Below are 52,635 nucleotides of genomic sequence, written 5' to 3' on the forward strand. Positions count from 1 at the left end.
CCGCGGAACGCGTCGTGGGTATCCGGGTCAGCGGAGTCGAGGCTGACCGCCACCGACCGGACGCCCGCCGCAGCAAGCCGTTTCGCTGTCTCCCCGTCAAGGAGATACCCGCTCGTGCCCATCGCCATCACGAGCCCCCGCTCTCTCCCGTAGCGGGCGATCTCAAAGATATCCTCCCGCATCAGGGGTTCCCCCCCGGAGAGGATGACGATCGGCTTTCCGGTGCTCGCGAGCTGGTCGATGACCGAGAACGCTTCGGCGGTCGAGAGGACCCCTTCCGCTTCGTCAACGCCTGCGTCCGCGTAGCAGTGGGCGCACTTCAGCGGACAGCGGAGGGTGACGTTCCAGGAGATCAGGGCCGGGCCCTTCGTGCGCTGCATTTCCCGTATCTCTGGTTGCTTTCGACATCAACCTTTGGACGACCGGGAGGCCTATCACCCCCGGGGCCCAACCCCGGACCATGGCAAGGATCCTCGCGTTCAGCGATCTCGCGTGGGGGACGAGGAAGCGGGGCACACCCGGCGGGAAGATCGACCAGAACTCGTTCTTACGCCTCGCCGATGAGACCGACCCGGCGATCGTCGTCTTCGCCGGCGACGGTACCTACGACCGGTGCTCGCGCTCAGGGCTCGACGAGACGGAACTCTTCCTCGGCCTTCTTCTGGAGATTGCAGCGGCGGGGAAGCATTGCGTCGTCGTCGAGGGGAACAACGACGACACGATGGGAACCTACGGTCGCGTCCGGGAGGCGGCGGAGGCGAGTTCCTTCCTCCACGAGATATCGGGAAAGGCGGAGACCGTCTGCGGCATCCGCTTCCTCGGCGTCCCCACCGGGAAGGAGAAGCGGATGGCCGGTTCGGCCGAAGGGCCGGTCGATATCGTGGTTGCCCACGCGCCCCTCGCGAACCGGGTCTGGCTCTTTGACATCCCGGCGGCGTGCATCATCACCGGCCACTACGGTATGCTGGCGTCCGTAGTCACCGGGAAGGCTTACGTCGCCATCGACTGCTCCCCGGCCTCGTATGCGGTGATCGACCGGGAGGAAGAGGGGTGGCGGATCGAGTATGTTGCCGGGGCGTGCCGGATCGGGCTCAGCCCGGGGGAGGGGGCTGCCGCCGATGGCTGCGACCCGGCCGTCCTCCGGGATCTGACGGAGGGGCGGGGAAAGGTCCCCTACCCCGAGGAGGTCGAGGCGTTGCGGCGGGCGAGGAGCGAGGTCGCCATCTATGGGCGTGAGGAGGTCTGCCGGCGCCTGCTCGCGATGGGAATCAAAAAGACGCACATCGAGCGGTACCTCGGCGGGCGGCGGAAGAGGGACCGCCCTCGAGGGTAACTATCGCCACGCCACTCGCACCGGGTTGCGGCGGGGGATGTTCCGGGGCACGTACTCCGGGTTGCCAAACAGCATCGCGTAGGCGAACTTCCGCCCTGCGGGGATGCCGAGCTCGTTCTGGAGCGGCTCGTACGCCGTAGCGGCCATCGAGACGAACCCGGCCCAGCAGGTGCCGATGCCGAACGCCGGGGCGGCGACATCGAAGTGCGTCATCGCGATGATCGCGTCCACGGACGCACCCGGGTTCCCCTCCGGGATATGGGCGACGAGCAGGTGCGGGGCGCCGCGGCAGATAACGTCGTTGCCCGCCTCCCAGGCACGGATGAGCCCCGGCATGTAGCCGCTCATCGGGTGGCGGCTCTCGACCAGGCCCCTCATCCACTGAACCGTCAGTTCAGCGACCTTCCGGACCTTCGACGGATCGTGGACGACAATCCACTGCACCGGCTGCCCGTTCCCTCCCGACGGCGCGTACCGGGCGACGTCGAGGACCGCGAGGATCGTCTCCCGGGAGACGGGCTCGTCTGTGTAGCGGCGCACCGAACGGCGCTTCTGGAGGTAGACGCCGAGGTCGCCGGGCAAGAGTGTGCCCGCACCGGCCGGGACGTCCGCCTTCTCCTCCGGCCTGACGTTCAGGGTGAGCGCCTGCGTCGGGCAGAAGGCCTCGCAGTGGCCGCAGGCGATACACATCCCGGCCTTCTCCTCCGGGACCCCGGGAAGAGTGTCTTCGCCTGCGGCACCGACGATTGCTGAAGGGCAGATGGCCGAGCAGGTCCCGCAGCGGGTGCAGAGGGCCTCATCGACGAGCGTGGTCTTCATTCAGGCCCCCGGCGCCTGCCGCATCAGGCTTTTCCCGGCACTCCAGGCGTCGCCGGCGTGCTCCCCGAGCCGGTGGTAGCGGTTGTCGGGCATGGTCAGGAGGAGCGGGTCGATCGCCGCGTAGTCCGGCTTTCCATCCCGGATAACTCCCTCATCCGCATACGCTCCCACGATCTCGCCGACGAAGACCGTGTGGGTCGGGAGCAGGACCGTCTCGACAAGCCGGCACTCGAGGTTGACCGGGCACTCCCGGATCATCGGTGCGGACGCAAGCGTCCCGTAGAAGACGTCAAAGACGCCCGACTTGTCGACCGACTTCCCCGATACCAGCCCACAGTAATCGGTCTTCTCCACCAGGGCCGAGGAGGGGACGTTCACCGAGAAGGTCCCTGTCCCGGCGATGCCTTTGGGCGTATGGTGGGTGTTCGCGATCCCGCAGAGGATCATCGGCGGGTTGCCGTTCGCCCGCGAGCACCAGCCCACGGCCATGAAGTTTGCCTTCCCGTTCACCTGCGTCCCGACGAGCACGACCGGCATTGGGATGAAGAAGTTCTTTCCAATCTCGTTTTTCATGGTTGTACCTCACTCCCGGCAGGATGCCGGGCGCGTCAGCAGAGATAGTCCTTTCGCCCGCGGCGTTCCGGACCACCAGGATAAAATACTCCATAAGAGGAGATATAGGGAATACAGGCATTCCGGTAACTTACTTTCATTGGTGTAACCATGTCCTACACGAAGAACGGCAGGACCTTCCACTGCCCGGTCGAAGCGGCCCTCGAGGTCATCGGCGGCAAATGGAAAGCGCTCATCCTCTGGCACCTCTGCGACGGGGTCAAACGCTTCTCCGAACTGCAGAGGGAGCTCCCCGGCATCAATGCGAAGATGCTCACCCGGCAGCTCCGGGAACTGGAGGGGGACGGGGTCGTGCAGCGGACGGTTTATCCCGAGGTGCCGCCCCGGGTGGAGTACGCCGTTACCGGGTTCGGCAGGACCCTCCTCCCGATCCTGGAGGCGCTCTGCACCTGGGGAACGCAGTATCTCGGCACCGACGAAGCGGCCGAATCAGGGTGCCCGGCGAAGGCGGGGAGAGAGGAGGCATGACCGTACCGGTGCCTCCCGTCGAGTACCGCACCACGGATATCGCCGGCATCGAGGTTATCCGCCCGCTCTGGAACCGGATCTGCGAGCACCACCGCGTCTGCGCCCGGATGTTCCGGGCTTTTTTCGAGACAACGACCTTCGACGACCGGAAGGCGCACTTTGTCCGGTGTGCGGAGGCAGGAGACCTACGGGTCGACCTGGCCTGCGATCCGGCGACGGGCCAGTGCGTCGCCTACTGTGTAACCTCGCTCTCGGCAGAGCGCACCGGGGAGCTTGAGTCTCTCTACGTCGACGAGGCCTACCGCTCGCAGGGGGTCGGCACCGCACTCGTCCGCCGGGCACTTATGTGGCTTGACGAGAACGGTTCGGTCGAGAACCGGGTCTCGGTCGCCGACGGAAATGAGGAGGCCTTCCCGTTCTACCGGAAGTTCGGGTTCTACCCCCGCCGGACGGTGCTCGAGCAGGTTCGGGAGAGTGCACCCCCCTGGCCGGCGGGAGATGCGGCGTGCAGTATACGGGAGATGTGCGCCGCCGACTGGGACGAGGTCCGCCGGATCTACCTTGAGGGTATCGCCGACGGCAACGCGACGTTCGAGGCGGAGGCGCCGTCGTGGGAGCGCTGGGACGCGGGCCACGTCCGGTCCTGCCGCCTGGTTGCGACCAATGGCCGGAAGGCACTCGGCTGGGCGGCGGCGAGCCCCGCCTCCGCCCGGCCGGCCTACGCCGGTGTCGCGGAGGTCAGCATCTACGTCGAGAGCGGCTTCCGCGGGCGGGGGGTCGGGAACGCGCTTCTCTCCGCACTCATCGCCGCATCGGAGCGGGAAGGGTTCTGGACGCTCCAGGCGGGCATATTCCCGGAGAACGAAGCGAGCCTTGCCCTCCACGCGAAGCACGGTTTCAGGGTCATCGGCCGCCGCGAACGGCCGGGCCGGACGAAGGACGGCAGGTGGCGGGACGTGCTGCTCCTTGAGCGGAGGAGCAGGAAGGCGGGCCTCTGATCCGCGCCGGGAGGCTCCCGATCCCCCCGGAGCGTTTATCCGTCGCCCCTTCGTAGATCTCCCCATGGACACGGTCGTCGAAGCGATACGGGAGGAGTTCGCGGCGCACGCGGACCCCGAGATCTGCGCAAAGAGCCAGCGGTTCTTCAAGGAGGAGGTCCGGTGCTACGGGATGAAGACGGCAACCGGAATCGCGATCGCAAAAGATTACTGGAAGGAGGTCAAATCCCGCGAGAAGCAGGAGATCTTTGCCCTCTGCGAGGAACTCTACTCGTCGGGGATGATGGAAGAGGCGTTCGTCGTCTCCGAATGGGCCCCGCGGCTCGCCGACCGCTACGAATCCGGCGACATCGCCGTCTTCCGGCACTGGATAGAGGCCTACATCACCAACTGGGCCACCTGCGACGGCCTCTGCAACCACGCCGTCGGGGATCTCGTCGTCCGGTTCCCGGAAGCGATCGATGAACTGAAGCGCTGGACGCAGTCGGAGAACCGCTGGATGCGGCGGGCGGCGGCGGTCTCGCTGGTCGTGCCGGCGAGGCGCGGGGAGTTCCTCGACGAGGCCATCGCGATAGCCGACCTCCTCCTCACCGATACGGATGACCTTGTCCGGAAAGGCTACGGGTGGCTCCTCAAGGAGGCAAGCCGGAAGCACACGGACGAGGTCTTCTCCTACGTCATGCGAAACAAGAGAGTCATGCCCCGGACGGCGCTCCGCTACGCCATCGAACTGATGCCAAAGGACCTGAAGGCCGAGGCGATGAAGAAAGATTGGTGAAGGGGGCGGGGCTCAGAACCTTACCCGCGGCGCCTCGGCCTCCCGCATGTTGTTCTCCATCGTCCAGAAGTACGCCTCGCCGTGGGCCACGCGGAAGACGGCGAGTTTCGGGTCGGCGGGCCCGGAGACGATCTGGAGGAGCCACGGGCGATCCCCGACAAGCCGCTCCTTTAAGGCCGGATCGTCGACGAACTCGACCGCGCCCGCGACCCGCATCATCCTTCCTGCATCGCCGGGCTCGTAGAAGCAGAGTTCGACCTTCGGGTTCTTCGTTAGTTGCTCCCAGACGGCCTTTGGGGTTCCGGTGTGGTAGTAGAACCCGGTCGCATCGGCAAACCACATGGCAAACGCCCGGACCCGGGGCTGGTCGCCGTCCATCGTCGCGATGTAGGTCACGGGGTTGGCGTTTGCGAATGTTACGCACTCGGAAAAGTCCATTCTTCTTCCTCGTACATCCATACGGAAGCGGAGCGGAAAAGAGTTCCGGGATTGTCCGGCAGGCCGGCATTCAAAATCCCGTTACCCCGGCAATTGTTGCGCGGCGCCGAATAAATGGCAATAGATTCGCTTCTGTAACATACGAAAAATTAGACGCCAGAATCCCAATACGAACTCCGCGAATCAATAACCGTTTAGAAACGTTTTAATGGGCACCGTACCCAGTCTGAATTGGAGTTGTGTATTTTGACGCAGCAAAACGTTCCGATCAAGTTAGTGGTCGGTATGATTGCCCTGATAATCGTTATAGCAGGGATCCTGATTGTACTCTCCCCCGGAGGGGAGAGTCCTGCCCCGGCAGAGACCACGCAGGACGAGTTGAAGGCGCTCGCGGTGGCGGCTGCGGCCCGGATCGACGGCGACACTCTCGCCGCACTCAAGCCCGGAGACGAAGCCACGCCGGAGTATACTGCCATCCACGACGAACTCAGGGCCTTCCGGGACGCAAACCCCGGGGTCCTCTACGTCTACACCATGCGCAAGGTCGGGAACGCCACCGAATACATTGTTGACGCGGATTACGGGACCGGTGACGGGGTCGAGATAGGCTACACCTACCTGCCTACGGAGTACGATGCCGCGTTCCTCGCCGGGTTCGAGGGGCCCTCGACAGAGCCCTATTACATCGATGAGTGGGGCGACGTCATCTACATGGCCACCTCCGGGTATGCTCCTATCAGGGACGCGAGCGGTGCCGTCGTCGGAATGGTGTGTGTCGACGTCGGGAGCGTGATCACCGCCGATATGCTGAAAGCCCTTGCGACGGACGCCGCGGACGAGGTCGACGGCGACGCTCTTGCGGCGCTCAAACCGGGTGACGAGACCACACCGGAGTTCACTGCCATCCGCGACCGGCTTGCGGCCTTCCGGGACGCAAACCCCGGAGTCCTCTACGTCTACACGATGCGCAACGTCAACGACACCGTCGAGTATGTCGTGGATGCGGACTACAGGCCCGGCGACACACCCGCGATAGGCAGCGTCTACCAGCCTACGGACGATGACTCCAGGCTGCTCGCCGGGTTTACCGAACCCTCCGCGGAGAGCGAACTCTCCACCGAGGAGTGGGGCAACACGACCGCCACCATCATCTCCGGGTATGCTCCCGTGAAGGATTCGACCGGCGCCATCGTCGGGCTGGTGGGCGTCGACATGGGGAGCTCGGTCACCTACTAAGCCCGGGATCCTACAGGAACAACCGTTCATGACGCCGGGAGATCCGGCGTCAAACGGTCACCAGCCATGAACCCGCAACGGGGATCACGGGGATCCCCGCCCGGGTTCCGGTGCAGCAAGAACCTCTCTCCTCTCGCGGCCGGGAACCTGCCCGGTCCCATGCATCCGTTATGCCGCTCCGGCCTGCCCGTTCGGGGAACTGCGTGTCGGGCGGGCACATGAATAGGTTTTAACATCTTTAAGGAGAATCTCGGTACGATGAAGAGCCCCTTTCACGTCATGATCATCCCCACCCTCGGTTGCCCCTCCAAATGCCACTACTGCTGGAGTTCCGACGAACGTTCTCCGCGGATGAGCATCGAGACCGTACGGGAGATAGCGGCGTGGCTCAAGGACTACCGGTCCGACCAGGTCACGATCACCTTCCATGGGGGAGAGCCGCTCCTTGCCGGAGAGGAGTTCTACCGGCAGGCCCTCCCCATCCTCTCGGAGGAACTGGCCCATCTTGCACCGACGTTTGCCCTGCAGAGCAACCTCTGGCTGCTCACCCCGGAACTGGCGAAGATCCTCGCGGAGTACCGCATCCCCATCGGCTCGAGCATCGACGGACCCGAGGAGATCACCGACGCGCAGAGGGGGATGGGCTACTTTGCAAAGACCATGCGGGGCTATGAGATTGCACGGAAAAACGGGCTTGATGTCCGGTTCATCTGCACGTTCACCTGCCGGTCGGTCGAGCACAAGGAGGAGATCGTCGATTTCTTCCTCGCGAGAGGGTTCCCGCTCAAACTCCACCCTGCACTGCCGTCGCTCAAGAGCGACGACCCGAAGGAGTGGGCGCTCGAGCCGGAGGAGTACGGGGAACTGCTGGTCTATCTCCTCGATACATACCTGGAGAACCTGGGCCGGATCGAGATCATGAACATCAACGACCTCTGCAAGTGCATCTTCACCCGGCACGGCACCGTCTGCACGTTCGTGGACTGCATGGGAACCACACTCGCCGTCGGGCCGGACGGGAGCATATACCCCTGCTACCGCTTCGTCGGGATGCCGGAGTACGTGATGGGGAACGTCCGCGACCACCCGACAGAGGAAGACCTCGCCCGGTCGGATGCCTGGAAACTCATGCACGCGTTCAAGGAGTATGTCGACCGCGAGTGCGCCGGCTGCTCTCACATCAAGTACTGCCGGGGCGGGTGCCCTTACAACGCGATAGCGCCGACAGACGGCGAGGTCCGGGGCGTCGACCCCCACTGTGTCGCGTATAAGCGGATATTCGACGAGATCACCGACCGGTTAAACGAGGAGATGTACGGCTCGGGGGATATGGAGATGGGCGGGTTCGGGTTCCCGCCCCGGAAAGGAGCTAAACCGGGGATCATGGCGATCCTCCGGACGATGGCGACGAAGTAGGTGTCGTGTTAACAGCGTTGATGTGACGGTGGCACATGCTGGAGATATGAAGGAAGAGATTCCATCTCCTCTGCATGCATGGAACAGATCCGGCAGACGGCGACCGGACGGTTGCAGGGGTGCTCCTCTTCCTGCTCCCGGTCCAGTTCATAGCCGCTCTTGTGGCCGGCGCGGCCATCGCTCCCGGCTACAGCATCAATACGAACGCGATCAGCGATCTCGGCGTGATCGGCGCGACGGCGTGGCTCTTCAACGCCTCCCTCTTCGTTGCAGGCCTCCTGAACATCGCCGGCGGCTACTTCCTCTACCGGTTCTACGGCAGGGGCTGGATACTTCCCGTCTTTCTCCTCGCGGGTATCGGGGCGATCGGCGCCGCGGTCTTCACGCTCGATATCCCCGGCATCCACGGCCTCTTTGCGCTCGCGGTCTTCGTCTTCTTCAACCTCGAGGCGATCGCCGGCTCCACTCTCGTCCGGGGGCCGCTGAAGGCGATAGCGGTCATCGCAGGCGTCTTGGGCCTCGTCTTCCTGGTGACGCATGCCGCAAGCGACTTCGGCATCATGAACCTCTACGACCCCATCGGCCATGGCGGGTCGGAGCGGATGATCGTCTATCCCGCGCTCTTCTGGCTCGCGGCGTTCGGTGGATACCTCATGGCGCCGGCTACTTCCTCCCGGTCGCCTTGAAGAAGGTGTAGCAGAAGACCCCGTCCGGCCCTGCAGTCCGGTAGAGGTCGGCTACCCCCAGTTCCCACTCCTCCCGGCTCATCATCCCCCGGCCCACCGCGTCATCGCCGACGCCCTCGACCATGGCGGTGAAGGTCAGCCGCGTGAACCCGTGGACGAGGTCCGGCCGGGAGGCGTCCGCGTAGACCATCCGTGGGGAAACGCTGACATCGCGGTAGCCGGCGCCGGTGACGAGGGGGTAAAGTTCCCGCCCGATCAGGGCGTTGCCGCCCATCTCCCGCTGGAGGTCGACCAGGCACCCGATCGCCCGGCGGGCGCAGGGGCTGTCGGGGTAAAAGTACGCCGAGCCGTGGTCCCCCTCGATCACCGTGATCGTCCCGCCTTCCCGGAGCAGGGGGCGGAGGCGTTTGAGTGCACGGCGCGGCTCCGCCAGGTGTTCGAGGACGAAACAGAGGAAGATATGGTCGAAGCTCCCCGGCTCATAGGGGAGGTCGAAGATGTTCCCGGCCTCGAACGTGACGTTCGTGAGGCCTTCGGCCAGAACGCGTTTTCTGGCTTCGACAAGTGATGCCTCGGAGATGTCGATCGACGTGATCCGCGCCTCCGGGCTGTTGCGTGCCAGGATGACCGTCTGGGCGCCGGTGCCGCACCCGGCCTCAAGCACCCTCGAGCCTGCCGGGTACCGGGTGTCGCCGTGGAGGAGCTCCGTCAGGGTCTCCGCCTGATCGCGCAACCGTTCCGCTTCCCGCTCCGTGTAGCCGTGGACGTAGTTTTTGCCGCTCATCCCGTCTCCCTGCTGGAGTTTATACCATCAGCCTGGTATTAAGTGTCCGCGATTGGCCGGAGGACGGTCTCACTCCGGATCTGGCCCATTATATCGTTTTCTCTCAAAAATACGACAATATTTGCCCTAATTTAAGGCAGCGAAGCTCTCCGGCGCGCGACAGAAAGGAAAGCGCTTTAACTGTGGACCCCTCAAATTCCTCCACTACGGACCTGCAATACGTTCTCACGATTGACCGGGGGCAGGGCGGGATGACCTGATGGAAAGGCAGACGGTGCCGGGGGTGTAGACGGCCATGCCGGATATCATCACGGTCCTCTTTCCGGTCCTGGTCGGCTTCTGCGCCGTCTCGGCGTTCATTACCTACGGCCTTGGGATCTATGTCTTTGCACAGAGCCCCTCGTCGGCCGTCAACCGCCTCTTCCTCGCATTAACGCTCACCGCAACCTACTGGGCCCTCGGCGAGTTCCTCATCTGGCAATCTGCCGACTACGGCGGTCGCCTCTTCTGGCTCAAGGCCAGCTCGTTCTGGCCCCTTGTCGCCGCGTTCACCGTCCACTTCACGCTCGCCTTCACCGACCACCCTCTCGGCCGGAAGGAGAGGCGCGACGTACTCTTCGGGGCCCTGTATCTCCCTGCCATCCTCTTTGCCCTGCTCGGCCTTTCCACCGACCTGCTCTACACGGTAGCGTTCCAGCCCGGAACCGGGTGCGTCTATTTCCCGGCACCCGGGAGCCCTGCCTCCCTGGTCCAGAGGATGTATGTCTTCCTTGCGATGGTCTGGGCGGTCTACATCGGCATCTCATCCTGGCGGAGAGCGCCTGCCGGGAGGGCCCGACGCCAGAACCGGCTTCTCAGCATCGGCATCGCGACCGTCGTCGGGTTCGGCACCCTCTCTGGAGTGGTTCTTCCCGCGTTCGGAATCCACACCGTCAACCTCGTCTTCATCGGGATCGTCGCCTTCTCCCTCCTCATCGCCTACGCCGTACACAGGCACGGTATGTTTACCCTGAGCCCCCAGACGGCGGTCCCCGATATCCTCAGGACGATGCCCGACGGCCTCATCCTTGCCGACACGGACGGCAGGATCGTCACGGCAAACGCTTCGGCCGCGGAGATCTTCGGTGTGGCTGAGGCGGATCTTCCCGGACAGCCGGTGATGAGGTTCGTCCCTGAGGCGGCGTGTTCCGCGATCCGGGCTGCTTTCCTCGACGAGGGAAGGGTATCGGACATCGAGGCAGCGCTGTCGGGCTGCAGACAGGGCAGCGTCGTCAGCATCGCCGGAACGCTCGTCAGGAACCCGGACGGGGAGCCGGCCGGTATCGTTCTGATCGTGCGAGACATCACCGGCAGGAAAGCGGCGGAGACGGCCCTCCGGACGGCCAACCAGAAGTTGTCCCTCTTATCGCAGGTGACCTGCCACGACATCGGCAACAATGTCACGGGCCTTGCCTGGTACCTGAACCTTCTCTCGGAGGACCGGACGCATCCCGACGCTGCCAGGTACCTCTCCCATTCGGTCGAGATCGTGGAGAAGATCAAGAAACACCTCGAGTTCTCCCGCGAGTACCAGATGATCGGGGCATACCAGCCGGTCTGGCAGCCGCTTGAGCCGATAATCGAAGGAGCCGTCAGCTGCATTCCCCGTTCGGGCGTTGAGGTCTCCGTGCAGGTTGCCCCGGTTGAGATCTACGCCGACCCGCTCGCGCCGAAAGTCGCGTATAACCTGCTCGAGAACGCCCTCCGGCACGGGGGAGGGGTCACCCGGATCCGTGTAACGACCGATGAGCAGGCCGATGGAACGCTCGTCGTGGCATTCGAGGATGACGGTGAGGGGATCCCGGATGACGAGAAGGAGAGGATCTTCCGCTACGGGTGTGGCAAAAACACCGGGTTCGGGCTGGCCTTCTCGCGGGACGTCCTCTCTGTCACCGATATCGGTATCCGGGAGACCGGGACGGCGGGCCGGGGAGCCCGGTTCGAGATCCAGGTCCCTGCCGGGGCCTGGAGGCCGGCCGCGGAAGACTGAATGCAGGCGGGCGTAGGAGCGTTCCGGCCCCTGTTCAACCGGTCCTCTGCCTGAATCCCGTGCATCCCGACTGAAGCGGGGGCAGAGACCGCCGGATGGTGCTGCTCCTCCTGCCTCCCCGATACACCGGGGGATCACCCTTGCTGCCGGCCGGGGCGGCGGCGCTCTCCAGGCGCAACCGCGACCACAAAGCACTTTGCATCTCGTATGCACCTCTTTTATGGAGTCCCGGTTTCCATGAGCCAATCCACCCCCCGGTGCGGAGAAGACCCGGTCTATACGCTTGAAGACCTCGGCTGGACGGAAGAGCACGAGAGCGCCTTCTCGAAGTACACCGGCCCGTATCTCGCCGGTCGCGTGGCCTGCCGGCAGAAGACCGTGTGGGACGTGCTCATCGACGGCGGGTCCGTCACGGCCGGGATCTCCGGGGCGCTCCGGAAACTCGGCTGGTTCCCCGCCGTGGGGGATTTCGTCGTCCTGCTCCACCAGCCGGAGGCCGGCACCTCGATGATCGTCGATATCCTCCCGCAGAAGACCCGCTTTGCGCGGGGAAGCTCAGGGCGCGAAGGAACCGACCAGGTCATCGCGGCGAATATCGATACGGTCTTCATCGTCACCGCCGCCGGCCGCGACCTCAACGCCCGCAGGATCGAGCGTTACCTCGCGATCGCCCACGCATCCGGCGCCCGGCCGGTCATCGTCATCAATAAGTCCGATCTCGCGGACGACCCCACATCGCTCGCCGACGAACTCGCCTCCGTCTCCCCCGGCATACCGGTCATTCCCATCAGCGCCGTGAGCGGGGAAGGCGTCGACCGGCTCGATGCCTACCTCCAGCCGCGAACGACGGTCGCCCTCATCGGCTCGTCGGGTGTCGGCAAGTCCACCCTCATCAACCGGCTCATCGGCCGTCCGGTGCAGGATACTTCGGGCACCCGGGACTACGACGAGAGAGGCCGGCACACCACGACCGTCCGGCAGCTCTTCGTCCTTCCCGGCGGTGCGCTCATGATCGACAACCCCGGCCTGCGGGAGGTCGGCATCGGCCTGGCCTCCGCCGGTATCGCCGGGACGTTCCCCGAGATCCTCGAACTCGCGGAGGGCTGCAGGTTCTCGGACTGCCGGCACGAGGAGGAGCCCGGCTGTGCGGTCCGGGCGGCCGTCGCGGCCGGAACCCTCCCGGCAGCACGGCTGGAGAGTTTCCAGAGGCTCGTGCAGGAACTCGCGTTCGAAGAGGAGAAAGCGGAGATCGGGCTGGTTAGGCTCGAGAAGAAACGCTGGAAAGCGATCGGCAAAATTCAGAGGGATATTGGGAAGACAAAGGGGAGGTGACGGCCGTCCGGGGGACCGGCCGATCACTCCTTCTTTTGCAGGATGAAGAACTCGTAGCCGTACTCGCTGCCGTGCTCCCGGTGGACGGCGATCTCCCGCTCCTCGAACGCGATGAGGGCCTCGGCTTCAGGGTTGCCGGCGACCTTCGACCGCAGGTCGGCGAGCCGCTCGATCATCGGTGTATAGTAGTCGTCCCACCACGCGGATGCGGGGAGCGGGAAGGTCGCGACGACCTCGTAGCCGGCATCTTCGATGATCGCCCGGTTCTCCGCGACCGTTTTTATCGCCGGGTAGCATTCGTTCCAGAACGCCGCCGCCTCCGGCGAGGGCTCTTCGACGAACCAGGCAGCCTCGGTGAGGCAGAGGTAGCCGCCGGGACGGAGGAGGCGCTTCCAGGCGGCGAGCCCCTCCCGGAACCCTATGATGAAGATCGAGCCCTCCGCCCAGAGGATGTTAAACGATGCGTCGGAGAACGGCAGGTCGTCCATCGAGGCGCGGACCGTGGTGATCCGGTCCCTCACCCCCGCCGATGCCGCGCTCCCGGCAAGTTGATCGAGGTAGGGCTGGTGGACGTCGGTGGCGGTTATCCGACATCCGGGGCAGGTCCGGGCCAGTTCAACCGTCTGCATCCCGGCCCCGCACCCGATATCCAGGATCTCCGGCCGGGCCGGGAGATCGGTAAGCATCGAAAAAGCCTTTCTGGTACACGCGTTGCTCCCCGGCCCCTGGCGGGGCAGGTTCTCGTGCATGGTAAAGATGAAGGGGGTTTCCATGATGGGGACACGTGCGCCGTGCGACCTCATAAACCCGCACGAAGCGACCGCCGCCGTCCATCGTAAATACCATTGCCGCCCAATCATGCGTATGGAGCAGAGAACCCCCGCTGCCGAACTCCGGGACCGCATGGAGCGCTTCAGGAGCCGGATGGACAGGGATAATCCGTCATGGGAGTTTGCCGCGATCTTCGGGAGGGCAAACCAGTTCTACTTCACCGGGACGATGCAGGACGGGGTCCTCCTCGTCCCCCGCAGTGGCGAGGCCGTGCTCTGGGTGCGCCGGAGTTGCGAGCGGGCGCTCGATGAGTCGCTCTTCCCCGACATCCGGCCGATGAAGAGTTTCCGCGATGCGGCGGCCGGTATGGGGGCGTGCCCGGAAACGGTCCACCTGGAGACGGAGGTGGTCCCCCTTGCGCTGCTCGAGCGATTCCGGAAGTACTTCCCCTTCAGGGAGACGGGATCGCTCGACGCCCCGGCAGCAGCGGTCCGGGCGAAGAAGAGCACCTACGAGCTCTCTCTCATGGAGCAGGCAGGGAAGATCCACCGGCACGTCCTCGAGGACGTCGTCCCCGCGATGCTCCGCGAGGGGATGAGCGAGGCCGAGCTCGGCGGCGAGGTCTTCGCCCGCATGGTCCGGGAAGGGCACCACGGGATCGCCCGGTTCGGGCGGTTCGGGACGGAGATGATCCTCGGGCAGCTCGGTTTCGGGGAGAACTCCCTCTACCCGACCTGTTTCGACGGTCCCGGCGGGTGCCGGGGGGCGGCCCCCGGCGCCCCGGTCCTCGGCAGCCATGACCGGCAACTCAGGACCGGAGATTTAGTCTTCGTCGACTGCGCCTGCGGGGTGCAGGGCTACCACACCGACAAGACCGTGACGTATACCTTCGGGAGACCGGTCCCCGAAGAGGCGGCGGAGGCCCATTACCGGTGCGTGGAGGTCCAGGACGAGACGGCCTCGCTGCTGCGGCCGGGGGTCATGCCCTCGGAGATCTACGAGACGATACTCGGCGGTCTGGAGCCGGCGTTCCTTGAGAACTTCATGGGCTACGGGGACCGGCGGGCGCAGTTCCTGGGCCACGGCATCGGCCTTGCCGTGGACGAGGCGCCTGCGATCGCGAGAGGGTTCGATGAGCCGCTCGAGGAGGGGATGGTCTTTGCTCTCGAACCCAAGAAGGGGGTCCGGGGCGTCGGGATGGTCGGGATCGAGAACACCTTCGTCGTCACCCGCGGCGGGGGCCGGTGCATCACCGGGAAGAACGCCGGGCTGGTCCCGGTGGGGTGAGGGGGAGGAGACCCTCCCGCCTGTTCAGGAGAGTCCGGCAACCGGTTCCATTGGCTGGGCTTTCTCCCCGATGAAGTCCAGCAATGCCCGGTTGACCCTGTCGGCATGGGTCCAGGTGATCCCGTGCGGCCCGCCCTCGATCACCACGAGACGGCTCTCGTTGACCATATCGGGGATGCGCTTCCCTGAGGCGGGGAAGGGCACGATCCGGTCGGCGTTGCCGTGGATCACCAGTACCGGCACGTCGATGCTCGCAAGGTCGCCCCGGAAGTCGGTCAGCCACGCCGGGACGCAGTCGAGCGTGCCCCGCGGGGAGGCGGCGGCCGCGATGTTCCAGCTGAGGCGGAGGACCTCGTCACTGACCCGGTCGCCGCCGAAGATATCGGCGTTGTAGAAGTTCTGGAAGAACCCGGTGAGGAACGCCGGGCGGTCGGCGGCGATGCTCTCCATGATGCCGTCAAAGACGTTCCCCTCGACGCCTTCGGGGTTCTCAGCGGTCTTGAGCAGGAACGGCGGGATCGCGGATATAAAAACGGCCTTCTCCACGCGGTCGCTCCCGTAGGTGCCGAGGTAGCGGGCGACCTCGCCGCCGCCCATCGAGAACCCGACGAGCGTTGCCCCGGCGAGGTCGAGGTCCGTCATGAGTCTGTGCAGGTCCCCGGCCAGGGTATCGTAATCGTAGCCGACGGTCGGTTTCGCGGAGTTGCCAAACCCCCTGCGGTCGTAGGCGACGACACGGTAGCCCGCGTCGATCAGCGCCGGCACCTGCTTCTCCCAGGACTTGCTTGAGAGCGGCCAGCCGTGGATAAGGACGACCGGCCTGCCCGTGCCGTGGTCCTCGTAATAGAGGTCGATGGGACCTGAATTTTCTTTACCAACGGTGATGTAAGGCATGCAATACTTCCCCCTCTGCGGGGTCCCGGGACCGGTCATACTATATAGTGTTTGGCACGCGAAGGGTTCGCTCCGGATCGAAGCGATTACGCAGTCCGGATGCACCAGAAGAGCTGATTTTTGAAAAGAGAAGATTTATAGGGGTGGTTCCCCTATGGCCTGATCGGGAGGGATAGATTGAGTCTCATCAGGAAGGTATCCATCGCGATCGCGGCTCTGGTAGTATTCTCACTCATATTCATGGCATTGACCATAGGAATCCTGTGGTACTCCGCATCCGAGAACGTTGAATCCTCATATCACTACGACTTGACGATCTCCACATCAGGCCCCATTGAGAACGTAGTCCTCCTGCTTCCCCTCCCGTCCCGCTACAACCCGGATACCGGGACAAACGTGACCCCCTTCGCTCTCTCCCGCACCAGTTTCACCAATTTCGACCGGGACAACATCTCGATACGCATCGAGGACGTTCGTGAGATCCCTATGCTGAAGATCTCGGCCGACCGGATCGATCCTCTCTATAAAAACAGGATCATGCCGATCGGGATTATGCCGGGGCAGAACGAGTCGGAGCTCCCGAAACCGACCCATGTATACTCCAACCGGTCCTCGGAAGAGACCCCGGTGCTCATCGAGATGGAACTCTCTATGCTTGATACCAATCCCGGCCACGAGATAGAGACCAGGGCACCGGTAGGGACCGAGCCTCTCTTCACGCCGTACCGGATCGTCAGCGATCTCAGCGAATCCAGCGGACCCTCTGACGATTACTATGTGCACCCCGGAGACTCCGGCTACGTCGTCGAGGTCCCGTTCATCCTCTCGTTCGATGCCGATGACGAGAACGTCCTCAGCATCTCGTCCCGGTTTCTGGGGACAAATCAGTGGTGGATTCTGGGCTGGCAGTCGAACTCGTACCGCGAGAGTCTGCGCCACGAGTTCACGGGCCCGTGCAACGGCACCTACCCGGTGAGGGGCGTCCTCGTGACCGGTGAGGGTGTGTACTGAGCCCTGCAGGCCCCACCCTCACAGAGCCGCACCCCATAGCGAAAACGCTAAATACTCTTCTGAGATCCAACCCTTCATCAAACGGGGTGATGAGACGGACGACAAACATGGAACCTGGGATGAGGTGACCGCACGGTACCTCCACCGCCCGCTCAGGGCGGTGGTTGATCGCGACGACCAGAACAACGCCTACATCGACGGCAGCCAGAAACGCCTCGTCTCACGGGCGGTCCGGCTCGAGCCGCACTTCTCGGTCCTCGACTACGGGTGCGGCGTCGGCCGGTGGACGCTCTGGTTCGCCCGGCAGGTGCAGCACGTCGTCGGGGTGGACACCTCGCCGGGGATGGTCGAGGCGGCACGGCGGGCGGCGGCTGAGGCGGGCATCCAGAACGTCGAACACGCTCTCATCGAAGGGATGCCGCTCCCGTTTGAGGACGGCAGATTCGACCTGGTCAACGCCGTCTGGGTCCTGCGGTACATCACCGACGAAGACGAACTCGCCCGCACCGTCAGCGAACTCTGTCGGGTGACCCGGCCGGGCGGGCATCTCACCTTCATCGAGATGCTTTCGAGGGGAGAGCCGGAGTTCACGGAGCACGAGGGTGAGTTCAGCGGGGCGGCGGTGTACCGGAGAGGGGGAGATTACCGGTCGCTCCTTGAGGGGTGCGGCATGGTGCTGAGGGAGAGCGCGGTATCGAGCGCGTCGCCCCTCTACTGGCCGTTTGTCGCGGCCCGCGACGCCGCACGGGGCCGAAACCTCCCCGACCCGTTCTCACGCCTGGCCCCATCGGCCGTCTCCGTGAGCCTTGCGGCCGAGGGACTGACAACCGGGCTGATGCAGGTCCTGGTCGACCGGGACATCGTCTGGTGCAAGCACCGCTTCTTCTGCTTCGAGAAGCCGGAGCGGTCCCGGGCAGCACCGCACGAGCACGCGATCGCCTCATATTAATTCCGCAACGTGAAAGATCTATCATGAGCAAGAACCTGAGCGGGGAGAGACGGTCAAAGGAAGGGCGGCCATGACTGACCGGGATGCCGCCTCGTCCGGCGCGCCTCCCGTACCACCCCGGGCCTCGCGGACGGAGTGGTATATGGCCATCGCGGTCGAGACCGCCCGGCGGTCGACCTGTATCCGGCGGTGTTACGGGGCGGTCGTGGTGAACTCGGCAGGGGAGATCGTCTCCACCGGGCACAACGGGGCGCCGCGCGGTGAGGCCCACTGCGACGAACTGAACACCTGCATAAGGAAGCAGTACAACATCCCCTCCGGCGAGCGCTATGAGTTCTGCCGATCGGTGCACGCGGAGATGAACGCTCTCCTGCAGGCGGGAAGGGCTGCGGCCGGCTGCACGCTCTACCTGGCCGGGTTCGAGCGCCTGACGGGAACCCCCTCCTACGACCCGCCCTGCCTGATGTGCTCGAAGATGCTCGTGAATGCCGGCGTCGGCAGGGTGGTCGTCAGGACGCCGGAAGGGCTCGCGGAACTCGACCCGCAGGCACTCTACCGGCAGCACCTGGATGGCGTGATTGCGAAGGTCTCGGGGAGATGATATACGCGCCGGGGGTCAGCCACGCCCGTACAGGTGCTCTCGCACCCTTCTCTCGACCGCCTCCTCCCTCCGCCTCAGTGCCGAGAGGTTCACCGGACCCTCGCGATAGGAGGTGAAGAGGAGATAGAGGAAGTCCACCGTCAGGTCCATCACCTCCTTCTTGAACCTGACCTCGACGGTAGTATCCCCGGCAAACCCCTTGATGGAGAACCAATCGGGCTTCTCGAACTTGTAGAACCCCTCACCGATATTGGGGAGCGCTTCAACCTCCCCGAAGTTCTCCAGGTAGGCAAAGAGGCCTCCCGGTACCGGGGCGTCGAGGAGGAACTCCTTCATGAATGAGCCGTCGGCGCAGACTTTATGACGAACCGACCGAACTATTCGCATTCTGTGCAATCTCCTTCACTGCTCGTGCGGCGGTCCGGCACTCTTCATCCGTCGTGAACCAGGAGAGGCTGAGCCGGACGCAGCCGGTCCCCTCGTCTATCGCCTTATGCACGAGGGGCGCACAGTGCAGCCCCGTGCGGGCGATGACCCCGTAAGCACGGGCGAGGATGAACCCCACGTCGTCGTTCTCCAGCCCCCGGATGTTGAACGAGACGATGGGGAGGGAGGGGGACTCGTTATAGATCGTGATGTTTGACTCGCTCTTCAGCTCCCGGATGAGGAACGCCGTCTGGCGCTCCGCCTTCTCCGCGATAGCCGTGATCCCGATGGATGCGACGAAGTCTGCCCCGGCCGCGAGGGCTGCAAGGCCGGGGTAGTTATGGGTCCCGGTCTCGAACCGCTCCGGCATCTCGCGGGGCTGGTAGAGCGAGAAGGAGTCCGTGCCCGTCCCTCCGTAACGGACGGGAGCGACCGACTCCGGGTCCCGCAGGTAGAACCCGCCGGTGCCCGGGATGCCGAAGAGGCCCTTATGGCCGGTGAAGGCGTAGGCGTCGACCGGGAGGTTCTTCAGGTCGATAGGAATATGCCCGGCAGTCTGGGCACCGTCGACGATGAAGAAGATGCCATGATCATGCAGAACCTCGCCGATGCGGTGGATATCTTGCACCGAACCGAGCACGTTGCTCCCGTGGGCCGTGACCATGAGCCGGGTATCGGGGGTGAGGGCCGCTTCGACAACCCCGGGGGAGACGGCCCCGTCCTCGAAGGGGAGGACCGTCAACCGGATCCGGCCCTGCCGCTCGAACTCGTGGAGCGGCCGCAGGACCGAGTTGTGGTCGAGTTCTGTCGTGATGACGTGGCAGCCGGCCTTGTTGCCGGCAAGGAACCCCTGGATCAGGAGGTTCAAGGAGTCGGTCGCGTTCTGGGTGAAGACGATGTGCTCCGGGGGATCGGCGGCGAGGAGGCCCGCGAGCGCCTCCCGGGCCAGCGTGATGTAATCCTCGCCCTGGCTCCCGGTGGTCCTTCCCGACCCGAAGACGGGGAGGGCAAGGGATTGTCTCGCGGCCTCAAGCACCTCAGGGGGTTTCGGCCAGGTCGTGGCGGCGTTGTTCAGGTAGATGATCGGTGGGCTCTTGGCCATGTAACGTTCAGAGGATCTCTCCTCCGCGGTCAAAAAAGGATCGATCTGGACACCAGGGCAAGCAGTCCAGGCTGTTGTGATCAGGGAGGAGCTCACCAGAGCCCATAGCACCCTAGATCCTCTTTGCCACCGTCTCGACCGCCTCGATGATCGTCTGCTGGTGCGGCTTGATGATCGCGACCGGGCAGTCGACGATCCGCTCGACGATCGGCGCCAGGATCGGGGCACATATGATCCCGAGCGCCCCCTCCTTGTCCGCCCGCGCTGCGGCGATGATGCACTCCTCAAGGGAGTCCGCCGAATAGCCCCGGACCCAGTACTTCGCTAATTTGCGATACCCCGACCGTGCCTCTCCACCCGAAAACCCGCACAAAAGCGAAAGATCTATATGGGTTGCAGGCATCCCCTCATGCCTTTCACCCAAGGGAAGAGGACAACCTGCAGTAAGAATAGCCACCTGAAACCGAAAGAATGTTGTGCTTGTGCGGTCGCAGCACTGGATCGGCACCTGACCATCCCGATCCGGGGTTCGCTCACCCAAACCGACCTGTTCCAGGCTCTGGTGGGGATGGCCGCAATGCACCAATCGGTGCACTCGCTCACTGGGTTTCTGGAGCAGGTACCCTGTGAGACATCGTTCCGGTACCACCTGAAGAAACTCTCGATGGACGATCTGGAGCAGAAGAGTACTGCTATCCTCACCCACTTCGTGCACCACGTCCTGAAACCCGGAAACGCGTATCAGTTCGCGATCGACTATACTCACGATCCGTACTACGGAACGACCTCCGGCGAGAATGAATCCTACATTGTGAGAAGCAAACGCAAGAAATCGACGAACGAGTTTTATTCCTACGTCACCCTGTACGTGACCACGAAAGACCGGCAGATGACGCTGGCTGTGTATCCGGTGCGTCGGGGCACCTCGAAGGTCGGGTACATCGCCCGGTGCCTCGACCGGATCGCCGAACTCGGCCTCACGGTTGAAGCACTCTGCCTTGACCGGGAGTTCTATACCCGGAAAGTCTTCGGGTTCCTGACCCGGATACGGGTGCCGTTCATCGTCCCGGTCAGGAAACACGGCAAACGGATGAAAGAACTCCTCAAGGGAACGCGATCCCGATATGCCGAGTACCGGATGAAAGCCAAACCCCCGCTGCTCCTGACGATCGCGATCGCGGTGACGTATGCACAAGGAAAACGGGGAAAGCACGGCGTCGAGAACCTGGGTTACGTTGTTGGCGGCCTTGCGTGGCATCCACGCCGGGTGCATCAGACCTACCGATCCCGGTTCGCGATCGAAGCGTCCTATCGGATGCGCAACCAGGTGAAACCGAGGACGAGCACGAAGAACCCGGTGATCCGGTATCTCTATGCAATTATCTCTTTCCTCCTGAAGAACGTCTGGATCGCTCTCCTGTGGAGGAACTTCTCGCCGGTGAAGCAGGGACCGAGAACCATCGAAATGCGCGCGTTCCGATTCGACTGCTTCATTGTCATAATCGGGGAAGCAATCCGGGCAGCGATGGGGATGGTGAAAGGAATTCCTGTCTTACGGCATTCGGTTTAGAGAACGGAGAGGAGAAAGACGTTGAATAAAAGAAAGGGGAGGAAGAAGTTAGCGAAGTACTGGGACCCGGTACTTCCGGTCGCCGACCGGGATGTCGCGGTTATCGAGGTCGTTGAGGAGGAACCGCGCCGCGATCACCGCGATGAAACTCTTCTCCCGGGGCTCGAGGACGGCGACGATCCGACGGACGGTCGACAGACGCGGGTCCGCCCTCCCTGACGTGAGTTTATACAGGGTTGCTGCCGGGATTCCCGCCCGGTCCGCGAGTTCCCGGATGCTCATCTCCTGCCGGGCGAGTTCCTCCTGGAGCGCCGCGGCAAAATCGGTCTCGAAGATCCTTCTTGAGAGCATTGGTCTACTATAGTACGGTACGTGAGATAACCTTTTCCAGATATGACAAATTAAAGCCCTGCCAGGGAAGATCCCCACCCCTCCGGACGCCGATCCCGTACCGACTCCGCGGTCGTGGGAGAGCACGCTCTCGATACGCTCGACGGCACCCGGGGCAGACGCCGGTATCGATGCGGAATCCGGCCGTCGCACAATCGCCTCCCGCAACGTCCCACCACAACCTTTATAGTTAGGTGAACCCTAACTAAAAGGGAATCACCTATGCCGGCGAGAGAGGAGCATCTGTTCGAGGTATTTGAACGCCTGATCGCCATCAAGAACGAATGCTCGTGCGAGATCTCCTCTGAATGCGGGCTCGCGGATATGACGACAAAGCAGATCGCCTATCTGAAAGTCATCGACGAGCACGGGGATGTAACGTTCAGCAGACTCGCCGAGATCACCCGGAACTCGAAACCCACCGTCACGGAGATGATCGACAAATTCGTCAGGATGGAGTGCGCCTACCGGCAAAAGTCCCCCGATGACGGGAGGATCGCCTACATCCGCCTGACCGAGAAGGGCCGGATGATCGCGAACGCCGAACAAAAGACGCTCCACCTGATGATCGAGCGGATGGTACGGGCACTCGACCCGAACGAGGTGGATCTCCTGGTCGAGATCCTGAGGAAGGTCAGATAATTTTTGGCCGGCAGAAAAGTTAGGTAAATTCGAACTAAATTATTGGAGTCACCATGTACTCACCACAACCAGACCAGCCCACCGAGAGCATCGTCATACCGCTCTTTGAGACCGTGGTCTACCCGGGCAGCCGGACAAAGTTCCCGGTCGACGGAGTCACCGGAAAGGCGCTGCTCTCCGAAATGGCACAGACCGGATCCATATCTGCGATCGGGCTGACCGTAAACGGCGATACCACGGAGGTATCGGTCGATGCGATCTACACGACCGGGAGCCTCCTTGAGATCTCGCACGTGCAGCCTGCAGACGACGGCTACCTGATCTTTGCGCGGGCAGCCCTCCGGGTGAAGGCCGTCACGCTCGTCGAGAAGGGCGGGGTCTTTTACGCCGCCTGGGAGCCGCTACCGGACATCATGGACCTCGACGAGGCAACCCGGGCGGAGATGCTCAAAGGTATCAGGGCGGCCATCCACGAGATCAGCACCAACTTCCAGGGTGGCGAGCAGTTCACCCGGCCCGTCGACAGGATGGATTCCATCGACCAGATCATGGGGTTTGTCATGCCGTTCGTCTCGATCGAGATCGCAGCGAAGCAGGAACTCCTGGAGATCGTCTCCGTCCGGGAGCGGTACGACACGTTCCTCAAGACCCTGGTCGCCGTGAAGGAGAGCATCGCTCTCCGGATCGAGGTGGCGAAGAAGGCCTCCGACAAGGTCGGGAAGGCGAACCGCGAAGCGATGCTCCGGGAGCAGATGAAGGTCATTCAGGAAGAGCTCAACGGGAGCGACGACTCGGACGGCGAGGACGGCTACCGGGAGCGGATCGAGCGTTCGACGATGCCTGAAGAGGTGCGGAAGAAGGCGCTCGCCGAACTGAAGAAACTCGAGACGGGCGGCAGCCAGCACCACGAGAGCCAGGGGATCCGGAACTACCTTGACCTCCTGCTCGACCTCCCCTGGACGGTCGAGGAGAAGAAGCAGATCGATATCGAGGAGGCCCGCCGTGTGCTCGACGGCAACCACAACGGCCTCGATAAGGTCAAGGAGCGGATTGTCCAGCACCTTGCGGTCATGAAACTCAAGGAGGAGAAGCAGGGCTCGATCCTCCTCTTCGCCGGCCCGCCCGGGACCGGGAAGACGAGCCTGGGGCGGAGCATCGCCGATGCGTTGGGGAGAAAATACGTCCGGATCAGCCTCGGCGGCGTCAAGGACGAGGCGGAGATCCGGGGACACCGGCGGACCTACGTCGGGTCGCTCCCCGGCCGGATCATCCAGGGGATGAAGCGGGCCGGGGCGAAGAACCCGGTCTTCATCCTCGACGAGGTCGACAAACTCGCCGTCTCCTACTCCGGCGACCCGGCAAGCGCCCTCCTCGAGGTCCTCGACCCCGAGCAGAACAGCACGTTCTCGGACCACTACCTGGAGGTCCCCTACGACCTCTCGGACGTGCTCTTCATCGCGACGGCGAACACGCTGGCAACCATCCCGGCACCGCTCCTCGACCGGATGGAGCTGATCGAGATCTCGGGCTACACGAAGAACGAGAAGTTCGCGATCGCAAAGGACCACCTGCTGCCTGAGACCCTCGCGGAGCACGGCCTCGATGCGGAGAGACTCCAGGTCGAGGATGAGGCCCTGATGACGATCATCGAGCGCTACACCCGCGAAGCAGGGGTCCGGGCGCTCAAGAAGCAGCTTGCCGGGATCGCCCGGTTCGTCTCCACGAAGGTCGTATCGGGGAAGGCCGATCTTCCGTTCGTGGTGACGGCGGATATGCTCCCGGGGATCCTGGGGAGGGAGACGGTCCGGCAGGACGTGGCGAGGAAGGAGAACCCGCCCGGTGTCGTCACGGGGCTTGCCTGGACACCGGTCGGCGGGGACATCCTCTTCATCGAGGGGACGTTCATGCCCGGTAAGGGCAAGCTCACGCTGACCGGCCAGCTCGGGGACGTGATGAAGGAGTCGGCGCAGATCTCGCTCAGCCTGGTCAGGTCGAGGCTGGCATCCACCGTGACCGGGTTCGACTTCTTCGCAAGCGACATCCACATCCACGTGCCCTCAGGAGCAACCCCGAAGGACGGCCCCTCGGCGGGGGTGACCCTCTTTACGGCCCTCGCATCCCTCATCACCGGGAAGGCGGTCGACCCGGCGATCGCGATGACCGGCGAGGTGACGCTCTCCGGCGCCGTGCTGCCGGTGGGCGGGATCAAGGAGAAGGTCCTTGCCGCCCACCGGGCCGGCATCAAGAAGGTCATTCTCCCGCGGGAGAACGAGCGGGACCTCCAGGATGTCCCTGAGGATGTGCGGAGCGAGCTTGCGTTCGTGGCCGTGGAGACGATCGAGGACGTCCTGCGGGAAGCGCTGGAGATGGACCTCCCCGGCCCGGTCGTGCCATACGCCGAGAACCGGTGCGTGGCTGCGCACGATCTCTGAACACCCCCTTTTTTACCCCGCCTCACCGGGGATAGAACTCCTTTTCTCCTGGCGCCGACGAAAAGGCGCCGTTCGTTCCAAAAACCCCCCTGCACGCCCATCTCTGTCGTATAGTTACCTTTAAGATAACTGGCCCGGATGTGGGGGGCACGCCTGGCCGTGGGCTTAACGGCGCATGACCGGCCGGGGCGAGAGGATGCAGGTGAGCGAGTATGGATGCGAGGAGAAAGATAGACGAGAAGAGCAAGCAGGAGCAGCTCGACGAGTTCCGGGCAGACCCGGAGCAGGAGTACCTGACGACGAACCAGGGGCTCCGGGTCAGCCATACCGATGACTCGCTGAAGGCGGGGGAGCGGGGGCCGACGCTCCTTGAAGACTTCCACTTCCGCGAGAAGGTGACGCACTTCGACCACGAGCGGATCCCCGAACGGGCCGTCCACGCCCGGGGATCGGGGGCTCATGGGTATTTCCAGGTCTACGAACCCATGACCGAGTATACGCGAGCGGCGTTCCTCCAGGATCCTCAGAAGTTGACGCCGGTCTTCGTCCGGTTCTCGACCGTCGTGGGGTTCAGGGGCTCCGCCGACACGGTCAGGGACGTCAGAGGGTTTGCCACGAAGTTCTACACAGAAGAGGGGAACTACGACATCGTCGGCAACAACATGCCGATCTTCTTCATCGTGGATGCCATCAAGTTCCCCGACCTTGTCCACGCCATCAAACCGGAGCAGCACCACCAGATGCCACAGGCCTCCGCCGCCCACGACACCTTCTGGGACTTTGTGGGGAACCTGCCGGAGATCACCCACATGATCATGTGGGTCATGTCGGACCGTGCGATTCCGCGGAGCTACCGGATGATGGAGGGGTTCGGGGTCAACGCCTTCCGGTTCATCAACGCCGAAGGGAAGGGGCGGTTCGTCAAGTTCCACTGGCGGCCGCTGCTCGGGGTCCACTCGCTCGTCTGGGATGAGACCCAGAAGATCGCCGGAAAAGACCCGGACTTCAACCGCCGCGACCTCTGGGAGGCGATCGAGATGGGGGATTATCCGGAGTACGAACTCGGGATACAGCTGATTGAGGAAGCGGACGAACACAACTTCGAGTTCGATATCCTGGACGCGACGAAGATCTGGCCTGAGGAGGATGTGCCGATCCGGTGGATCGGGAAGATGACCCTGAACAGAAACCCGGACAACTTCTTCGCGGAGACCGAGCAGGTCGCCTTCTGCCCGGCGAACATCGTGCCGGGGATAGACTTTTCAAACGACCCGCTCCTGCAGGGGCGGCTCTTCTCCTACCTCGATACCCAGCTGATCCGCCTCGGGGGCCCGAACTTCCAGGAGATCCCGATCAACCGTCCGCTCGCGCCGGTCGCAAACAACCAGCGGGAGGGCTACCACCGGATGACGATCGATAAGGTTGTTGCAAGTTACTTCCCGAACTCGCTCGGCGGGAATAAGCCCCGACCGGCCCGGGTCGAGGAGGGCGGCTACGCCCACTACCAGGAGAAGATCGATGCGAATAAGATCCGTGGACGGAGCGAGAAGTTCAACGACCACTTCAGCCAGGCGAAGCTCTTCTGGAACAGCATGTCGGACGCGGAGAAGGAGCATATCGTCAAGGCCTTCCACTTCGAGCTCGGGAAGGTCGGAGATCTCGGTGTCCGCAAGCGCGTGGTGGACCTCATCAACAACGTCGACGGTGACCTTGCGATACGGATCGCAGAAGGGATCGGGGTCCCGCCCCCGGCAGAGAAAGGCGCGTCCTCCGGCACGAAGAAGTCCCCGAACCTCAGCCAGGAGACGACCGTCATGGACACCATCAAGAGCCGGAAGGTCGCGATCCTCGCGATGGAGGGGTACAACCACGACGAGGTGATGCAGGTCTCGCAGGCCCTCAAAGATGGCGGGGCTCACCCGGAGGTCATCTCGCAGTACTTCGGTAATGTCAGGTCCGCCGACGGCAAGGAGATGGAGGTCGATAAGAGTTACGTCACCACCACCTCCGTCGTCTACGACGCTGTCTACATCCCGGGCGGGAAGCACGTGGAGACCCTGAAGAACCAGGGTTTCGCGATCCACTTCGTCAACGAGGCCTTCAAGCACTGTAAGCCGATCGGGGCGGTTGGAGAAGGAATCGACCTTCTGAAGGCATCGGATATCAAGGGGGTCGCCTTTGACGATGCCGGCTCCGGGGGGGAGGTCGTCTCCGAGATGGGGGTCGTGACCTGCGGGAGCAAGGGGAACATGAACTCGTTCGTCGACCAGTTCAAGACGGCCATCGGACAGCACCGCCACTGGGACCGGGAGAAGAAGGAGCAGGTGCCGGCCTGATACGGGTCGTTGCAGGGCACCCTCCCGAACCACTTCTTTTTCAGGGTGCCTTCCGATACGCGAACGCCTGCGCGGTAGACCGACCATCGCAATCCCGGAACCCGGAGAGGCAGTCCAGCTCTCGGGTGGAGGCTGCAGGCGCATCCGCATCTCCGGGAGCGAAGCCCTTATTACTAATCTTGATTAGTACTAATCATGATTAGGGATTTCGTCGACCGCGAGACCGAGCGTGCCATCCTTGAGGAGGAGTGGCGAAAAGACGGCGGGCGGCTGATCATCCTCTACGGGCGGCGCCGGATCGGCAAGACCCGGCTTGTTGCCGAACTCGTCCGCAGCAAAGAGGGCATCCTTCACTTCGCCGAGGACACCGCGCCGCAGATCCAGATCCGGCGGTTGCAGGAGGCGATAGCGCAGTTCTTCGACGATTCGCTCCTCGCAACGCTGGAGATCGCAACCTGGGATCAACTCTTCACCTACCTCGCCCGGATACCCCTCGCTGAGCGCCGCTACCTTGTCATCGACGAGTTCACCTACCTGATCAAGAACGATCCGACGGTCCTCTCCGCACTCCAGAAAGCCTGGGACACCGCCCTCGCCGGATCGAACTGGTACATCCTCCTCTCCGGTTCGATGCTCGGGTTGATGACCGACAGCGCGCTCTCCTACACGTCCCCCCTCTACGGGCGGCGGACACGCGACATGCTCCTTGAGGCGCTCCGGTTCCGCGATGCACGGCGGTTCCTCCCTTCATTCTCCTTCCGGGACGCCCTCAAGGCTCACCTGACCATCGGCGGCATCCCCGAGTACCTCCTCAAGGCCGGGGACTACTCGAACTACGCAACCTTCGTCGAACGGGAGTTCTTCAGCAAGTACGGCTACTTCTACCGGGAACCCTACTTCCTCCTCTCACAGGAGTTCCGGGAACTGAAGACCTATCAGGCGATCCTCAATGCCGTCGCCGTCGGCAACACCAGCGCCGGCACTATCGCTCAGTTCTGCGGCATGGACGCTCGTCACCTCTACCCCTACCTCGAAGCGATGATCCGGCTCGGGATCATCGAGAAGGAACTGCCTCTCCTCGGCAGCCGGCGACAGGGGCTGTACCGTATCAAGGACTGCATCTTCGACTTCTGGTACAACTTCGTCTTTTCGCACCGCCAGGAGATCGAGACGGAGAGCCTTCCGGGAGACGGCATCGATCTGAATCCTTACTTCGGCAAACGGTTCGAGGTCTTCGTGCGAAATGAGTTCGCCCGGAGCGTTCTGCCGGGGTATACCATCGGACGATGGTGGTATCGCGGCGAGGAGATCGATCTCGTCGCCACGCAGAAGAGCAATGGGAGCATTGTCTTCGGGGAGTGCAAATGGGGGGACCTGAGTGAACGGGAGGGGCGCAGCGTGCTCATGCGCCTTGAGCAAAAAGCGAAGCAGGTCCGGCACGACCACTACCCGAGCGAGCGCTTCTGCCTTGTCGCCGGTAGCATCGAAGGAAGAGATCGGCTTCGTGAAGAGGGGTTCCTCGTCTACGACCTGGAAGATATCGAAGCGAGTTGTGCGACCGGTTAGCCGGGGCGACCGCCACGCTCTCACCAGGCGGTTCTGTCAGGTGACCACGCGAACCCCGGTGCCACAGGTTTAAGAGTTGGGTGCACAGATGTACCCACATCCTGACCGGGAGCGCTCGTGCGGGAGAGAGGGAGGCGACCGTAGTATGGCCAGAGGGGTGGGAGATCCGGCAGAACCGGGGCCAGAGAGAGCCGTTGCACCGGAGGAGATCAGGGAGGCGCCGGGCGAGCCGCCCTTCATCATCACCGGCATCGGTGCGTCTGCCGGGGGGCTCGAGGCCCTTGAGACCTTCCTCAAGAACACGCCTCCCGATATCGGGGCGGGGTTCGTGGTGGTCACCCACATGGACCCCGCGCACAAGAGCATGCTCTCCGAGATCCTCCAGCGGAGCACCACGATGCCGGTCTCGCAGATCGAGCACGGCATGAAGGTCCGGCCAAACTCGGTCTACGTGATCCCGCCAAACACCGACCTTACCATCCAGAAAGGCATCCTCAACCTCGAAGAGCCGTCGAGATCGAGAGGGATGCGGCTGCCCATCGACCACTTCTTCCGCAGACTGGCCCAGGACCAGGACTCAAAGGCGGTCGGCATCCTCCTCTCCGGCATGGGGCACGACGGGGTGCTGGGCCTGCGCTCGTTGAAAGAGCGCCTCGGGACGGTGATGGTCCAGGACCCGATCACCGCAGAGTTCCCGAGTATGCCCCGGAGCGTCATCGTCTCGGGGCTCGCCGATTACATCGCGCCGGCGGGCGAGCTCCCGAAACTGCTCGTCAATTACATCCAGTCCTACCGGAGCCTTCGCGAGGCAAAACCAGATGCGAAGCGGTACACGAACGCCCGCTCGAAGATCCTCGCCATGATCCGGTCGCGGACGGGCGAAGACTACTCCATGTTCAAGGAGAGCCTGATCCGCGGCCGGATCGTGCGGCGGATGGGGTTACACCAGATCGAGGACGGCGAAGACTACGTGCGCTACGTCCAGGAGCACCCGAGGGAGATCGAGATCCTTGCGCAGGAGATCCCCACCGGCCCGAACTGGTTCTTCAGGAACCCGGAGGTATGGAAGATCCTGGAAGAAGAACTCCTGCCCGGGTTGGTCCGGGACAAACCGGACGGCAGCACGATCCGGGTCTGGGTCTCGGGATGCGCCACCGGGGAGCAGACCTACAGCATGGCCATCGCGCTCGAAGAGGCGATCCAGTCCTCGGGCAGGGAGAACGAGATCCAGTACCAGATCTTCGCGACCGATATCGACCGGGAGCGGATCCTCGAGGCGCGGGAGGGGCTGTACATCGCGAACATCGAGGTGGACGTATCGGGAGAGCGCCTCGCGCGGTTCTTTACGAAGCGGGATGATACCTACCAGATTCGCCAGGAGATCCGGGAGAAGACCGTCTTTGCCCAGCACAACATCCTGAACCATCCACCGTTCCTCCACCTGGATATCCTGGATGTCGAGAGCCTTCTTTTGTACACGAGCCCGGATGTGGTGCAGAAACTGATGCCCCTCTTCCAGTACGCCCTGAATCCCGGCGGGATCCTCATCCTCGGTATCGACTACTCCGGCCAGAAACCCCCGGAGCACTTCGAGCCCATCGATGAGACCTGGAAGATCTACCGGAAGACGGCGGCGCCCGTTGGAGACGAGGGGCGGGTGGAACTGCCCTACACGTTCACCCCCCCTGCCGGAATCGCGGCGGGCGAACCCCGGCCCAGGAAGGAGAACGAGACGTCTTCCGTCGCCGCACTCGCCCAGGAGTGGCTGCTTTCGCAGTACGCTCCCCCGGCGGTGATCGTGAACGAGAGCGGCGATATCCTCTACTTCCAGGGGAGGACCGGGAAGTACCTGGAACCCTACCCGGGTCGAGCGACCCTGAACGTCTACACGATGGCACGGGGGGGTCTTCGCTACCCGCTCACCTTCGCCATCCGCACCGCTCTCCAGGAGAAGCGCACCGTCACGCGGGGACCGGTACCCGTACAGACGAACGGGAGCGAAGAGACGATCCGCCTGACCGTCCGCCCGATACGCCAGGTTGAAGGTGCAGAGGGGCTGCTCATGGTCGTCTTCGAGCCGGTGCAGGGGTCCGTCCCGGAGATCGGGCGCGGGGAGGAGCCGGCCCCGGAGGGCATCCTGCAGTCCGACCTTGATCGGGAACTCACGGAGACCCGGGTGCAGCTCCAGCGCACGGTCGAGGATATGCAGGCGTCCCAGGAGGAGCTCAAGTCGATGAACGAGGAGCTCCAGAGCACGAACGAGGAGTTGAAGAGCACGAACGAGGAACTGACGAGTTCCAAAGAGGAACTCCAGTCCTTGAACGAGGAACTGCTCACCGTCAACGCCGAACACCAGAGGAAGATCGAGGAACTCTCGGAGAGCAACGACGATATGCGCAACCTCATGCAGAGCACCGATATCGCCATGCTCTTCCTCGACAACGACCTCCGGGTGCGGTGGTTCACCGACCCCATCCGGCCCATCGTCAACCTCCAGTCGGGGGACGCGGGAAGGCCCATCACCGATCTTGCGGTCAACCTCAGGGACGGGAACCTCCCGGGCGACCTCCGGGGCGTGCTCAGGACTCTGCAGGTGCAGGAGAGAGTGGTGCAGACGGCGGACGGAAAGTGGTACCTGATGCGGATCCTGCCCTACCGGACAGCGGAGAACCGGATCGAGGGTGTGGTAGCCACCTTCACCGATACCAGCCGGTCAAAGGAGCTTGAGTCCTCTATCAGGCAGGCCCAGACCTACGCCGGGGAGATTATGGCCGTCGTTCACGAGCCCCTGCTGGTGCTGGACGCCGAGCTCCGGATCGTCGCCGCGAGCCGCTCGTTCTATACGACGTTCCAGGTCGCACCGGAGGAGACGGAAGGAACCCTCATCTATGACCTGGGAAATCGGCAATGGGACATTCCCCAACTCCACGCTCTGTTCGAGGAGATCCTGCCAAAAGGGACGGCGGTCGAGGGGTTCCTGGTGGAGCACGACTTCCCCGGGATCGGGCACCGGGCGATGCGGCTCTCCGCCCGGAGGTTCCAGTCGGACGCCGGAGCAGACAGAATCTTCCTTGCCATCGAGGCTGACGGAGATCGGCCTCTGTAGAGACCGGGGGCCCTGAACCCGGAACAGAGCCCTTTACGATGAGATCCCGGTTGAGGAACCAGCAGCAGACATATACGTTTGTCGGTTCAACTGCTGAACTATTACCGCTCGCCGCCGGGACCCCGGTCGTGGGGTCCGGTGGTGGCCAGGTCATTCATGAGATCAGGTGTGACACAGCTCAAGAAGGAAGAGTATGCGCGGCAGTTGCAGGCAATCTTTCAGGAGAACGGGGGAGACCCCGCTGCACTCCGCGCTGCCGTGCAGGACCTCTTCCAGAAACTGACGGCGGAGAGCGAGGACCTCCGGCAGGAGAACGCGGTGCTCCGGGAGAAGGGGGAGGGCCGGCAGAGCCTTCGCCAGTACACCCACATGGTGGCCCTGGAGCAGGCCCAGACCTACGCCGAGGAGCTCGCGACGGCCAACGAGGAGCTCGCGACAGCGAACGAGATGCTGAACCACCAGAACGATGAACTGACCGCTGCCCAAAAAACCGCCGAGATGGAGCGGGAACGCTACTACGAGCTCTTCGATGCCGCCCCCGAAGGCTACCTGGTGACGGACGGGGACGGAAGGATCCTTGAGGCAAATCGCACCGCGGGGCTCCTCCTTGCCATCCATAAAGACAGCCTTGCCGGGCGCAACCTCCTCACCTTTGCCCGGGAGGGGAGCCGGGCCGATATCAAGGCCAGGGTGGCCCGGGCGGCCCGCGGGGAGGCGCGACAGACCTTCGAGGCGGAGATCCAGCCGTTCATGGAGGAGCCCGTGCATGTCTCCGTGAGCATCGTGTCGGTCAGGGGGAGGGAAGAGACGGAGCCGTCGCTCCGCTGGATGGTCCAGGATATCAGCGACCGCAAGCAGAACGAGGAAGCGCTTCGGCGCCTTAACCGGGAGGTCGAGGCGGCACGCGACGAGGCAAACCTCTACGTGGACATCCTGACCCACGACATACGAAACACCGAGAACGTCTCAAACCTCTACGCCGAACTGCTCGCAGACCGCCTGGAGGGAGAGGAGGCCAGATACATGGCGAACCTCCAGCGGAGCATCAAGAAGAGCATCGAGATCCTGGGCAACGTCTCCACGATCCGCCAGATCCACCGGAATGCCTCCGAACTCAAAACGATGGATCTCGATGCAGCCATCCGGGATGCGATCAAGGGCTATTCGCGCACCACCATCCGTTACGACGGGACGCACTGCCGGGTATGGGCGGACGACCTCCTCTTCGTGATCTTCAACAACCTCATCGGGAACGCGGTGAAGCACGGTGGTCCCGGCGTCGAGGTCGCCATCCGGGTGGCGGAGGGGAGCGGGAGCGTCCGGGTCTCGGTCGAGGATACCGGCCCGGGGGTGCCGGACGAGGAGAAGGACGCGATCTTCCACCGCTACGAGCAGCAGAAGCGGGGCGTCGGGGAGGGGCTCGGCCTGTATCTCGTGCAGGTGCTCATCGAGCGCTACGGCGGGGGGATCCGGGTCGAGGACCGGGTGGCCGGCCAGCCCGGGGAAGGGGCGGCGTTCCGGCTGACGCTCAAGAAGGCGGCATAAGCCTGCGGCCCGGACCCCGGCGATTTTGATGAATGAGGCGCCTCAACTGCGTAGCTTCGGCGAGTTGAACCAGAGCCCGTAGAGCTGGTGCGATTCGTCGCCCTTCTTGAAGACGAACCGGAGGGCTACCCCATCCACCCGCTCGAACGCTGGCCGGTGGGCCGCGGCGAGGATGAGCAGGACAGCGAGAAAAGTAGATGTGTCAGGGGGCGATCGGCCCTTACCCACTCCCTTCCTTCAGCAGCATGGAGATATCCTTCTCGGTCTTACAGAGGCGCACCATCGATTGTGCGATCCAGTAAGGGTCGATATCCTCCCCGAAGAAGAACTGAAGCCTCGTCCATCCAGAGGAGTCAATGACCAGTTCAACTCGTTGCGCCTTCGGGATGGCGGTGAGAAGAGAATCACGGAGCCGGGGCAGGAAGTCCGCAACCTTCGGGTACTCCTTGTGTCTGACCTGCACCTCGATGCTGATCGAGTCCTTCCAGTCGCTGAACTCGTAGTGCACCGCCGTCGGCCATCCCTCGCGGTATACGCGGACGTTCTCCCTCCCGGTCACATGGGTTGAGAAGAGGGGCGCCTTCATCTTCGAGAACTTCTCGACGATCAACCGGAGCCGCAACCTCTGGCGCTTCATCTCCAGATCCGGCTTTCCCGATACCAGGAAACGAGAATGGTAGAAGTACTCGTTCCTGCCAAGCCGGTAGCGCTCGACCACCAGCAGCCGGAGGTCGAGATCGCTGTGTTCGTTGAGGTAACTGAACTCCCGGATGAGGTCGTCTGAGGCAGCGTCGAGGACGATGATACCCCGGATCTGTCCGGTTCTCAAGGAAGAGGCGACGTTGCTCTGTATCAGGCTCAGCCGTTTCTCGCGTTCCTCTTCCCCCACGGCATCAGCCATACGGCGAATATTCTCTTCGAGCAGGCCTGCGGATCGTGCATTCGCTTCATCCGGGGTGAGGTTCTGCACCAGAGAGAGGTGGTCGCACAACTGACCGATCACTTCGCGCCGCGACTCAGCGTTGCGGGCCAGTTTCACCTCGACGATGACCGGCAGCCCGTTGTTATCGATGAGGAAGATATCGGCAAACCCGCCTTCAAGCGGAAACTCCCGGGTGATCGTGACGAGGGCGGAGTCGTCGCGATCGACCAGGAGCACCGGGTGCTCGGCAAGTATCTCCAGGAGTTCATATTCGTTCTTGAAGGGTTCCGGTTGCTGGGCCAGTTCGCTTCCTTCACCGATCCGTATCGCGGGCATCAGATCTCTCCATAGTGGGTATTTACGGAGAGGTTGATAGATGTTTATCCAGCATCGCTGCCATCTGACGCCAGAGGACGGCAGGACCCATGCAACAGGCACCCCTCCCCGCCCGGCCGGCGGTCCGCCTCAACTGCGTAACTTCGGGGAGTTGAACCAGAGCCCGGAGAGCCGGTGCAACGGATCATCCTTCTCGAAGACAAGCCGGAGGGCCACGCCGTCCTCCCGCTCGAACGTAGCCCGGTAGGTCACGGCAACGAACTCGCCGGTCTCGGTGACGACGGGATCGCTTCTGGACTCATAGAGCCCGATCCGGGACGTAACATCTTCGCGGGTCTGCTCGAACGCGGCCTCGTCCAGGGCCTGCCTCATCTCCGGGGAAAAGTCGCGGGAATACATCGTATAGTTGCCTTCGTTGAAGCCCTGCATGAGGTTATCGGCGATCGGGTCCGCATAGGCGAGCACCTCTGTCGCATCATCGCCGGAGAGTACGGTCTCCTGGCTCATGCAGCCGGCTACCGAGATCGCGGCGAGGATCACGAGAGCGACGAGGAAGGGGATTCTCGATGAACTCATGAGATACGGTTGGATTGGAGGAAGATTAAGGTAGGGATTTGACCGCCGGGGAGAGGGGGTAACCCAGGAGTGCACCCTCCCATTTATCATCTCCTGGATCTTCTCCAGGGATTGATTGCACCAGATGGACCCGTCACCCCCGCTCCCGCCGGAACTGCGATCCGCGCTGACCATACTCGACGCGCTCGACGAGGGGGTGCTCCTCGTCGACCGGAAGAACCGGGTGGCCTGGATCAACCGCCCGCTCGCATCTCTCTTCGGCCTCGACCGGGACGCCCTCTCCGGGATCGACCTCGACCTTTTCGTGCGCAGGTATATCTCGCCGTGTATGGCAGAGGAAGGGATAACCGCACCGTTCCTGGACCGGCAGGGCGAAGGCCTCGGCCTCTTCATCGTCCGGACGCTTGTCGCGAGGTACGGCAGGAAGGTCTCTGTCGAGGATCGAGCGCCCGGGCACCCAAAAAGAGGAGCAGCGTTCCGCTTTGCGCTGAAGAGAGCGGCCTGAATCAGCCGAGGAGGCTCGTCCGCGAAGCTCCCGACCATCGGCACCCGGATCTTACTCGGTAATCCGGTATGCCTCACGGGGCACCCGCATCTCAAACCGTGCCCCCTTCCCGGGCTCTCCCGTCTCGGTGATGGTGATCCCGGTGATCCCGAGAATCTCCCGGATCAGGAAGAGGCCGAGCCCCGTATTCTTTCCGACGCCCCGGTTGAATATCCGCCCCTTCTCCCCGGCAGGGATGCCGACGCCGTCGTCCTCCCAGACGAGGGTGAGGTCGCCCGTCTCCTCCAGGCGATACCGGACGCGGACCCGGGTCGCCGCCTCGCCGTGCCGGACCGTGTTGTCCATCAGGTTCGAGAAGACCGTAGAGAGCATCGGGTCCGCGTAGACAGCCAGGTCCCCGGCCTCGTTCTCGACCGGCAGCCCATGAGGTGCCGCTGACCGGATCGCGTCGGTGACTCGCCGCCATTCCGGCGATTTGACACCGAGATCCGTGTAGTCCCGGGTGAACTCAATCTGGCGGCGTATCCGGTCGGCGGCGGTCTGCACCCGGGCAAGGTACTTGGAGACCTCGGGCTCCTGCACAGCCTCCCCGGCAAACGAGAGGTTGCCGAGAAGGATCGTCAGCTGGTTCAGGACATCGTGCCGGGTGATGCTGCTCATCAGGTTGAGTTTTCGGTTCACGACCGCAAGGCTGTTCGTCTGCTGGGCAAGCTCCCGGGCATGATACTCGATCTCTTTTTCCATCGCTTTACGCTCGCTGATATCCTGGACCGTGAACGTCAGACCCCAGGAGGGGTCCGCCGGATCGAGCGGTGTGCCGGAGAGCAGCACGTCGACGATCGCGCCGTCTCTTCGCATACACCGGATTTCAAGCGTACATGTCCCGGCCTTCTCGATCTGGGCGTTCATCTCCCGCAGGGCAGACCAATACTCCGCCTCACCCGGAAAGAGGAGCCGCGCGGGCCGGTCGATGAGTTCGTCGCGAGCGTAGCCGGCGATATCGCAGAACCGCTCGTTGACCTCCGTTAAGACCCCGCTCATAACCATCCCGATGCCGGTGGGGGCAGCCCGGAAGATGCTCTCCATCTTCTCCGCGGACTTCCGCAACGCTTCCTCGGCCTCTTTCTGATACGTGATGTCCTGCCACCCGCCGTACAGCCGGGAGCCTCTACCCTCGCTATCGGTACAGTCGGCCGAGACGCGGAGCCACCGGACCGGGCCGTCCTTGCGGACGATCCGGAGCTCAAAGAGCGACGACATCCCCGGGGAGAGCCTGAAGATCGCGCGCTCAAAGACGGGCATGTCGTCCGGGTGGACGATAGCCTTCCAGCACCGCATCGCGAGGATCTCGTCATCGGTATACCCGGTGGTCTCGTGCACTGCACCGGCAATCCAGTCGAGAGTGTAATCGCCCGGATTTTCGGGGACGCAGGAGTAGGCGACATCGGAGATGCTCTCGGAGATGCGCCGGTAACGTTCTTCGCTTGCCTGGAGTCGGTGCTGGCTCTCGGCGAGGTCGTCGAAACTCGACCGGAGTTCCTCCTCGATAGCGGCGAGCTGCTCATACGCCCCCTGGAGTTCCTCGTGTCTCTGCAGGAGCTCGGCATCCACCTGTTTCTGCCGGGTGATATCCCGGATCACCTCGATCGCACCGACCCGCCTGCCCTCCCGGTCATAGAGCGGCGACGCCCGGATCATGATGACGGCGGCCTGCCCGTCAGGATGGGGGAGATAGGTCTCGCCTTCGAGGATCTCGCCCTTCTTCATCATGGCATGGTAAGGGCCGCTCAACTCTCCGTCGGACCGGAGAACGTAGTCAATCAGGACCGGGCGCGCCTCGCCATAGAGCGGAACCGCATACGCGTAATCGCCCCGCCCGAGCATCCCGGCTTTCGGAACACCGAGCATCTCCTCGATTGCACGATTCCAGGCGATCACGCGGCCGCTGGTATCGATGACGAAGGTCGCGTCCGGGAGGAAGTCGATGATGTCGGCAAGCCTGCGTTCGCTCTCTGAGAGTCGCTGCTGGTTCTCGGCAAGGTCGTCGAAACTCGACCGGAGTTCCTCCTCGACGGCGGCGAGTTGCTCATATGCCCCCTGGAGTTCTTCGTGTCGGGAGAGCAGTTCGAGTTCGGCGAGTTTGCGTTCCGTGATGTCGTGCACCATCCCGACGGAGCGGACGACCTCTCCGAACTCGCCCCGCAGGTGATCGCACCGCTCAAGGACGTGCCGGACCTCCCCGCTATCGCTACGAAGGATTCGGTGCTCGATCTCGTAGCCGTCCTTTCCGTCCGCGATCGAACTGAAATACGCGGTATCAACCAGGCTTCGATCGTCTGGATGGACCATCGAGAGGAACCTCTCATAGGTCGGCGGTTCTCCGACGTCAAGGCCGAAGATGTGGTAGGCCTCGTCCGACCAGGCCAGGCGCCCGGTCCTGTGATCGAACTCCCAGCTGCCAAGGTGTGCAAGGCTCTGCGCCTTATACAGCATCTCTTCGGTCTTGTGGACCGCGGCCTCCGCTCTTCGCCTCCCGGCCAGTTGCCGGACAGCGTTTGCCAGCTCGGCGAACTGCGCCTTCGGGTTACCGCCCTTCTGGATATAGAAGTCAGCACCGCGGTTCAACGCCTCGATCGCCACCTCCTCGCGCCCTTTCCCGGTGAAGATGATGAAGGGCACCCGGGACCCCGCCTCCCGGACCCGCTTCAGGAGAGCGAGTCCATCCATCTCCGGCATCTGATAGTCCGAGACAACCGCGTCGTACCGACAGGAGAGAATCATGCGAAGCGCCTCGATGGGGCTTGTGGTGACGTCGACAGTGATGCCGCCCGCCCGTTCAAGGAAGATACGGCCGATATCGAGCAGCGCCTCCTCGTCGTCGACGTAGAGGATGTGCTCGGGGTTGGTGACGATGTGCACTGTTGTTCCTATTGAGGAGGGGATGAGAAGTATAAAAAACATTTCGTATGAACAGCGGTCTATTAAGAAGAATTATGGATTTATAAAGGGTTAATAAGGAATTTTTTGTAAATCCAGCGGATATGCCCGCCGAGAGGCGGACAGGTTCTCGCCTCGCGCAGGCACGGCCAGAGCCCGATGACCGCATGCTCCCCGGACCCCCGGTGACGGCATTCCGGGGTTGCACCAGGAGAGCCGGTCCCGGAGCCGGCGTGACCGGGGGCCGGCTACCGCACCGTTGCGATCATCTCGATCTCGACCCGTGCTCCTTTCGGGAGGCCGGCGACCTGCACCGTCGCCCGGGCGGGGTACGGTTCGTTGAAGTACCCGGCGTAGACGGCGTTGACCGTCTCAAAGTCCGCGAGGTCCGTGAGGTAGATCCGGGTCTGGACGACGTCTGAGAAGTCGAGGCCGGCTTCGAGGAGGATGACCCGCAGGTTCTCCATCACCTGGACCGTTTCGCCGGCGACGGTATCGGGGAGGGTGCCGGTGGCCGGGTCAAGGCCGACCTGCCCCGACGTGAAGAGGGAATCGCCAGACCGCACGGCCTGGCTGTACGGCCCGATCGGCTCCGGGGCATTAGCCGTGTAGATGGCGGCCAGCGGCGGGCTGGAGGATACGACCGCGTATATGCCGGAGCCTGCAAGGAGACCGCATATGAAGACGAGAGCCAGGATCTTCGTGCTGCCGTCCATACCCTTATCCCCGCCTGCCCGGGGCCGGAGCGTTCATATGAGGTGTTCGATGCGCCGGCAGGTATACTTTTGGAGGAAAGCGGAGGGGGATGCTGCCATACAGTGGCCGGGTTTTAGCCAGGCAGGAAGCGACTGTGAGATAGGGTGCCGGTGCCGAAAAACTCGCATAACCGGTGCAAAAAACGGTTGAGTGAAAGATTTAGTGCTCGGCCCCGATCACTGCGCCGCCTTCTTCTCCTGCACCGGGGGGTTCTTGATCGTAACCTCAAGCGCCTTGGTATTCTTCCCGCGGACCTCCACCTTGTAGGTGCCCGGCTCCGGGAACTTGTGCGCAAAGAACGTGTAGGTCTGGGGACCGCTGCCCGCAAGTTCCTCCTTCTTGGCAACGAACGCACCGTTGATCCAGAGCTGCGCCTTAAAGAACGTGTCCCAGTTCGAGGAAGGGACACCCTCGTTGTCGAACCAGTAGCCGATGCTCACCGGGACGTTCGGAAAGTAGTACGGGTTGCCGTTCTCGTCACGACCGCCGCCGGTGCTGCCGCTGACCGTGGCGGTTGCTTCTACGGAGTTGATGGTTGCATCTCGATAGGTAGGTGCCATGCCTCTGGGTGTATAAAAGAAATATAATAATTTTACCTTCACCTGGTGCTAGCGGGCTGGTCAACCGTATGAGAGATACTTTTACCGCCGGCCGGGTTCACATACGATCCCGGAAAACCGGGGGATTCGCCATTGGAAGTTCAAAATGCGAGGGGTGGGATTCGAACCCACGGACCCCTGCGGGAGTGGATCTTAAGTCCACCGCCTTTGGCCGGGCTTGGCTACCCTCGCTCGAAAAGATCCAGTACCTATTGTCCGCCGCAGTATAAAGTCCGATCTCCGGGCAGGCCTTCGATGGAAAACAACCCACCCCATCATGGCGACGTCCGACCGCCTACCCCGCACGCTTCCGGACGAGCCCGAAGCCCAGGATGAGGAGCCCCACGGCGAGGACCACCGCCCCGATGTACACAAGGTAGATCAGCGCGTTCGGCTCCGTCGCCCCGGGGTCAAGCACGGAGAGGAAGAAGCCGAGCGGCAACAGGATCGCGGAGAGAGGGATCGACTCCCGCACGACGTGTTTCATGCCGTTCGAGAGATTCGCCTCGTCCACATACCGGAGCGCCACGAGCGCGAGGATGACGCCTGCATGCCCATGCCCGGCCCGCCACAGGGCCTCCCGCAAGGGATTCTCCATATAGGCGGGATCATTCACCAGAAGCGAGAGGATGCTGACGCCGCCATACACGACGGCCGGCAGGACGATCAGGAGGATGCCGGCCATCCGGCGAGACTCGGGTTCCATAGTGTTCCCGGACAGGCACCGCACCATATAAAGCAGCTGCATGCATCAATACAAAAACCGAAGGTAAATCGATGAGAAAGACCAGAACATATCTTGCGGCGCTCTCGCTCGTGGTCGCAGGCGCCTGCTTCTTCGCGTATCCCGCGATCCGGCCGTACACCGATGAAACGACGCTCGCCGGCGCCGAAGCCTTCGCCTCCCCCGCCTGGCTCCTCTCACACACGCTCGCCATGGTCGGGTTCATCCTCCTCGTGCTCGGCCTGCTCGGCCTCTATGGCCGTCTCCGCGAGACAAAGGCCGAAAGAACGGGTATCACGGCGCTCGTCCTGACCTGGGCCGGTGTCGGGCTGATCCTCCCCTATTACGGGGCCGAAGCCTTTGCACTACACGCCGTGGGCCGGGAGGCGATCGAGCAGAACAGCGTCGAACTCCTCATCACGCTCACGGACGCGGTCCGGTTCGGGGCAGGCGTATGGCTCTTCGGTGCGGGTCTCATCGCTCTTGCGGTAGGCAGCATCCTCTTCGGGGCCGCGATCCGGCGCTCAGGCACCCTTCCCCCGTGGAGCGGCATCCCCCTCGCCCTCGGCTTCGCGCTCTTCCTCCCGCAGTTCTTCGCACCAGCGGCGGTCCGAATCGCTCACGGGCTGCTCGTCCTGGCTGGCTGCTGGCTCGTGGCGTGGAGCATGACGAACCACCCGTAACCCGCCTTCACGCCAGCCTCCGCACCACCCGGGCCAGCCGGCGGATCCCCTCCGCGATCTCCTCCTCGCCGGCCGCCGAGAAGTTCAGGCGGATCGTGTCCTCCCCGCCGCCGTCGACGTAGAACGGAACCCCGGGGAGGACCGCGACGCCCTCTTTGATACCCTCGGAAAAGACCTCCATCGACGAGACCCTGGCGGGGAGGCTCACCGTCATGAACATCCCGCCCTCGGGGGTGGTGTGCGTCGTCCCCAGCGGCATCAGGTCGTCGAGGAGGTCGCAGACCTGCCGGCAGTGCTCGCCGTAGATTGCCGCGACCCGGGCGACGTGGGCGTCGATATCGTGGGTCGCAAGGTAGCGGTGGAGGATCACCTGGCAGAGGAAGTTCGAGTGGAGGTCGGCCGCCTGCTTCGCCACGTTGAACTCCCGGAGGATCGGCGCCGGTGCGTAGAGCCAGCCGATCCGCATGCCGGGGGCGACGATCTTCGAGAACGACCCCGAGATCACCGTCTGCTCCGGGAGGTAGCGCTTCACCGGCAGCCGGGGCTTCCCGTCGAAGAAGAGGTCTCCGAAGGCATCGTCCTCGTAGAAGACCGTATCTGTCCCATCGAGGATCTCCGCGACGGCCCGGCGCTTCCCTTCCGAGTAAGTCACCCCCGAGGGGTTCTGCGAGTTCGGGATGCCGTAGAAGAACTTCGGCGCATGACTTCGCACGAGCGACGCAAACGCCGCGATATCCGGCCCGTCGTCCTCGAGCGGGACCGCGTGGAAGACTGGCTCGTAGAGGGAGAAGGCCTCGATCGCACCGAGATACCCGGGCCGCTCCATCCCGACGGCATCGCCGGGGTCAAGGAAGATCTTCGCGACCAGGTCCAGGCACTGCTGGGAGCCGTTCACGATCTGGATCTCCTCAGGCGTCGCCGGAAGGCCGAGCCTCCGGTGGTAACGGTCGGCGATGAACTCCCGGAGCGGCCGGTAGCCGTCCGTCGTCGTGTACTGGAGCGCCGTCCGCCCCTCCTCTGAGAAGACCTCACGCGCCGCGTCCCGGAGCCCCTCGACGTCGATGTAGGCCGAGCCCGGAAGGCCCCCCGCAAACGAGATCACTCCGGGAACCGCCGAGACCCGGAAGAGTTCACCGAGGAACGACTCAGGGACCCGTCCCATCCGAGCAGAGAACCGATGCCTCATGAGATCAAGGTGGGGCGCGAAAAAGGAAAAGGTACCGGATGTAGGTCGCTTCACTGGAGCGCGATATAGGCAACGATCGAGAGCAGGAACGCGAGGACGAGGATCATGAAACTGATCGGGGCGATGAACGCGAGCATCGCGTTGACGGTGCTCGCGAGCTGCGATACCCGTTGCGACCCGAAGACGACGATCCCCTCGCACGTGGCCGTTGCCGCCCCCACCCGGGCCGGGGCGAGGTCGGCGACCGCTTCACCGATGGCCTGCTCGACGTACGGGACGATCTCTTCTGCCGGCACCATGTAGCCGACCGGGTTCTTCCCGCTGATCGTGTTCACCGTGTGCGTATCGGTCGTCATGATCTCGGCGTCGTCAGCGTGACCGAGCGCCACCGAGCGCAGGCGCTCCCTGACACCCTCGGCCATGTTGTTCCCGTCGATCAGGACGTAGGCCGCTCTCTTTCCACCGACCTCCGTCGCCAGCACCTGCACCCCGAGCGACCCGAACCCCTGCTCGCGGGAGAACGGGACCCGGACGTGGGAGACGCCGATCGCGAGAGATTCGAGAGGCAGGTCACGGGCGGTGGCGAATCCCTTTCGCGCGGTGGCGATGTACTCCGTCGCGATCTTCGTCGCCGGGAGGACCGGGGAACCCACGCTGGTCATACAGTTGTGGGCGTCGACGAACGCAACGTGGGAGAAGGCGCACCGCCCTTCGGCCATGATCGCAAGGCCAATCGAGTAATCGAGATCCTCCGTGCGCTCTGGCGACCGGGTGCTCACCATCAGGAGGGCGTCCCCGAACCGCTGGCAGAGGATCGAGACCGAGCCGGAGCTCACCCGGACCGGTCGGCTCGCAGTCGTAGAGTAGGTGAGCCCCTCTCGGGACGCCTCAACGGCGAAAGCGATCTTATCGATCTCGCTCTCCGAGACCAGGTTGAAGTCGTGGGTGGCGCAGCCGTGGGCGACCAGCGTCTCCTCAGGGAACGTATCGTGGAGGATCCGGGGGAGGTTGCCGCCGCCGACGTCGCCCATCGGCCCGGGATGGACGTTCGGGACCGTAAAGAGGACATTCTTCTTCCCCGCATCACGGGAGAAGAAGAGCGATATCTGCGGGACGTAGACCTCCTCGCCGATCTCCCGGAAGAAGTCCTCCATATTCTTTGAGCCGTCGGTCAGGTGGGCGATGAAGGTGTTGAGGAAGTTGAGCCCGCTGATCTGGAACGCCCGTTTCAGCGGCCGCTCGATCAACCAGATCAGGGAGACGAAGCCCAGCCCAAAGACCGCCTGGAGGAGGAGGGCGTACGGGACGAACCCGGGCGTGAAGAACCAGGCGCCGACTGCTATCCCTGCCGCGCTCTGGAGGAACGCGGGAAGGACCATCCGCGTGATCCGGTAGTCGGCGACGGCTACGAGGACCAGCAGCCGGAGACCGAAGACCAGGCCGAGTGCGACCGCGTAAAGCGTCGGAAAGATCCCGCGGCCGAAGACCAGGACCGGCGCGAGGCTCAGGATCACCGCGAGAACCGTACAGGTCAGGGCGAGGAGCGCCGAGCGATTGGGGGTGATCTGCCCGCCGGATGCCCGCACCAGCGGCACGGTCAGCAGGAAGGCGACCAGTGCCGGGACTGTGAAGCCGAGCGTCCCAAGCAGGAAGAACTCGTGCCCGACGCGGTAGGTGGCGGCGTCGATGACGAGGCCGAGCACAAGAATGAGCGCAAGCGACCGCGGCCAGGACGGGGCGGAGAAGATGTAGCGAGTCAACCGTTCGACACGCACGTCGGGGCCGGATTCCATCAGGCACCACCGGGCTCCGCTGTCAGGCCGTGGGCAGAAGCCGGCAGGAGGCTGCCGGCGGACCACGCGTTATATCGCATAATTCAGGAGAATATTTCGCCCGGTTCGACAAAGACCTTCCGATACCGCTCAAGCATCCGGTCCCAGTCCGGGAGGTTCGTCTGGGTGCCTATCCTCTCGACGACGAACGACGAGACCACCGCACCCACGCGGCAGCAGTCAAGCGGGGCATAGCCTCTCTCAAACGCCGTGAGGAAGCCTGCCCGGTAACCGTCCCCGGCACCGGTGGGGTCGACGGCATCGACCCGGACGGCCGGGACGGGGTGCTCCTCGCCGTCCATGCAGAGGAGGCTCCCTTCGGCCCCCCGGGTCGTGACGACCATCGGGACCGAGGCGACGAGTGCGTCCCGCTCCACACCCAGCATCTCGCACATCCGGTCCATCTCGTGGTTGTTCGAGAAGAGGATGTCGATGTTCGCGAGGATGATCTCGAGCTGGTCGGGCGTGTAGCGGAGGAGGTCCTGCCCCGGGTCGAAGGAGGCGAACTCGCTCTTCTGGGCCACCTGGACGTTGAATTCGGGATCGGCCGTCGCCATGTGGACGAAGTCGAGAGCAGGAGCCTCCGCCCGGGAGAACGCAACGGACGCGCCCCATTCAAAGAAGGTCTCCTGGTCGCCGTCATCGTCCGTAAAGACGTAGGCGGTCGCGGTATGGGCATCTTTGACGACGGTGAAGTCCTGCACGATCTCGAGGTTGTGCATCCAGAGGTCGTAGTCGCTGCCCGGAAAGTCGCCGCCGACCGATGAGATGAGCTGGCACCGCTCCCCGAGCACCGCAATCCCGGCAGCGATATTCGCCGCCCCACCGCCGAAGTAGACCTTATGGTCGGTGATATAGGTCGAGTTGTGTCGTCCGGGGAGTCTCGGCACCCGGAAGAGGTGGTCGATGGCGGTATGTCCGACGACGGCGATCATAACTCCTGCACTTCCTGGACCTTCAGCGGGACGTCGCGGAGCGCCTTCCCGATGACCGACTTCGCGATCCGGGCCGCATGCTCCTCGGACTCCGCACGGAAGACCTTCATCTGGAGCACGAGCCCGACGAGGGCGGTGTTCGCCACCACAAGGGCAGTGTCGAGGTCCCCCTCGCAGAAGGGGCAGCAGCTCAATCCGGCCTCGATCTCGACGAACTTCGCCGAAGGGTTGAGCCTTTTGCCCGCCTCGCTGATCGCGATACTCACGGCATCGTCTGAGGAACTGACGTCTTTTAATATCCACGCTGACTCAAGCGTAACCAAATAATCCGGCATAATCTCTCCAAAGTTAGATCCTACCAGGTCTCGCGGTGCACGTGCTCTTCCACCGGCATCCGCTTCATAGGTTCAAGCGGCGGCGTGCCCCTGCCGACCGCAAGAAGCGCGATGGGGCGGAGATGCTGTGGGAGGCCGAGAAGTTCGCGGACCTCTTCTTCGTTGAACGCCCCCGTCCAGCACGAGTGGAGGGTCCGGGCGTGGGCGGCAAGCATCATATACGTGCAGGCGATCGTGGCGTCCTCGACCGCGTAGAGGATACCCCGCTCCCCATAATGCGACATGGACCGGACGTAGTTTGCACAGACCACAAAGATCGCCGGTGCTTCACGGAGGTGCACCTGCTCGAAGGCCGCGAGCGCAAGTTCCATCCGGACGTCCTCATCGGTGACGACAACGACGTCCCATGCCTCCCGGTTGCCGGCACTCGGTGCCGTGCTCGCAGAGGCGAGAATGTACTCGATCTCCTCCGGGTCGAGCGGTTCTCCGGAATATTTCCTGACCGATGACCGTCCTTTTAAGAAACGGAGAAACTCAGACGAGTTCATGCTTGCTGAGCGTTTCCCATGCCGCCTGGGCTGCGGTCGTGACGGCGCTGACGGCCCTGCTCATCCGCTCCGAGGCGGCGCCCAGTTCCATGCTCTCGGTCAGGCTGATCGCCTCGTTGAGATGATCGATGGCCTTCTTAAACTCAGTAAGTCCCGTACTGCCGTAGGCAAACTCAAGCTCCGAGCGGATAGACTCGAGCACCATCACCAGCATCCGTTTTCCACCGGGCTTCTCCTGGAGTGGAAACTGGATCAGGGCTATCGTCAGCTGCGACCCGACAATCAGTTCGGACTTCGCCCGTTCGGCAAACTGATACGTCTTGACGGCGGTTTTGAGATCCATACCACATACTGGAACGCGCAAGTATAAAAAGTATTGAAAGAGAAGAGAGGACGGTTTATCTCGATTTCTGCTTGGACCCGAGAACCGACACCTTGGCGCGCCGTATGCCCCGGCGGACCCGCACGTCCATCGTGGGAGCGCCGCCTCCCCTGCCACCGCGACCGCCGCGTGAACCGCCACGTGGGCCGCCGCGACCGCCGCGCCGCTGGTCCTGCCCTTCCCGGCTTGCCCGCTTCTGGATATCAGCCGCTGCCTTGAACCGCTGGTTCGGGCCGGGTTTCTTCACTTCGCCTTCACTTGCAGGGACGAGCCGTATCTGTCCCTTCACGCCCTTGACCTGGGCCCACTGAACGCTTCCTGTCTTTCCCATGATAGAACTCCTCTATAATTATGAGCAGACCCGGTGATAAAAGTAACCTGGAGTCCGGGCAGGACCGGCCCGGATCCAGGGGCAGATGCGATCGTGCCGGAGATCACGAGAGCAGCTGCTTGAGTTCGCGCCGGAGGATATCGCTGATGACCTTCCCGTCCACGCTCCCCCGGAGTTCCTGCATGACGACCCCCATCAGGGGACCGAGCGCGCCCATCCCCTTCTCGCGGGCGAACTCTTCCCGCTCGGTTACGATCCGGTGCACGATCGCTTCCACGTCGGCCCGCGAGACGGCGGGGCCCATCGCCTCGATAGCCGCATCCACCCGCTCGCGGGGCGTTGCCGCACCCTCGCCTGCCGTCCGCGCGAGTTCGGTTATCAGGTCCGGGATAGCCTCTTTTGCAGCCCGGCCGGCCTCGACGGCCGAGAGGAGGGCGAGGATCTCCCCCTCGCTCACCCGGTCGACGGCCACGCCGTCGCGGGCGAGTTCCCGGCAGGTGGCAAGGAGCGTACGTGCCGCGATGGTCGGGCGGACACCGGCGGCGACGGCCGCTTCAAACGTGGGCAGCCGCTCGGAGAAGGCCATCTGTCGTGCAAGTGCTTCGTCAAGCCCGAAATCGCGGACGAACCGCGCCGCACGGTCGGTGAGGAGCTCGGGGACCGTGATGCCCCCCCAGAGTGCTTCGTCGATCTCGACGGGAAAGACGTCGGTCTCGGGATACATCCGGGCAGCCCCCGGAAGCGGTCGCATGTAGGCCGTGCTCCCTTCTTCGAGCATCTTCCGGGTCTCCTCGGGTACTCCCGACAGCGCCATCTCTGCGCGGATCATCACCTGCTCCGCCGCGCAGCCGGCACGCTCTCTTCCCGCCGCCACGATGACGACGCTGTCGAACTCCCTCGCACCGACGAACTCGCGCAGGCGTGCCACCTCGTCCGCGGTGACGCCGTAGGCGGGGAGCTCGTCGGTGTGGAAGATCCCGCCGACCCCGCACTTCTTCGCGTAGTCCGACATCTCGCTCCCGAGACGGCGGCCGGGCTGGATCTCCCGCCCGACGAGTCCCGCAAACCCGCAGAGCCGGACAGCCAGGATGGATTTTGCCTTCTTCAGGATGGAGGACGCTGTCTCGCTAAAGAGCGCGGTGACGTCGACGACGGTGTGGTCGACCCGGGCACCACGCTCCCGGAGTTCGTCCCGGATGGCGAGCAGATTGACCTGCCGCTCGACCTCACGCCGGACCACCTCGGCGATGAGGTCGAGTTCCTGGACGCCCTTGATCTCCACCCGGGCGCCGCCGGCGATCGAGATGTTGACGTCCTGCCGGATCGTCCCGAGGCCCCGCTTCACCCTGCCGGTCGAGCGGAGGACCATCCCGATGTACTCGGCGCTCTCGCGGACGGCCTCCGGGGTGTGCATGCAGGGGGCGGTGGTGATCTCGACGAGCGGGATCCCCAGGCGGTCGAGGGAGAAGGTCTCGTCCTTCACCCGCTGCGCCGCCTCCTCCTCGAGGCAGATCGTCTCGATCCGGCAGCCGTCGGGGAGGGCGCCGGAGAGCGCGACGAGCGCCGTCCGCTGGAACCCGCTGGTGTTCGAGCCGTCGATGACGAGTTTGCGCATCGTGTGCACCTGCTCGACGGGGGTCATGCCGAGCATCTTTGCGATCGTGAGAGAGACCTCGAGCGCCTCCGGGTTCATCGGGGTCGGGGGCTCCTCGTCGTGCTCCACCAGACAGACCGTGTCATAGGTGTAGTAGCAGAACTTCCGGACGAGCCGCATCTCCTCCCGCGCCGCCCGGTCGATCTCGCCGAGTTCGCTCTCCGTCGCCCGGAGGTAGCGATAGAACTCACCCGTCCGCTCGGCGGTATCCCGGAGGCAGGTGGGGCACCGGCAGAAGAGCTTCTCGGCCGTGTCGAGTTGCTGGTGGATCTCGATCCCGGCCTTGAGGCCGAGTGCTTTGTAGTCCATTATATCGACCTCCGCCGGATCTCTCCTCGAAGGTCGGTCCGCATCAGCACGCTCGCCTGTTCGGGATCCCTCTCATTCCCGAGCACCCACATCAGTTTTACGAGCGCCGCCTCGGGGAGCATATCCTCGCCCTCGATGACGCCTGCGGCGATGAGGTCTCTTCCCGTGTTGTAGACCCGGTCGCAGACCCGGCCGTGCAGGCACTGCGACGTCATGACGACGGTCGTCCCGCCCTCGATCATCTCCCGGAGCGGGGCGATCCATTCGGTCGCCACGTGGCCGAGCCCGGTCCCCGATATGATCAGGCCCCTGTAGCCCTCGAAGGCGTCGAGGACCGCAGGAGGCATCCCGGGGTAGAAGTGGAGGAGCGCGCAGCGCTCTTCGAGCGCGTCGCTCAGTTCCGGCTCCTCCGTCCCCCGCCGGACCGCTTCGGCAGAGAGGGAGACGGAGAGCGAGGGGTAGTCGACGTAGCCGAGCGGCTCCATCCCCATGCTCTGGAAGGAGTCGCGCCGGGAGGTGTGCATCTTGCGGACACGGGTCGCCCGGTGGATGGCGCATCGGTCGTCGTTCGTCGTCGCGTGCATCACCACCGCCACCTCGCCGAGGTCGCTGGCGGCGACGGCGGCGCTGCAGAGGGCGTTCATGGCGTTGTCGGAACTTGGCCGGTCGGCGGACCGCTGCGACCCGACGAAGATGACCGGCACCGGGGTCTTGAGCATGAACCTGATAGCCGCCGCCGAGTAGGCCATCGTGTCGGTGCCGTGGGTGACGATCACCCCGGCGACGCCGGCCTGGATCTCCTCATAGACTGCCCGGGCGAGGGTCTGCCAGAGGCCTGGGCGCATGTTCTCGGAGAGGATGCTCGCGACCTGCCGGTCCCGGTAGCAACCGATCTCCCCGAGTTCGGGGATCGCCCGCAGGATGTCGCTCGCCGAGAACTGGCTCGTCACCGCCCCGGTCCGGTAGTCCACCCGGCTCGCGATCGTCCCGCCGGTGGAGATGACGGCAAGGTCCGGGAGGTCGGGGTTCTGGACGACGACCCCGGCGCCTGGAGGCGGCTGTGGGGCTGCTCGCCCGACCCGCTCGATCTTCTCCGGGGATGTCCCGATGTTGTAGCCGTTGTCCAGTTTGACGACGGCCATCCCGTCCCGTTCGGTGATGTAGGTGCCGGTGACCGCGGCTCCGCCGTTCGCGTACCGCACCCGGTCTCCGGTCTGAAGTGTCTCGGTCATGCTACCAGTTTCCGTGATTCGAGAATGAGGTGTTCATATGCGCGTGATAGCGCGGTATCGGTCTCCTCCGCCCAGCCTGCGTCCCCGGCGAGGAGTTCCTGCTGGACGGCAAGTTGCACGGCAACCGCCGCGGGCGCCGGGCCGCCGGTGATGCTCCGGACCGCAACAGCGTGGGCCGGGTCGAGAACGGCATCGATCCGCTCCTGGTTCAGGCCGCGTTCCACGACCGAGAGGCCGGCCGCTTCCCGGGCGGCGCCCTCGACCGTAGCAAGGTCGAGCGAACCGTGCCGGACCGCCCGCCCGACGATGCGGTGGGCGGTCCGGAAGGCAAGTCCATAATCCCGGACGAGGACGTCGGCAAGCTCCGTCGCGGTAGAGAAGCCTCTGCCCGCCTCAGCGGCCATTCGCCCCGTGTTGAAGGTGGCGGTGCCGATCATACCGGAGAGGAGCGGGATGCTCTGCCGGGCGGCCTCCACACCCCGTCGGAGGTGAGGGGTCAGTTCCTGGAGGTCGCGGTTGTAACTCATGGGGAGGCCCTTGACGATGGTGACCGCCGCGGTGAGAGCCCCGGCAGCCGTCCCTGCCTTCGCCCGCATGATCTCGGCGACGTCCGGGTTCTTCTTCTGGGGCATGATCGAGGAGGAGGAGCAGTAGGCGTCGTCGAGCTGGACGAACCCGACGAACGCCGTGCTCCAGAGGACGAGCTCCTCACAGAGCCGGCTCGCCGTCGTCATCATGGCCGTTGTATCGGCAAGCACCTCGATCGCGAAGTCCCGGGCGGCGACCGCGTCCATGCTGTTTGGTGCCGGGCGGGAGAAGCCGAGGAGAGCCGCGGTGTAGGCGCGGTCGAGAGGGAACCCGGTCGAGGCGAACGCCGCTGAGCCGAGGGGGGATACGTCCACCCGGGCATACGCCTCCCGGAGCCGGGCCGTATCCCGGGAGAAGGCCTGCTCGTAGGCAAGCAGGTAGTGGGCCAGCGTCGTGGGCTGGGCGTGCTGGAGGTGGGTGAAGCCCGGCATCACCGTCTCCGTATGGGCGGCGGCGACATCGAGGAGGGTCCGCCGGAGGTCGGCAAGCGACCGCACGAGGGCGATCATCTCTTCTTTGAGCCGAATCCGTATGCAGGTCGCGACCTCGTCGTTCCGGGACCGGCCCATGTGGAGGCGGCCGCCGAAGTCCTCGCCGACCCGGTCGATGAGGTAGGCCTCCTTGCCCGCGTGGACGTCCTCGAACCTCTCGTCGAACGCCTCCTCCGGGATACCGTGGTCGTGGAGGTCGAGGAGCGCCGCCATCAGCGCCCGGGCCGGGGCCTCATTGATGATTCCCTGCCGCACCAGACCGAGGAGGTGCGCCATGTCCACGAGGATGTCCGCCTCCGCGATCCAGCGGTCGGTCTCCATCGATGCAAGAAAGTGCTCGAGATCGCCCGAACGTTCGCCGGCGAGACGGCCCTGCCGAATCTGATCCGAACGCATTATATCAACAGTCCTGTCTGTACCGTTTGGCTCCCGGAGGGATTAAAACCACGCCCGGATGGGATGGGTGCTCTGGATCTTCTCCGGTTCACCCCGGGCAGTGGATCATGGTGGTTATCACAATGGAGGGTCTCCCGCGCACGGCATCCATCAATGATCGCGACGTCAATGTGGCGATCAATAGCAAGAGGAACGCCGGAGAAGATCCGAATCCTTTCGGGGTAGCGGGTGCGCTCCGCACCGTTGGCCCTGCGGACCGGGTCTCAATAGAGAAAAGCAGGAAGCCCCGCCCCGAAGGGCGGGGTAGTTCACTTATCTTTAACTTGAGATTTGATAACTTCGTATCCAAGTGCAGTAATGGCCCGCTCAACATCCTCAATGGATGTTTTCTCAGCATCAAAGTCAAATTTTACTTTGCTCGAGTTAAACAGCACCTTTACACTCTCTTTTTCCACACCGGCCAGAGATTTTGTTGCTTGTTCAATCTTCTGGACACATGATGGGCAGGCCAATGTTTCCAATTGAATCGTTGCTTTCTTCATCTTCATCTCTCCTTATTCTCATAATCCGTAACGGAGAAGCCGCATTCCGTTTAGAATTACGACCAATATGCTTGCTTCGTGTACCAGCATCGCTATCGACATGTTCATCCAGTCACTTAAAAATACACTGGCAAGCAGGACTAACACAACTCCCACTGCGATGACAATATTCTGGTGCATGTTAGCAGCCGTTGCTTTTGTTAAGCCCAGTGCATGTGGCAGGCGACTGAAATCCGAATTCATCAGGACGACATCCGA

Annotated in this window: 51 protein-coding genes, 1 tRNA gene and 1 pseudogene; 22 read left to right on the plus strand and 31 right to left on the minus strand. The window is 63.5% G+C overall.

Annotation, left to right across the window (positions count from 1 at the left end):
- Window positions 1-380: radical SAM protein (locus V6K60_RS03945; protein ID WP_332449213.1), on the minus strand; the 380-nt coding region annotated here is incomplete at its 3' end.
- Between the two features lie 80 nt (window positions 381-460).
- On the opposite strand from V6K60_RS03945, the gene V6K60_RS03950 reads away from it, so the two are divergent.
- A complete protein-coding gene (locus tag V6K60_RS03950) occupies window positions 461-1,333 on the plus strand; it encodes a metallophosphoesterase (RefSeq protein WP_332449214.1) in 873 nt (290 codons plus the stop codon).
- Here the strand turns inward: V6K60_RS03950 and V6K60_RS03955 are convergent, their stop codons facing one another.
- Window positions 1,334-2,152, minus strand: a complete 819-nt coding sequence (locus V6K60_RS03955) for a nitroreductase family protein (protein ID WP_332449215.1) — start codon at window positions 2,150-2,152, stop codon at window positions 1,334-1,336. It abuts the gene before it with no gap.
- Complete coding sequence (locus V6K60_RS03960) at window positions 2,153-2,725, minus strand: flavin reductase family protein (protein WP_332449216.1); 573 nt, start codon at window positions 2,723-2,725, stop codon at window positions 2,153-2,155.
- A gap of 150 nt (window positions 2,726-2,875) precedes the next feature.
- On the opposite strand from V6K60_RS03960, the gene V6K60_RS03965 reads away from it, so the two are divergent.
- The 3 genes from V6K60_RS03965 (at window position 2,876) to V6K60_RS03975 (ending at window position 5,029) form a co-directional block, all read left to right on the plus strand.
- The gene (locus V6K60_RS03965; RefSeq protein WP_332449217.1) at window positions 2,876-3,253 is read left to right on the plus strand and encodes a winged helix-turn-helix transcriptional regulator; all 378 of its coding nucleotides are present in this window, start codon (window positions 2,876-2,878) and stop codon (window positions 3,251-3,253) included.
- Window positions 3,250-4,251 (plus strand): GNAT family N-acetyltransferase, encoded by a 1,002-nt coding sequence (locus V6K60_RS03970; protein ID WP_332449218.1) that lies wholly within the window; start codon window positions 3,250-3,252, stop codon window positions 4,249-4,251. Before V6K60_RS03965 ends, V6K60_RS03970 begins: the two co-directional genes overlap by 4 nt.
- A 64-nt stretch (window positions 4,252-4,315) precedes the next feature.
- Window positions 4,316-5,029 (plus strand): DNA alkylation repair protein, encoded by a 714-nt coding sequence (locus tag V6K60_RS03975; protein WP_332449219.1) that lies wholly within the window; start codon window positions 4,316-4,318, stop codon window positions 5,027-5,029.
- A gap of 12 nt (window positions 5,030-5,041) precedes the next feature.
- On the opposite strand, the gene V6K60_RS03980 is transcribed toward V6K60_RS03975, so the two are convergent.
- The gene (locus V6K60_RS03980; RefSeq protein WP_332449220.1) at window positions 5,042-5,467 is read right to left on the minus strand and encodes a pyridoxamine 5'-phosphate oxidase family protein; all 426 of its coding nucleotides are present in this window, start codon (window positions 5,465-5,467) and stop codon (window positions 5,042-5,044) included.
- A gap of 285 nt (window positions 5,468-5,752) precedes the next feature.
- Between V6K60_RS03980 and V6K60_RS03985 the strand changes: the two genes are divergently transcribed.
- The 3 genes from V6K60_RS03985 (at window position 5,753) to V6K60_RS03995 (ending at window position 8,805) form a co-directional block, all read left to right on the plus strand.
- Complete coding sequence (locus tag V6K60_RS03985; RefSeq protein ID WP_332449221.1) at window positions 5,753-6,703, plus strand: hypothetical protein; 951 nt, start codon at window positions 5,753-5,755, stop codon at window positions 6,701-6,703.
- 258 nt (window positions 6,704-6,961) lie between these two features.
- On the plus strand, window positions 6,962-8,119 hold the full coding sequence (locus V6K60_RS03990; RefSeq protein ID WP_332449222.1) for a TIGR04083 family peptide-modifying radical SAM enzyme: 1,158 nt from the start codon (window positions 6,962-6,964) through the stop codon (window positions 8,117-8,119).
- A 74-nt stretch (window positions 8,120-8,193) separates the two neighbouring features.
- The gene (locus V6K60_RS03995; RefSeq protein ID WP_332449223.1) at window positions 8,194-8,805 is read left to right on the plus strand and encodes a DUF998 domain-containing protein; all 612 of its coding nucleotides are present in this window, start codon (window positions 8,194-8,196) and stop codon (window positions 8,803-8,805) included.
- On the opposite strand, the gene V6K60_RS04000 is transcribed toward V6K60_RS03995, so the two are convergent.
- Window positions 8,783-9,589, minus strand: a complete 807-nt coding sequence (locus tag V6K60_RS04000; RefSeq protein ID WP_332449224.1) for a class I SAM-dependent methyltransferase — start codon at window positions 9,587-9,589, stop codon at window positions 8,783-8,785. The two genes, V6K60_RS03995 and V6K60_RS04000, sit on opposite strands and share 23 nt — an antisense overlap.
- A gap of 295 nt (window positions 9,590-9,884) precedes the next feature.
- Here V6K60_RS04000 and V6K60_RS04005 point away from each other — a divergent pair, with 295 nt between their 5' ends.
- Both V6K60_RS04005 and rsgA read left to right on the plus strand, forming a co-directional pair.
- Window positions 9,885-11,618, plus strand: a complete 1,734-nt coding sequence (locus tag V6K60_RS04005) for a histidine kinase N-terminal 7TM domain-containing protein (protein WP_332449225.1) — start codon at window positions 9,885-9,887, stop codon at window positions 11,616-11,618.
- A gap of 237 nt (window positions 11,619-11,855) precedes the next feature.
- A complete protein-coding gene (gene rsgA / locus V6K60_RS04010; RefSeq protein ID WP_332449226.1) occupies window positions 11,856-12,950 on the plus strand; it encodes a ribosome small subunit-dependent GTPase A in 1,095 nt (364 codons plus the stop codon).
- A 23-nt stretch (window positions 12,951-12,973) separates the two neighbouring features.
- Here rsgA and V6K60_RS04015 read toward each other — a convergent pair whose 3' ends face one another.
- On the minus strand, window positions 12,974-13,636 hold the full coding sequence (locus tag V6K60_RS04015) for a class I SAM-dependent methyltransferase (protein ID WP_332449227.1): 663 nt from the start codon (window positions 13,634-13,636) through the stop codon (window positions 12,974-12,976).
- A 178-nt stretch (window positions 13,637-13,814) separates the two neighbouring features.
- Between V6K60_RS04015 and V6K60_RS04020 the strand changes: the two genes are divergently transcribed.
- Window positions 13,815-15,008 (plus strand): M24 family metallopeptidase, encoded by a 1,194-nt coding sequence (locus V6K60_RS04020; RefSeq protein WP_332449228.1) that lies wholly within the window; start codon window positions 13,815-13,817, stop codon window positions 15,006-15,008.
- 24 nt (window positions 15,009-15,032) lie between these two features.
- Here V6K60_RS04020 and V6K60_RS04025 read toward each other — a convergent pair whose 3' ends face one another.
- On the minus strand, window positions 15,033-15,902 hold the full coding sequence (locus tag V6K60_RS04025; protein WP_332449229.1) for an alpha/beta fold hydrolase: 870 nt from the start codon (window positions 15,900-15,902) through the stop codon (window positions 15,033-15,035).
- A gap of 177 nt (window positions 15,903-16,079) precedes the next feature.
- Between V6K60_RS04025 and V6K60_RS04030 the strand changes: the two genes are divergently transcribed.
- The 3 genes from V6K60_RS04030 to V6K60_RS04040 all read left to right on the plus strand — a co-directional run bounded on the left by V6K60_RS04030 (window position 16,080) and on the right by V6K60_RS04040 (window position 18,463).
- On the plus strand, window positions 16,080-16,913 hold the full coding sequence (locus V6K60_RS04030; protein ID WP_332449230.1) for a hypothetical protein: 834 nt from the start codon (window positions 16,080-16,082) through the stop codon (window positions 16,911-16,913).
- 124 nt (window positions 16,914-17,037) lie between these two features.
- Window positions 17,038-17,862, plus strand: a complete 825-nt coding sequence (locus V6K60_RS04035) for a class I SAM-dependent methyltransferase (RefSeq protein ID WP_332449231.1) — start codon at window positions 17,038-17,040, stop codon at window positions 17,860-17,862.
- Window positions 17,863-17,932: 70 nt separating this feature from the next.
- On the plus strand, window positions 17,933-18,463 hold the full coding sequence (locus V6K60_RS04040; protein ID WP_332449232.1) for a deoxycytidylate deaminase: 531 nt from the start codon (window positions 17,933-17,935) through the stop codon (window positions 18,461-18,463).
- A 15-nt stretch (window positions 18,464-18,478) separates the two neighbouring features.
- Here V6K60_RS04040 and V6K60_RS04045 read toward each other — a convergent pair whose 3' ends face one another.
- From V6K60_RS04045 to V6K60_RS04055, 3 genes are all read right to left on the minus strand, one after another.
- The gene (locus V6K60_RS04045; RefSeq protein ID WP_332449233.1) at window positions 18,479-18,799 is read right to left on the minus strand and encodes a hypothetical protein; all 321 of its coding nucleotides are present in this window, start codon (window positions 18,797-18,799) and stop codon (window positions 18,479-18,481) included.
- 22 nt (window positions 18,800-18,821) lie between these two features.
- Window positions 18,822-19,991: an aminotransferase class V-fold PLP-dependent enzyme gene (locus V6K60_RS04050; RefSeq protein ID WP_332449234.1), complete on the minus strand. Its 1,170-nt coding sequence runs from the start codon at window positions 19,989-19,991 to the stop codon at window positions 18,822-18,824.
- A gap of 112 nt (window positions 19,992-20,103) precedes the next feature.
- Entirely contained in the window at window positions 20,104-20,394 is a 291-nt protein-coding gene (locus tag V6K60_RS04055) for a hypothetical protein (protein ID WP_332449235.1), read from the minus strand.
- A gap of 6 nt (window positions 20,395-20,400) precedes the next feature.
- Here V6K60_RS04055 and V6K60_RS04060 point away from each other — a divergent pair, with 6 nt between their 5' ends.
- Window positions 20,401-21,561, plus strand: coding sequence for an ISH3 family transposase (locus tag V6K60_RS04060; protein ID WP_292385492.1), 1,161 nt, complete (start codon window positions 20,401-20,403; stop codon window positions 21,559-21,561).
- A gap of 48 nt (window positions 21,562-21,609) precedes the next feature.
- Here V6K60_RS04060 and V6K60_RS04065 read toward each other — a convergent pair whose 3' ends face one another.
- The gene (locus V6K60_RS04065) at window positions 21,610-21,912 is read right to left on the minus strand and encodes a helix-turn-helix domain-containing protein (RefSeq protein WP_332449236.1); all 303 of its coding nucleotides are present in this window, start codon (window positions 21,910-21,912) and stop codon (window positions 21,610-21,612) included.
- A 261-nt stretch (window positions 21,913-22,173) separates the two neighbouring features.
- Here V6K60_RS04065 and V6K60_RS04070 point away from each other — a divergent pair, with 261 nt between their 5' ends.
- The 6 genes from V6K60_RS04070 to V6K60_RS04095 all read left to right on the plus strand — a co-directional run bounded on the left by V6K60_RS04070 (window position 22,174) and on the right by V6K60_RS04095 (window position 33,578).
- Window positions 22,174-22,593, plus strand: coding sequence for a MarR family winged helix-turn-helix transcriptional regulator (locus V6K60_RS04070; protein WP_332449237.1), 420 nt, complete (start codon window positions 22,174-22,176; stop codon window positions 22,591-22,593).
- A gap of 53 nt (window positions 22,594-22,646) precedes the next feature.
- Entirely contained in the window at window positions 22,647-25,025 is a 2,379-nt protein-coding gene (gene lon, locus V6K60_RS04075; protein WP_332449238.1) for an endopeptidase La, read from the plus strand.
- Window positions 25,026-25,237: 212 nt separating this feature from the next.
- On the plus strand, window positions 25,238-27,361 hold the full coding sequence (locus tag V6K60_RS04080; protein WP_332449239.1) for a catalase: 2,124 nt from the start codon (window positions 25,238-25,240) through the stop codon (window positions 27,359-27,361).
- 195 nt (window positions 27,362-27,556) lie between these two features.
- On the plus strand, window positions 27,557-28,927 hold the full coding sequence (locus V6K60_RS04085) for an ATP-binding protein (RefSeq protein WP_332449240.1): 1,371 nt from the start codon (window positions 27,557-27,559) through the stop codon (window positions 28,925-28,927).
- A gap of 145 nt (window positions 28,928-29,072) precedes the next feature.
- Entirely contained in the window at window positions 29,073-32,033 is a 2,961-nt protein-coding gene (locus V6K60_RS04090; RefSeq protein ID WP_332449241.1) for a chemotaxis protein CheB, read from the plus strand.
- A 168-nt stretch (window positions 32,034-32,201) separates the two neighbouring features.
- Window positions 32,202-33,578 (plus strand): PAS domain-containing sensor histidine kinase, encoded by a 1,377-nt coding sequence (locus tag V6K60_RS04095; RefSeq protein ID WP_332449242.1) that lies wholly within the window; start codon window positions 32,202-32,204, stop codon window positions 33,576-33,578.
- Window positions 33,579-33,620: 42 nt separating this feature from the next.
- On the opposite strand, the gene V6K60_RS04100 is transcribed toward V6K60_RS04095, so the two are convergent.
- The 3 genes from V6K60_RS04100 to V6K60_RS04110 all read right to left on the minus strand — a co-directional run bounded on the left by V6K60_RS04100 (window position 33,621) and on the right by V6K60_RS04110 (window position 35,412).
- A complete protein-coding gene (locus V6K60_RS04100; protein ID WP_332449243.1) occupies window positions 33,621-33,806 on the minus strand; it encodes a hypothetical protein in 186 nt (61 codons plus the stop codon).
- Complete coding sequence (locus V6K60_RS04105; protein ID WP_332449244.1) at window positions 33,799-34,836, minus strand: hypothetical protein; 1,038 nt, start codon at window positions 34,834-34,836, stop codon at window positions 33,799-33,801. The genes V6K60_RS04100 and V6K60_RS04105 overlap by 8 nt, the downstream gene beginning before the upstream one ends.
- A 129-nt stretch (window positions 34,837-34,965) precedes the next feature.
- The gene (locus V6K60_RS04110) at window positions 34,966-35,412 is read right to left on the minus strand and encodes a DUF3887 domain-containing protein (protein WP_332449245.1); all 447 of its coding nucleotides are present in this window, start codon (window positions 35,410-35,412) and stop codon (window positions 34,966-34,968) included.
- Between the two features lie 124 nt (window positions 35,413-35,536).
- On the opposite strand from V6K60_RS04110, the gene V6K60_RS04115 reads away from it, so the two are divergent.
- On the plus strand, window positions 35,537-35,917 hold the full coding sequence (locus tag V6K60_RS04115) for a PAS domain-containing protein (RefSeq protein ID WP_332449246.1): 381 nt from the start codon (window positions 35,537-35,539) through the stop codon (window positions 35,915-35,917).
- A 51-nt stretch (window positions 35,918-35,968) separates the two neighbouring features.
- Here V6K60_RS04115 and V6K60_RS04120 read toward each other — a convergent pair whose 3' ends face one another.
- The 5 genes from V6K60_RS04120 to V6K60_RS04140 all read right to left on the minus strand — a co-directional run bounded on the left by V6K60_RS04120 (window position 35,969) and on the right by V6K60_RS04140 (window position 40,915).
- A complete protein-coding gene (locus tag V6K60_RS04120) occupies window positions 35,969-38,878 on the minus strand; it encodes a hybrid sensor histidine kinase/response regulator (RefSeq protein ID WP_332449247.1) in 2,910 nt (969 codons plus the stop codon).
- Between the two features lie 224 nt (window positions 38,879-39,102).
- A complete protein-coding gene (locus tag V6K60_RS04125; protein WP_332449248.1) occupies window positions 39,103-39,570 on the minus strand; it encodes a RidA family protein in 468 nt (155 codons plus the stop codon).
- 216 nt (window positions 39,571-39,786) lie between these two features.
- Window positions 39,787-40,170 carry a hypothetical protein gene (locus V6K60_RS04130; protein ID WP_332449249.1) on the minus strand — a complete coding sequence of 128 codons (384 nt, stop codon included), beginning with the start codon at window positions 40,168-40,170 and terminating at the stop codon, window positions 39,787-39,789.
- Window positions 40,171-40,316: 146 nt separating this feature from the next.
- A tRNA-Leu gene (locus tag V6K60_RS04135) sits at window positions 40,317-40,401 on the minus strand.
- A 103-nt stretch (window positions 40,402-40,504) separates the two neighbouring features.
- Entirely contained in the window at window positions 40,505-40,915 is a 411-nt protein-coding gene (locus tag V6K60_RS04140; protein ID WP_332449250.1) for a hypothetical protein, read from the minus strand.
- Window positions 40,916-40,986: 71 nt separating this feature from the next.
- Here V6K60_RS04140 and V6K60_RS04145 point away from each other — a divergent pair, with 71 nt between their 5' ends.
- Window positions 40,987-41,616 (plus strand): hypothetical protein, encoded by a 630-nt coding sequence (locus V6K60_RS04145; protein ID WP_332449251.1) that lies wholly within the window; start codon window positions 40,987-40,989, stop codon window positions 41,614-41,616.
- Between the two features lie 7 nt (window positions 41,617-41,623).
- Here the strand turns inward: V6K60_RS04145 and V6K60_RS04150 are convergent, their stop codons facing one another.
- The 12 genes and pseudogenes from V6K60_RS04150 to V6K60_RS04205 form a co-directional block, all read right to left on the minus strand.
- Window positions 41,624-42,802: an aminotransferase-like domain-containing protein gene (locus V6K60_RS04150; protein WP_332449252.1), complete on the minus strand. Its 1,179-nt coding sequence runs from the start codon at window positions 42,800-42,802 to the stop codon at window positions 41,624-41,626.
- Window positions 42,803-42,852: 50 nt separating this feature from the next.
- The gene (locus tag V6K60_RS04155; RefSeq protein ID WP_332449253.1) at window positions 42,853-44,595 is read right to left on the minus strand and encodes a DUF2070 family protein; all 1,743 of its coding nucleotides are present in this window, start codon (window positions 44,593-44,595) and stop codon (window positions 42,853-42,855) included.
- Between the two features lie 83 nt (window positions 44,596-44,678).
- Window positions 44,679-45,569, minus strand: coding sequence for a carbohydrate kinase family protein (locus V6K60_RS04160; protein ID WP_332449254.1), 891 nt, complete (start codon window positions 45,567-45,569; stop codon window positions 44,679-44,681).
- A complete protein-coding gene (locus tag V6K60_RS04165) occupies window positions 45,566-45,904 on the minus strand; it encodes a DUF555 domain-containing protein (protein ID WP_332449255.1) in 339 nt (112 codons plus the stop codon). Before V6K60_RS04165 ends, V6K60_RS04160 begins: the two co-directional genes overlap by 4 nt.
- 20 nt (window positions 45,905-45,924) lie before the next feature.
- Window positions 45,925-46,452, minus strand: a complete 528-nt coding sequence (locus tag V6K60_RS04170; protein WP_332449256.1) for a nitroreductase family protein — start codon at window positions 46,450-46,452, stop codon at window positions 45,925-45,927.
- Window positions 46,439-46,795 (minus strand): hypothetical protein, encoded by a 357-nt coding sequence (locus V6K60_RS04175; RefSeq protein WP_332449257.1) that lies wholly within the window; start codon window positions 46,793-46,795, stop codon window positions 46,439-46,441. The genes V6K60_RS04170 and V6K60_RS04175 overlap by 14 nt, the downstream gene beginning before the upstream one ends.
- A 55-nt stretch (window positions 46,796-46,850) precedes the next feature.
- A complete protein-coding gene (locus V6K60_RS04180; protein WP_332449258.1) occupies window positions 46,851-47,165 on the minus strand; it encodes a DUF5350 domain-containing protein in 315 nt (104 codons plus the stop codon).
- 103 nt (window positions 47,166-47,268) lie between these two features.
- Entirely contained in the window at window positions 47,269-49,128 is a 1,860-nt protein-coding gene (gatE, locus tag V6K60_RS04185; RefSeq protein WP_332449259.1) for a Glu-tRNA(Gln) amidotransferase subunit GatE, read from the minus strand.
- The gene (gene gatD / locus V6K60_RS04190) at window positions 49,128-50,360 is read right to left on the minus strand and encodes a Glu-tRNA(Gln) amidotransferase subunit GatD (RefSeq protein WP_332449260.1); all 1,233 of its coding nucleotides are present in this window, start codon (window positions 50,358-50,360) and stop codon (window positions 49,128-49,130) included. The genes gatE and gatD overlap by 1 nt, the downstream gene beginning before the upstream one ends.
- Window positions 50,357-51,835: an argininosuccinate lyase gene (gene argH / locus V6K60_RS04195; protein ID WP_332449261.1), complete on the minus strand. Its 1,479-nt coding sequence runs from the start codon at window positions 51,833-51,835 to the stop codon at window positions 50,357-50,359. Before argH ends, gatD begins: the two co-directional genes overlap by 4 nt.
- Window positions 51,836-52,143: 308 nt before the next feature.
- On the minus strand, window positions 52,144-52,377 hold the full coding sequence (locus V6K60_RS04200) for a heavy-metal-associated domain-containing protein (RefSeq protein WP_332449263.1): 234 nt from the start codon (window positions 52,375-52,377) through the stop codon (window positions 52,144-52,146).
- A gap of 18 nt (window positions 52,378-52,395) precedes the next feature.
- Window positions 52,396-52,635 (minus strand): annotated as a pseudogene (locus V6K60_RS04205) (hypothetical protein); the annotation flags it as partial.

The organism is Methanoculleus sp. (assembly GCF_036677455.1).
Taxonomy (GTDB): domain Archaea; phylum Halobacteriota; class Methanomicrobia; order Methanomicrobiales; family Methanoculleaceae; genus Methanoculleus.

Excerpts from the sequence above, each read along its gene's own strand:
- gatD (WP_332449260.1), bottom strand. The coding sequence starts at position 50,360 with ATGACCGAGACACTTCAGACCGGAGACCGGGTGCGGTACGCGAACGGC.
- V6K60_RS03960 (WP_332449216.1), bottom strand. The coding sequence starts at position 2,725 with ATGAAAAACGAGATTGGAAAGAACTTCTTCATCCCAATGCCGGTCGTG.
- V6K60_RS04125 (WP_332449248.1), bottom strand. The coding sequence starts at position 39,570 with ATGGACGGCAGCACGAAGATCCTGGCTCTCGTCTTCATATGCGGTCTC.
- argH (WP_332449261.1), bottom strand. The coding sequence starts at position 51,835 with ATGCGTTCGGATCAGATTCGGCAGGGCCGTCTCGCCGGCGAACGTTCG.
- V6K60_RS04090 (WP_332449241.1), top strand. The coding sequence starts at position 29,073 with ATGGCCAGAGGGGTGGGAGATCCGGCAGAACCGGGGCCAGAGAGAGCC.
- V6K60_RS04155 (WP_332449253.1), bottom strand. The coding sequence starts at position 44,595 with ATGGAATCCGGCCCCGACGTGCGTGTCGAACGGTTGACTCGCTACATC.
- V6K60_RS04015 (WP_332449227.1), bottom strand. The coding sequence starts at position 13,636 with ATGCTTACCGATCTCCCGGCCCGGCCGGAGATCCTGGATATCGGGTGC.
- V6K60_RS03995 (WP_332449223.1), top strand. The coding sequence starts at position 8,194 with ATGCATGGAACAGATCCGGCAGACGGCGACCGGACGGTTGCAGGGGTG.
- V6K60_RS04020 (WP_332449228.1), top strand. The coding sequence starts at position 13,815 with ATGGAGCAGAGAACCCCCGCTGCCGAACTCCGGGACCGCATGGAGCGC.
- rsgA (WP_332449226.1), top strand. The coding sequence starts at position 11,856 with ATGAGCCAATCCACCCCCCGGTGCGGAGAAGACCCGGTCTATACGCTT.
- V6K60_RS04180 (WP_332449258.1), bottom strand. The coding sequence starts at position 47,165 with ATGGGAAAGACAGGAAGCGTTCAGTGGGCCCAGGTCAAGGGCGTGAAG.
- V6K60_RS04140 (WP_332449250.1), bottom strand. The coding sequence starts at position 40,915 with ATGGAACCCGAGTCTCGCCGGATGGCCGGCATCCTCCTGATCGTCCTG.
- V6K60_RS04160 (WP_332449254.1), bottom strand. The coding sequence starts at position 45,569 with ATGATCGCCGTCGTCGGACATACCGCCATCGACCACCTCTTCCGGGTG.
- V6K60_RS03950 (WP_332449214.1), top strand. The coding sequence starts at position 461 with ATGGCAAGGATCCTCGCGTTCAGCGATCTCGCGTGGGGGACGAGGAAG.
- V6K60_RS04000 (WP_332449224.1), bottom strand. The coding sequence starts at position 9,589 with ATGAGCGGCAAAAACTACGTCCACGGCTACACGGAGCGGGAAGCGGAA.
- V6K60_RS03975 (WP_332449219.1), top strand. The coding sequence starts at position 4,316 with ATGGACACGGTCGTCGAAGCGATACGGGAGGAGTTCGCGGCGCACGCG.
- V6K60_RS04115 (WP_332449246.1), top strand. The coding sequence starts at position 35,537 with ATGGACCCGTCACCCCCGCTCCCGCCGGAACTGCGATCCGCGCTGACC.
- V6K60_RS04165 (WP_332449255.1), bottom strand. The coding sequence starts at position 45,904 with ATGCCGGATTATTTGGTTACGCTTGAGTCAGCGTGGATATTAAAAGAC.
- V6K60_RS03965 (WP_332449217.1), top strand. The coding sequence starts at position 2,876 with ATGTCCTACACGAAGAACGGCAGGACCTTCCACTGCCCGGTCGAAGCG.
- V6K60_RS04110 (WP_332449245.1), bottom strand. The coding sequence starts at position 35,412 with ATGAGTTCATCGAGAATCCCCTTCCTCGTCGCTCTCGTGATCCTCGCC.
- V6K60_RS03985 (WP_332449221.1), top strand. The coding sequence starts at position 5,753 with ATGATTGCCCTGATAATCGTTATAGCAGGGATCCTGATTGTACTCTCC.
- V6K60_RS04040 (WP_332449232.1), top strand. The coding sequence starts at position 17,933 with ATGACTGACCGGGATGCCGCCTCGTCCGGCGCGCCTCCCGTACCACCC.
- V6K60_RS04200 (WP_332449263.1), bottom strand. The coding sequence starts at position 52,377 with ATGAAGAAAGCAACGATTCAATTGGAAACATTGGCCTGCCCATCATGT.
- V6K60_RS04050 (WP_332449234.1), bottom strand. The coding sequence starts at position 19,991 with ATGGCCAAGAGCCCACCGATCATCTACCTGAACAACGCCGCCACGACC.
- V6K60_RS04045 (WP_332449233.1), bottom strand. The coding sequence starts at position 18,799 with ATGAAGGAGTTCCTCCTCGACGCCCCGGTACCGGGAGGCCTCTTTGCC.
- V6K60_RS04060 (WP_292385492.1), top strand. The coding sequence starts at position 20,401 with ATGCCTTTCACCCAAGGGAAGAGGACAACCTGCAGTAAGAATAGCCAC.
- V6K60_RS03970 (WP_332449218.1), top strand. The coding sequence starts at position 3,250 with ATGACCGTACCGGTGCCTCCCGTCGAGTACCGCACCACGGATATCGCC.
- V6K60_RS04065 (WP_332449236.1), bottom strand. The coding sequence starts at position 21,912 with ATGCTCTCAAGAAGGATCTTCGAGACCGATTTTGCCGCGGCGCTCCAG.
- V6K60_RS03955 (WP_332449215.1), bottom strand. The coding sequence starts at position 2,152 with ATGAAGACCACGCTCGTCGATGAGGCCCTCTGCACCCGCTGCGGGACC.
- V6K60_RS04085 (WP_332449240.1), top strand. The coding sequence starts at position 27,557 with ATGATTAGGGATTTCGTCGACCGCGAGACCGAGCGTGCCATCCTTGAG.
- V6K60_RS04175 (WP_332449257.1), bottom strand. The coding sequence starts at position 46,795 with ATGGATCTCAAAACCGCCGTCAAGACGTATCAGTTTGCCGAACGGGCG.
- V6K60_RS04170 (WP_332449256.1), bottom strand. The coding sequence starts at position 46,452 with ATGAACTCGTCTGAGTTTCTCCGTTTCTTAAAAGGACGGTCATCGGTC.
- V6K60_RS04120 (WP_332449247.1), bottom strand. The coding sequence starts at position 38,878 with ATGTTTTTTATACTTCTCATCCCCTCCTCAATAGGAACAACAGTGCAC.
- V6K60_RS04070 (WP_332449237.1), top strand. The coding sequence starts at position 22,174 with ATGCCGGCGAGAGAGGAGCATCTGTTCGAGGTATTTGAACGCCTGATC.
- V6K60_RS04145 (WP_332449251.1), top strand. The coding sequence starts at position 40,987 with ATGAGAAAGACCAGAACATATCTTGCGGCGCTCTCGCTCGTGGTCGCA.
- V6K60_RS04150 (WP_332449252.1), bottom strand. The coding sequence starts at position 42,802 with ATGAGGCATCGGTTCTCTGCTCGGATGGGACGGGTCCCTGAGTCGTTC.
- V6K60_RS03990 (WP_332449222.1), top strand. The coding sequence starts at position 6,962 with ATGAAGAGCCCCTTTCACGTCATGATCATCCCCACCCTCGGTTGCCCC.
- lon (WP_332449238.1), top strand. The coding sequence starts at position 22,647 with ATGTACTCACCACAACCAGACCAGCCCACCGAGAGCATCGTCATACCG.
- gatE (WP_332449259.1), bottom strand. The coding sequence starts at position 49,128 with ATGGACTACAAAGCACTCGGCCTCAAGGCCGGGATCGAGATCCACCAG.
- V6K60_RS04130 (WP_332449249.1), bottom strand. The coding sequence starts at position 40,170 with ATGGCACCTACCTATCGAGATGCAACCATCAACTCCGTAGAAGCAACC.
- V6K60_RS04080 (WP_332449239.1), top strand. The coding sequence starts at position 25,238 with ATGGATGCGAGGAGAAAGATAGACGAGAAGAGCAAGCAGGAGCAGCTC.
- V6K60_RS03980 (WP_332449220.1), bottom strand. The coding sequence starts at position 5,467 with ATGGACTTTTCCGAGTGCGTAACATTCGCAAACGCCAACCCCGTGACC.
- V6K60_RS04025 (WP_332449229.1), bottom strand. The coding sequence starts at position 15,902 with ATGCCTTACATCACCGTTGGTAAAGAAAATTCAGGTCCCATCGACCTC.
- V6K60_RS04005 (WP_332449225.1), top strand. The coding sequence starts at position 9,885 with ATGCCGGATATCATCACGGTCCTCTTTCCGGTCCTGGTCGGCTTCTGC.
- V6K60_RS04055 (WP_332449235.1), bottom strand. The coding sequence starts at position 20,394 with ATGCCTGCAACCCATATAGATCTTTCGCTTTTGTGCGGGTTTTCGGGT.
- V6K60_RS04105 (WP_332449244.1), bottom strand. The coding sequence starts at position 34,836 with ATGCCCGCGATACGGATCGGTGAAGGAAGCGAACTGGCCCAGCAACCG.